The sequence below is a fragment of the Phytoactinopolyspora halotolerans genome (genome assembly GCF_010550675.1).
Lineage (GTDB): Bacteria > Actinomycetota > Actinomycetes > Jiangellales > Jiangellaceae > Phytoactinopolyspora > Phytoactinopolyspora halotolerans.
On sequence record NZ_JAAGOA010000013.1, the window covers coordinates 173,015 to 219,782 of the forward strand.

The 46,768-nt window shown below is 69.1% G+C and carries 32 protein-coding genes; 12 read left to right on the forward strand and 20 right to left on the reverse strand.

The features are described from left to right. Positions 1 to 35: 35 nt before the first annotated feature. Both G1H10_RS18800 and G1H10_RS18805 read right to left on the reverse strand, forming a co-directional pair. A complete protein-coding gene (locus G1H10_RS18800) occupies positions 36 to 1,103 on the reverse strand; it encodes a Gfo/Idh/MocA family protein (RefSeq protein WP_216853418.1) in 1,068 nt (355 codons plus the stop codon). A gap of 217 nt (positions 1,104 to 1,320) precedes the next feature. Beyond that, positions 1,321 to 2,805 (reverse strand): sulfatase family protein, encoded by a 1,485-nt coding sequence (locus tag G1H10_RS18805; protein ID WP_163740591.1) that lies wholly within the window; start codon positions 2,803 to 2,805, stop codon positions 1,321 to 1,323. Positions 2,806 to 2,984: 179 nt separating this feature from the next. Between G1H10_RS18805 and G1H10_RS18810 the strand changes: the two genes are divergently transcribed. Together G1H10_RS18810 and G1H10_RS18815 are read left to right on the forward strand one after the other, a co-directional pair. Next, entirely contained in the window at positions 2,985 to 4,136 is a 1,152-nt protein-coding gene (locus G1H10_RS18810) for a substrate-binding domain-containing protein (RefSeq protein ID WP_163740593.1), read from the forward strand. Between the two features lie 45 nt (positions 4,137 to 4,181). Continuing rightward, on the forward strand, positions 4,182 to 6,644 hold the full coding sequence (locus tag G1H10_RS18815; RefSeq protein ID WP_163740595.1) for a polysaccharide lyase 8 family protein: 2,463 nt from the start codon (positions 4,182 to 4,184) through the stop codon (positions 6,642 to 6,644). A 17-nt stretch (positions 6,645 to 6,661) separates the two neighbouring features. Here the strand turns inward: G1H10_RS18815 and G1H10_RS18820 are convergent, their stop codons facing one another. The 4 genes from G1H10_RS18820 to G1H10_RS18835 all read right to left on the reverse strand — a co-directional run bounded on the left by G1H10_RS18820 (position 6,662) and on the right by G1H10_RS18835 (position 9,636). After that, on the reverse strand, positions 6,662 to 7,060 hold the full coding sequence (locus G1H10_RS18820) for a type II toxin-antitoxin system VapC family toxin (protein WP_163740597.1): 399 nt from the start codon (positions 7,058 to 7,060) through the stop codon (positions 6,662 to 6,664). Further along, positions 7,057 to 7,290 carry an antitoxin gene (locus tag G1H10_RS18825; RefSeq protein WP_163740599.1) on the reverse strand — a complete coding sequence of 78 codons (234 nt, stop codon included), beginning with the start codon at positions 7,288 to 7,290 and terminating at the stop codon, positions 7,057 to 7,059. The genes G1H10_RS18820 and G1H10_RS18825 overlap by 4 nt, the downstream gene beginning before the upstream one ends. Before the next feature lie 78 nt (positions 7,291 to 7,368). Further along, complete coding sequence (locus G1H10_RS18830; RefSeq protein WP_163740601.1) at positions 7,369 to 8,472, reverse strand: Gfo/Idh/MocA family protein; 1,104 nt, start codon at positions 8,470 to 8,472, stop codon at positions 7,369 to 7,371. Between the two features lie 138 nt (positions 8,473 to 8,610). Further along, positions 8,611 to 9,636, reverse strand: coding sequence for a LacI family DNA-binding transcriptional regulator (locus G1H10_RS18835; RefSeq protein ID WP_163740603.1), 1,026 nt, complete (start codon positions 9,634 to 9,636; stop codon positions 8,611 to 8,613). Positions 9,637 to 9,857: 221 nt separating this feature from the next. Between G1H10_RS18835 and G1H10_RS18840 the strand changes: the two genes are divergently transcribed. From G1H10_RS18840 to G1H10_RS18875, 8 genes are all read left to right on the forward strand, one after another. Further along, positions 9,858 to 10,901 carry a Gfo/Idh/MocA family protein gene (locus G1H10_RS18840; protein WP_163740605.1) on the forward strand — a complete coding sequence of 348 codons (1,044 nt, stop codon included), beginning with the start codon at positions 9,858 to 9,860 and terminating at the stop codon, positions 10,899 to 10,901. Between the two features lie 10 nt (positions 10,902 to 10,911). Continuing rightward, entirely contained in the window at positions 10,912 to 11,718 is an 807-nt protein-coding gene (locus G1H10_RS18845) for a 6-phosphogluconolactonase (RefSeq protein ID WP_163740607.1), read from the forward strand. A gap of 162 nt (positions 11,719 to 11,880) precedes the next feature. After that, on the forward strand, positions 11,881 to 12,954 hold the full coding sequence (locus G1H10_RS18850) for an ABC transporter permease (RefSeq protein WP_174264477.1): 1,074 nt from the start codon (positions 11,881 to 11,883) through the stop codon (positions 12,952 to 12,954). Then, the gene (locus G1H10_RS18855) at positions 12,951 to 13,874 is read left to right on the forward strand and encodes an ABC transporter permease (RefSeq protein WP_163740609.1); all 924 of its coding nucleotides are present in this window, start codon (positions 12,951 to 12,953) and stop codon (positions 13,872 to 13,874) included. Before G1H10_RS18850 ends, G1H10_RS18855 begins: the two co-directional genes overlap by 4 nt. Further along, entirely contained in the window at positions 13,871 to 15,763 is a 1,893-nt protein-coding gene (locus tag G1H10_RS18860) for a dipeptide ABC transporter ATP-binding protein (protein ID WP_163740611.1), read from the forward strand. The genes G1H10_RS18855 and G1H10_RS18860 overlap by 4 nt, the downstream gene beginning before the upstream one ends. A 24-nt stretch (positions 15,764 to 15,787) precedes the next feature. Beyond that, entirely contained in the window at positions 15,788 to 17,599 is a 1,812-nt protein-coding gene (locus tag G1H10_RS18865; RefSeq protein ID WP_163740613.1) for a peptide ABC transporter substrate-binding protein, read from the forward strand. Between the two features lie 83 nt (positions 17,600 to 17,682). After that, positions 17,683 to 20,124, forward strand: coding sequence for a polysaccharide lyase 8 family protein (locus G1H10_RS18870; protein WP_163740615.1), 2,442 nt, complete (start codon positions 17,683 to 17,685; stop codon positions 20,122 to 20,124). Next, positions 20,121 to 23,084 carry a polysaccharide lyase family 8 super-sandwich domain-containing protein gene (locus G1H10_RS18875; protein ID WP_163740617.1) on the forward strand — a complete coding sequence of 988 codons (2,964 nt, stop codon included), beginning with the start codon at positions 20,121 to 20,123 and terminating at the stop codon, positions 23,082 to 23,084. Before G1H10_RS18870 ends, G1H10_RS18875 begins: the two co-directional genes overlap by 4 nt. Before the next feature lie 86 nt (positions 23,085 to 23,170). Here G1H10_RS18875 and G1H10_RS18880 read toward each other — a convergent pair whose 3' ends face one another. The 11 genes from G1H10_RS18880 to trpB form a co-directional block, all read right to left on the reverse strand. Further along, positions 23,171 to 23,884, reverse strand: a complete 714-nt coding sequence (locus G1H10_RS18880) for a VIT1/CCC1 transporter family protein (protein WP_163740618.1) — start codon at positions 23,882 to 23,884, stop codon at positions 23,171 to 23,173. A gap of 203 nt (positions 23,885 to 24,087) precedes the next feature. Then, positions 24,088 to 24,525: a nitroreductase family deazaflavin-dependent oxidoreductase gene (locus tag G1H10_RS18885; RefSeq protein ID WP_163740620.1), complete on the reverse strand. Its 438-nt coding sequence runs from the start codon at positions 24,523 to 24,525 to the stop codon at positions 24,088 to 24,090. A 131-nt stretch (positions 24,526 to 24,656) separates the two neighbouring features. Then, on the reverse strand, positions 24,657 to 26,723 hold the full coding sequence (locus tag G1H10_RS34615) for a S9 family peptidase (protein WP_163740622.1): 2,067 nt from the start codon (positions 26,721 to 26,723) through the stop codon (positions 24,657 to 24,659). Next, positions 26,720 to 27,883, reverse strand: coding sequence for an ABC transporter substrate-binding protein (locus G1H10_RS18895; RefSeq protein WP_163740624.1), 1,164 nt, complete (start codon positions 27,881 to 27,883; stop codon positions 26,720 to 26,722). The genes G1H10_RS34615 and G1H10_RS18895 overlap by 4 nt, the downstream gene beginning before the upstream one ends. A gap of 191 nt (positions 27,884 to 28,074) precedes the next feature. After that, entirely contained in the window at positions 28,075 to 29,514 is a 1,440-nt protein-coding gene (gene pyk, locus G1H10_RS18900) for a pyruvate kinase (protein WP_163740626.1), read from the reverse strand. Positions 29,515 to 29,725: 211 nt separating this feature from the next. Beyond that, positions 29,726 to 31,195: a glutamate synthase subunit beta gene (locus tag G1H10_RS18905; protein WP_163740628.1), complete on the reverse strand. Its 1,470-nt coding sequence runs from the start codon at positions 31,193 to 31,195 to the stop codon at positions 29,726 to 29,728. Positions 31,196 to 31,339: 144 nt separating this feature from the next. Next, positions 31,340 to 35,875 (reverse strand): glutamate synthase large subunit, encoded by a 4,536-nt coding sequence (gene gltB / locus G1H10_RS18910; RefSeq protein WP_163740630.1) that lies wholly within the window; start codon positions 35,873 to 35,875, stop codon positions 31,340 to 31,342. 889 nt (positions 35,876 to 36,764) lie between these two features. Further along, entirely contained in the window at positions 36,765 to 38,246 is a 1,482-nt protein-coding gene (gene lgt / locus G1H10_RS18915; RefSeq protein ID WP_216853419.1) for a prolipoprotein diacylglyceryl transferase, read from the reverse strand. 27 nt (positions 38,247 to 38,273) lie between these two features. Then, positions 38,274 to 39,134 (reverse strand): DsbA family protein, encoded by an 861-nt coding sequence (locus G1H10_RS18920; RefSeq protein ID WP_163740632.1) that lies wholly within the window; start codon positions 39,132 to 39,134, stop codon positions 38,274 to 38,276. Positions 39,135 to 39,283: 149 nt separating this feature from the next. Continuing rightward, a complete protein-coding gene (gene trpA / locus G1H10_RS18925) occupies positions 39,284 to 40,078 on the reverse strand; it encodes a tryptophan synthase subunit alpha (RefSeq protein ID WP_163740634.1) in 795 nt (264 codons plus the stop codon). Between the two features lie 229 nt (positions 40,079 to 40,307). Beyond that, the gene (trpB, locus tag G1H10_RS18930; RefSeq protein ID WP_376778638.1) at positions 40,308 to 41,534 is read right to left on the reverse strand and encodes a tryptophan synthase subunit beta; all 1,227 of its coding nucleotides are present in this window, start codon (positions 41,532 to 41,534) and stop codon (positions 40,308 to 40,310) included. Positions 41,535 to 41,927: 393 nt separating this feature from the next. Here trpB and G1H10_RS18935 point away from each other — a divergent pair, with 393 nt between their 5' ends. Both G1H10_RS18935 and G1H10_RS18940 read left to right on the forward strand, forming a co-directional pair. Continuing rightward, positions 41,928 to 42,884: a hypothetical protein gene (locus tag G1H10_RS18935; protein ID WP_163740638.1), complete on the forward strand. Its 957-nt coding sequence runs from the start codon at positions 41,928 to 41,930 to the stop codon at positions 42,882 to 42,884. After that, the gene (locus tag G1H10_RS18940) at positions 42,884 to 44,665 is read left to right on the forward strand and encodes a GMC family oxidoreductase N-terminal domain-containing protein (protein WP_163740640.1); all 1,782 of its coding nucleotides are present in this window, start codon (positions 42,884 to 42,886) and stop codon (positions 44,663 to 44,665) included. The genes G1H10_RS18935 and G1H10_RS18940 overlap by 1 nt, the downstream gene beginning before the upstream one ends. 125 nt (positions 44,666 to 44,790) lie before the next feature. Here G1H10_RS18940 and trpC read toward each other — a convergent pair whose 3' ends face one another. From trpC to G1H10_RS18955, 3 genes are all read right to left on the reverse strand, one after another. After that, positions 44,791 to 45,600 carry an indole-3-glycerol phosphate synthase TrpC gene (gene trpC, locus G1H10_RS18945; protein WP_163740641.1) on the reverse strand — a complete coding sequence of 270 codons (810 nt, stop codon included), beginning with the start codon at positions 45,598 to 45,600 and terminating at the stop codon, positions 44,791 to 44,793. A gap of 195 nt (positions 45,601 to 45,795) precedes the next feature. Further along, entirely contained in the window at positions 45,796 to 46,149 is a 354-nt protein-coding gene (locus G1H10_RS18950) for a winged helix-turn-helix domain-containing protein (RefSeq protein ID WP_163740643.1), read from the reverse strand. Between the two features lie 2 nt (positions 46,150 to 46,151). Beyond that, the gene (locus G1H10_RS18955; protein WP_216853420.1) at positions 46,152 to 46,415 is read right to left on the reverse strand and encodes an HGxxPAAW family protein; all 264 of its coding nucleotides are present in this window, start codon (positions 46,413 to 46,415) and stop codon (positions 46,152 to 46,154) included. Positions 46,416 to 46,768 lie beyond the last annotated feature (353 nt).

The following is a 46,768-nucleotide window of genomic DNA, read 5'->3' on the forward strand; positions in this document are numbered from 1 at the left end:
CTGCGACGAACGATGCCGTGACCGGTGTGGTGATGTCACGGGGACCGTTCCAGTGTCTGGGCCGCCACAGGCACGTCCGGCTGGTCCAGTGTGACGGCCCGCCCCGTCTCGGCCGCCTCGTAGATGCCGCACAGCAGCCGGACGGTGGCCAGGCCGTCGCGAGCGCCGATCGCCGGTGGCCGTCCGGACCGGTACGCGTCGACGATGTCCCGCCACTGCGCCAGGTGCCCGGCCAGCCCGATCGCCGACGGGTCGGACGCTCCGCTACCGGGCGCCGCGTTCGGCTCCGGCGGCGCCGGGACGCCGTCGAAGTCCCAGCTGACCACGTCGCTGTTGGCGAACTCCGCCGCACCCCGGCTGGTGAACAGCTTCATGGTGGCGGGGCGACCCGGCGGCGTCGCTGTCGAGGTGACGACGGTGCCCAGCGCGCCGGAGGCGAAGCGCAGCGTGGCGACGGTGGTGTCCTCGGCGTCCATGTCGTGCCCGAGCGTGTCGTACTGGGCGGTGACCTGGGTAACCGGCCCCATCAGCCAGGCCAGCAGGTCAACGCTGTGCAGGCCCTGGTTCATCAGCGATCCGCCGCCCTGATCCTGCCGCGTGCGCCAGGCCGCGTGGGCGTAGTACGCGTCGTCACGGAGCCAGTGCACGAACGCCTCGCCCAGCACCGGCCGCCCGAGGGTCCCCTCGTCGACGAGTCGCTTGACGTACTGGCTCTGCGGTTCGAGCCGGCGCTGCGAGATCACGCTGACGAAGAGACCCCGCTCCTCGGCCACGCGCACGGCCTCCTCGGCCGAGGCGACGTCGACGCTCAGCGGCTTCTCCACCACCACGTGCTTGCCGGCGCGCAGGGCGGTCAGCGTCTGTTCGCCGTGCAGCCCGCTCGGCGTGCACAGCACCACCACGTCGACGTCGGGATGCGCGATCACCTCGTCCGGGCTGACATGGACCGCGTCTGCCTGGCCGAGTTCCGCGAGCGTCGACGCGGCGCCACCGCTGGCCGCCACCAACCGGACGTCGCCCTCCAGGTGCCCCAGGGCCTCGACATGCCGGCGACCGATCGTCCCCATGCCGACCACGCCCACGCCGATCGGTTCGCTGCTCACCGCGCTCCTCTCGTCCACGTCCGGCGAGTGCGGCGTGGCCGCGTACCGCCGTCGCACGCCGTTCTCCGCTCTCGGTACCCACACCCTACCGGCGCAATCGAGCAGGTTGCAACCGCTTGCAGCGCTGTCGGCCTGCTCGTTCCGCGGCCGGCGGCGGAGCACCGTTCAGGCCCGAGGTTCACACCGGAGCGGGCACAGCCGCCCACCGATACAGGGTTCAACGTGGCGCCGCGTCCGGCCCGGGCACGTAGCGGGCGAACCCGTCTCCCCGTGCCTCACAGTGCTCGGCCAGGCGTCGGCGGTGCTCCGCCAGGATGCCCTGATGAGCACCGTCGGTGGCGAGGTTCGTCATCTCCCCCGGGTCGCGGCGCAGGTCGAACAGCTGCTCCCGATGCAGCCCCCAGGAATGGCACATGTACGCGTACCGCGACGTTCGCAGCATGCGGGCGATCAGACCGGACATCACCGGTGGTGGCATCAGGCCGGGAAACCGCCACTGTGTCTCGACGATCACCTGATCCCGCCACGATGGATGCACGTGCGACGCGGACCCGACCAGCGGGCGCACACTCGTTCCAGCCCACGTCGGATCCGGGGCGATGCCGGCGTAGTCGCACAGCGTGGGCAGCAGATCGAGCCCGACCGAGACCAGCTCCTCGCGTACCCGTGCGTCGACCACCCCTTCGTCGCGATCCGCCGCCCCGCGCACGCGCCCGTCGCGATTCGCCGCCCCGTTCGGCGCGTCGCCCGGCGGCACGACGATGAACGGCACGCCGGCCGACTCCTCATACAGATTCTTCTTCTGGTTCCACTGATGCGCGCCCTGCATGTCGCCGTGGTCGGAGGTGAAGACGACGACGGTCTCCTCCCTCAGCCCGGACGAATCCAGCGCCGCGAGCAACGACCCGATCTCGGCGTCGACCCGCTCGCACAGCCGGAAATAGGCGTACCGGTAGCGTCGCCACCGCTCCTCGTCCCAGCCCTGCGTCGGGTGGACGGTCCAGGCGTAGCGCTGCACGAGCCGAAGCGCTTCGGGTTCCTCCGAGCCGGGCGCGAAGTTGGGTGGCAACACCGGCAGCTCTCGCCAGTCGACGTCCGGCACCTCCCCCGACGGTGGGGCCTGACCGCGTGCCCACTCGCAGATCCCGTGCGGCTCGTTGAACGACGCCACCAGCAGGAACGGCGCGTCTCGCCGATCCGGAGCGGCCAGGTACTCCGCGCATGCGGCCGCCAGGCCCTCATGGCTGCCGCCATAGATCTCGGTGAAACCGCTGGCCACCGACCCCTCTGGCGCACCGGCCCACCCGCTCACCGCCGACGCCTCGTGCGCCGCTCCCGGCACGTGCCACTTGCCGCCGTAAGCGCAGTCATAGCCGGCATCGGCGAAGACCCGTCCCAGCGACCGCTCCGGGAACGGCCGGTCCGGAACCTGCACGTTGTCGTCGATCCCCAGCTCGGACGGCATCAACCCGGTCATCATCGACGCCCGGGACGGGGCGCACAGCGGGCTGGTGCAGTACGCGTTGTCGAACCGGACGCCGGCCGCGGCCAGCGAGTCGATCGCGGGCGTGTGCACGTCAGGGTTACCCGCGCAGCTCATCGCGTCCGCCGACATCTGATCGGCCATGATCAGCAGCACGTTCAGCCGTCCGCCGGTTTTCACTATCCGGACCTCCGCACTCTCATACCTGCTCGGCCCCATGATCATGAACAGTAACCGTGCTATGTACACGGTTACTGTTCATGATCATGGGGTTGTGCGATCGCTCCCTCAGCATGCCCGATGCCACGCCGTGCTCGCGCCCGTTCGGGAGCACTGGATGCGAGTCATTCCCGAGTCATGCCATTGACGGGGTATGACCTAGCGCGCAGGATCTGAACATGCCGGACACCACCGCACTGAGCGAGGCGCCGCACGGGACGCGGTTCCGCATGCTCGCGTCGATGATCCGGCGTGACATCGACCGCGGCACGCTCCCGGTCGGGTCTCGACTGCCGGCGGTGCCAGAGCTCGCCAAGGCGCACGGCGTCGGCGTCAATACGGTGCGGCGTGCGGTGGCTCGCCTGGTGGAGGACGGGTTGCTGGACCGTCGGCACGGCAGCGGCACCTACGTCCTGCGGACGTCGGCCGATCGGCAGGTACGCCGCGCGGTCGGCGTCCTCGTTCCGTCGCTCACGTACTACTACCCGCAGGTGATCGCCGGGATCGAGGAAGCGGCGTCGCGTCGCGGGGTGGACGTCGTCATCGCGTGTTCGTACTATGACGCCGACCGCGAACTCGCCGAGATCGACCGGTTCCTCGGCTCCAGCGTGGACGGCATGCTCCTGGTCCCCAGTCTGCATCGCGCGCCCGACCCGGCCAGGTACGTCTCGCGGCTAAGCAAACTGCCGGTCCCGTACTTCCTGATCGAGCGCCGGCTCGACGATCCCGCCGCCGACGCGGCCGACAGCACCGACGTGTCCTCCGTCCGGACCGACATAGCCGCCGGAGTGCGTGCCGCGATCGCCCACCTCACCGCGCTCGGCCGGCGCCGCATCGGGCACATCGGCCATCTGAGCTCGGCACCTGGAACACGTGTCTTCCGCGGATTTCTCGACGCCATGCGGGAATTCGGCCTGGAGGTGATCGACGGGGCCGTCCTCCGCCGTCCCACCCTGTCGATGGCCGAGGTCGGGCAATACGTCACGACATGTGCCCGGGAGCAGCTGGATGCGGTGTTCTGCCTGGGCGATCCGTTTGCCGCCACGCTTGTGCGTGAACTCGGCAAGCACGGCCACCCGGTTCCTGACGACGTCGCCGTCATCACCTTCGACGACGAGTTCGCCCACGTGGCCGAGGTGCCGTTGACGGCCGTGTCGCCGCCCAAGTACGAGCTCGGTCGGCTCGCCACCGACCTGCTGGTCCGCCGGCTGGAGGACGGCGGCCCGGCGGTCGCCTGCGACGTGCGCCTGCAGCCCAAGCTCGTGATCCGATCCTCGTGCGGGGCGCGACCGACCGAAACCATCGACCTCGTGTTCGAACCGACCGGCTGACGCGGCACCCGCCGCCCTGGAACCCTTCTCCCCTGGAGGTCACCCGTGACCAGCCATCACCGTCCCCTGCCCAGACGCAGTCTCCTCATCGGCGCGGCGTCGACCGGCGCCGTCCTGTCCACCGGAGCGATGTCCAGATGGGCGGCACCGCTCGCCGCCGCACCGCTCGCCGCCGCACCGCTCGCCGCCGCAGCGACCGACGCCGCCTACGCGGCGCTGCGGAGTGCCTGGGTCGATGTCCTCACCGGCGGACCGCAGGACCTCGGCGATCCCGACGTGCAGGCCGCCATCACCCAGCGTGACACCGCCACCGCCAATGCCCTCGCCCTGGTCGATCCCGACCCGAACCGGACCGCGGTGTTCACCGACATCCCGTACAACCCGGCGGACACCCTCCGCTCACGCGGCGTCGCGCAGTCGTGTTCGCGGATCAAGGCCATGGCGCTGTCGTGGGCGACCGAGGGCTCGTCGTACTACGGCGACGCCGCCCTCCGCGACACGATGCTCGACGCCGTCGACACCGTCCTGACCCACAACTACGTCGCCGGCGAGCCGGAAGACGACAGCTGGTACAACCACGAGATCGCCATCCCGCAGTACCTCAACGACGCCCTGACGATCCTGCACGCACACGTCGGCTCCAGCATCATGCAACGGCACACCGCCGCCGTTGACTGGTTCGTGCCGGACCCGCGCTACAACTATCCGCCGAGCCATCCCAAGCACAAGCTCTCCACCGGCGGCAACCGCGTCGACCTGTGCGAGGTGGTGATCATCCGCGGCGCACTCGACCACACCGAAGCGCGCGTGGCCGACGGACGGGACGCGCTGAGCGGCGTCTTCGAGTACACCACGTCCGGCGACGGGTACTACCGCGACGGCGGCTTCATCCAGCACACATCGATCCCCTACACCGGCACCTACGGGCGGGTCCTGTTGCAGGGAGCCGCGACCCTGATCACGCTGCTGGCAGGTACGCCGTGGGAGGTCACCGATCCCGATGTGGAGATCATGTTCGACGCGGTGGAGAACTGCTACGCACCGACGATCTTCGACAACCAGCTGTTCTCCAACATGTGCGGGCGCGCCGTGTCACGTAAGAACAGCGTCGAGCACGGCCCGGCCATCAGCATCGCCGACGGCATCCTCACGCTGGCCGGCGCCGTGGGAGCCAGCCGGGCCAAGGCCTGGCGCGAGATGTGCGTGGGCTGGTTCACCCGGGACGAGTTCGTCGATCCCACCGCCACCTCCGACCTGCGGCGGCTCGCCCTGTTCAAGGGCCTGATGAACGACGCCGGTCTGACGCCTACGCCCGAGCCGGTCGGGCACCGGCTCATGTCCAGCGTCGCCCGCCCGATCCACCGCCGCGACGGCTGGGCGTTCACCGTCGCGATGGCGCGCGAGGGGGTGCACGGTGCCTACGAGGCGAATCGCGAGAATCAGCACGGCTGGTACCAGAACCGGGGCGCCACATACCTGTACGTGCGCACGGACAACGCGCAGTTCAGCGACGCGTACTGGCCGACCGTCGATCCGCTGCGGCTGCCCGGGACCACCGCTCAGCGACGCGACGACATGCCGGACGGCGACTGGCGCAAGGCCTACGGGCACTTCGGCGGGGGCGCGTGCGTCGACGGTGAGTTCGCCGCCACCGGCATGCGGATGTCGAAGGGGCCGGGCGGACACTCGCTGAGCGCGCTGAAGTCGTGGTTCTGCCTCGACGACTGCATCGTGGCGCTCGGCACCAAGATCACGTCCACCGAGAACTACACCGTGCAATCCGTGCTGGAGAACCGGAACCTGCACGAGACCGGCACGAACGCCCTGACCGTCGACGGCGAGGTCTTCCCGTTGGGGCTGGGCGACGACGAATACCTCGGCCGGCCCGGCTGGCTGCATCTGGAGGACGTCGCCGGCTACGTCCTGCTCGACGCGGCCAACGGCAGCCCGCTGCGCGCCGCACGCGAGGAACGCACCGCGACCTGGCTGGACATCAACCCGTACTGGTCCACCCACGACGACACGCCGTACACCCGCCGCTACGTCACCGTGTACTTCGGCCACGGCCGCGCACCTACGAACCGCGAGTACGGGTATCTGCTGCTCCCGGGCGCGACACCCGCCGAGACCGCCGCCCGCGCGGCCGACCCCGGCGTCGAGATCCTGGCCAAGACCACGAACGTGCACGCGATCCACGTGCCACATCTCGGTTTCACCGGCGCGAACTTCTTCTCCGGCGGCTACACGGTCCAGCTCGGCGGCGGCGCCACGCTCGGCACCGACAAGAACGCCTCCGTCGTCCTCTCCCAGCAGGGAAACGAGCTGTGGGTCGGTGTCGCCAATGCGACACACCGCCTCGACTCTGTCACGGTCACGCTCAGCGGCACGTCGTACAGTCCGTCGTCGAGCGACCCGACCGTGCAGGTGAGCAAGTCCGGCCGCACGATCACCATCACTGTCGACACCAGCGCTCGCGACGGCCGCACCCACCGCGCCATCCTCGTATAGCCGACTTCTCCCACAAGTCAGCTGCTTGGGTAAAGTTCGACATTCGCTCTATGGGATCCGATCAGTTTGGAGTCGCCCGTCAGCAGCGGGCAGTCCAGTAGCTCGGCCAGCGCGATATACGCGGCGTCGTAGACGGTGAAGTTGTGCCGGAGTTCCCAAGCGCGTTCAGCGATCACCGCCCCGGGATAGCGCTGGATACTGAGGTCGGCGAAATCCGTGCGCGCGTCGTTAGCTCGGTCGGTCGTGAGCTTGCCGCCGAGAACAAGGCCACGCAACGCGTTTACGAACTCGAAGTCGATGAAATGAGGCGCGTATAGAACTCGTGGGGCAGACAATCGTTGGCGAAGCACATCGTTGGACCGAGCTTCGATGAGCGCGTAAACGATCACCGAATTGTCGACGACGAGTGCGCTCACTCACCCCTCCCGGCACGGGTCGCCGCCACGATGTCGGACATGTTGAGCCCCGGCGACGGCCTCTGCGCCGCATGGGCCAGCACCTCCGCCACGGTGGGCTGAGCGGCCGCTTCGATGACCATCCGCCGGAGGTAGGCAGTAAGGCTCATGCCTTCTGCGGACGCGCGCATCCGCATCACGTTGAGGGCGTCGGAGGGCACGTCGCGGATCTGTATGGGTTTAGTCTCCATGCATGCAACGATACCATCTTGCATGCACGTTGATCACCAAACTGCTGGACCGGTCATGATCGGCTCAACAGTTGATGATCACGGCAATTGGCCGTCGAGAGCGTGGTAGAAGGGGTCGTCCACGCCGATCTCGCCGCGCTTGACCGTGCGTCCGGTGAACGCCGACGCGTACAGCGCGGTGATCAGCTCCAACGCCGCCCGTCCGCTGTCGCCGCTGGTCTCCGGGCGACGTCCGGCCCGGAGATCGGCGACGACGGCACGCAGCTGGGACAGGTGGTTCGTCTCCTCGTCGGGCAGGTCGTTGGCCCACTCCGCCACCGCTTGCTCGGCGACGCCGTCGGCCGGCGTGCAGGTCCAATCGGAGTTTCGGTACCGGTACAGGTGCGTCAGCTCGACGGTCGCCAGCTCGGTGTCGATGCGCAGGCGGCTGACCGATTGCGGTGAGACCGCGCTGTTCACCACGGTGCCCAGCGCACCCGACTCGAACCGGACGACGGCCGTGCTGACGTCATCGGTCGCGATGTCGCGGCTGGTCGTGGCGGCGAACGCGGAGACCTCCCGCCAGGGGCCGACCATGGTCAGCATGAGGTCGATATTGTGGATGCCCAGCGCCATGGCCGGTCCCCCGTCGCCGCGGAAGTTCCCGCGCCACGCCGGTTCGAAATAGTCCGGCCCGCGGAACCAGGTGGTCTGACAGTGCACCGCCAGCGGACGCCCGAGAACGCCGCCGGTCAACAGCCGTCGGTAGTGCCGGGCGCCGGGGCCATAACGCAGCTGGAAGACGATCGGCGCATACGGTCCTCCCTCCCGCTCCCCCGCGACCATCTGGTCATACTCGGCCAGCGACAACGCGGGCGGCTTCTCGCACAGCACCCACGCACCCGAGGCCAGCGCCTCCGCCACATGCTCGCGGTGGAGCACCGGCGGGGTCGCGACGATCACCAGCTCCGGGGCTTCCGCCGCGAGCATCTCGCCGAGCGCGGTGTATCGGCCGCGGATACCCCAGCGATCGGCGAACTGGTGCAGCGTCTCCGGCTGGACGTCCACGGCGGCGACCAGGTCGATCTCGTGGCCGAGCTCCCGCACCGCAGGCAGATGTCCGACCTCGGCGATCACTCCGGTGCCGACGATGGCCGCGCGGATCGGCTGCTGAGCGGTGTCGGATGGTCCTTGAACGTGCACAGGTGGCTCCTCGGCGCGACGGTCGGCGCAGGCGTGCAAGCGCTTGCAGCGGTCTGGCCATGCTGTCGACGGCGTCGCGGCCTGTCAACCCTCGCACGCCACCGGTCGTCCGCAGGACGGGGAGGTCTCAGGACAGACTCATCGCGACGCCCGCCGCGCCTCGCGCCGCTCGTCGTGCCGCGGGGCCGGACCGGTCGAGCCGCGCACCACGAGTTCGCCGGACAGCGAAAGCTGCTGGTCACGTGTGATGAGACCGTCCAGCTGGTCGACCAGCAGCCGGACGGCCGTGCGGCCCGCGTCGGCGATCGGGCTGGCGATCGATGTAAGCGGCGGATACGCCATCGCCGCGAACAGGATGTCGTCACAGCCGCTCACGCTGAACTGCCCCGGTACGTCGAAGCCCCGTTCGGTCAGCCGGCGCAGGATCCCCATCGCCATGATGTCGTCGAACGCGACGGCGGCCGTGGCGCCGCTGGCCGCCAGCGCGTCGGCGGCCAGCATGCCGCCGGAGAACGTCGCCGGATAGGGTCCGAGCACCTCGAACGCCATGCCGAGCTTGCGCGCCTGCCGCCGCGCGCTGTCCCGCCGTTCCCGGTCCGACCACGACGACGCGGGGCCGGACACGTACACGATGTCCCGGTGCCCGAGGGCGTGCAGATGGTCGACGGTCTGCCGGATGCCGTCCCGGGTCCGGCAGGTGATCGACGCGATGCCGTCGACCGCGCGGTTGACCAGAACCACCGGCGTCCGCTCAGCGGCTTCCCGGATCACCCCGGCCCGGGACCGCGGCGAGCAGACGATGACGCCGTCGGCCTGGCCGGCCAGGTCCCGCAGCATCTTCGACTCGCGCTCGGGATGTTCATCGGTGTCCATCAGCAGCACCGAGTAGCCCTTCTCATACGCGGTGTCCTCGACCGCCCGCACCAGCGGCGGGAAGAACGGATTGGCGATGTCCGGCAGCAGCACGGCGAGCAGCGCGGTCCGTCCGGTGACCAGCCCGCGAGCCGATCGGTTGGGTCGGTAACCCAGCCGATCGGCGATCGCGAGAATCTGCTTGCGGGTGTCCGCGCCGATGAGCTCCGGCCTGGTGAAGGCCCGGGAAACGGTGGAGATCGATACTCCCGCCTCGGCGGCGACCGCCTTCAACGAGGCTGTCCTGGCCATGCCCGCGTCCCTTCTCTCCGGCGCGAGAGTATCCGCGCGATGGCAGGAGTCATTCCCTGCCTCCCTATCGCAACATTGACACTCCAGAGCGTGCCATGCAATTGTGTGCAAACGCTCGCATCGGAGATGCGTGGCATCCTCCTCCGGCCGACCCCCGACGGACGCGTCGCCTCGGACCGCCCCTCAACCGCAACTCACCCCACGATGGACGGTGACGGGATATGACGATCAGAATCGGCATCGCCGGAGTGCAGCATCCGCACATGGACGCGATACTCGACGACGCCGCAGCGCACACCGGTGCCGAACTCGTCGGCCTGGCCGAGCGGGACCCCCGGCTCCGCGCCGAATACGCACAGCGCTACCGGGTGGCCGCGTTCGAGGACCACACCCAGCTTCTGGACGCGGGCGAGCTCGACGCGATCCTGGTGGGCGACGTCTTCGGCGCGCGCGGACGGATCATCGCCGACGCTCTCGGGCACGGCTTGCACGTGCTGACCGACAAGCCGATGTGTACGACGCCGGCCGATCTCGACGCCATCCATCACGCCTGGCGAGGCGGCGACCGGGTGCTCACCATCGCGTTCGAGAAGCGGTTCCTGCCGGCGACACTCGCGCTGTCCGAACTGCTCGATGCAGGCGAACTCGGTGAGATCGTGATGGTCACGAGTGCCGGGCCGCACAAACTCATCCGCGACGAGCGGCCGGCGTGGATGTTCCACGACGACACGTACGGCGGGATCCTGAACGACCTCGTCGTCCACGACATCGACCTGCTCCTGCACCTGACCGGCGCCGCCAGCGGCACCGTGCGCGGCTACGCCGGCAACCGCTGCCATGCCGACGTGCCGGAGTTCGAGGACCACGGACTCGCCGTGATCCAGGTCGACGACGGACCGCTCGCCTCACTGGACGCGCACTGGATGAGCCCCCAGGCCGCACCCTACTTCGGCGACATCGCGATGACCGTCGTCGGTACGCACGGCACGGCCGAGCTGCGCTGGATCCACAATCGCCTCATCCTCGGCACACACCACCGTCCGCCCGCCGAGATCCCGCTGCCGGGGCGGCGCAGTGCGACGCGCGACTTCCTGGATGCGCTCACCGACGGCCGCCCACCCGCCGTGACCGCGCACGCCTCGTTCGCCGCGACCGCCGTCGCGCTCGCCGCGCAGCGCAGCGCCCGGCTCGGCCACCCTGTGACCTGGGACGTCGACACATACCGGCGGGAGCCGGCCGACGCCCGCACGTCGACGACGATGTGAAGGAGACCCGGTGTCCACTCCTGAGATCACCCGAGCACGGAGCACCACCGTCGACCGGCTCCGCGTGCGCGTCCACGACCACGTGGACGCCGCCGGCCGGGCCGCCGCCGCGCTGGTCGCGCAGGCGCTGCGGCAGCGGATCGACGATGCCGGCGAGGCCCGGATCATGTTCGCCGCCGCGCCGTCGCAGGATGCCGTCCTGCACGCACTATGCCGGGAACGCGACGTCGACTGGTCGCGCGTCACCGCGTTCCAGATGGACGAGTACGTCGGACTCGACGCCGACCACCCACAGGCGTTCGGCACGTACCTGCAGGAGCACATCTATACCTTCGTCCGGCCCGGCCGCGTCCACCTGATGCGGCCGGACGGCGACGGCGCGCAGGAGGCCGAGCGCTACGCGGCGCTGCTCGGCGAGGCTCCGATCGACGTGGTCTGCCTGGGCATCGGCGAGAACGGGCACATCGCGTTCAACGATCCGGGTATCGCCGACTTCGAGGATCCGTTCGCGGTCAAGGTGGTGGAGCTCGACCCGGCGTCGCGCCGGCAGCAGGTCCACGACGGGTGTTTCCCGTCCGTCGGTGACGTGCCCACGCACGCGGTCACGGTGACCGTTCCTGCCCTGCTCAGCGCCTCGGTCGCGATCTGCTCGGTGCCGGGCGCCCGGAAACGTGCCGCCGTCCAACGGGCGCTGACCGGCGAGGTCAGCGAGGACTGCCCGGCCAGCGCGCTCCGCCGGCATCCGGACGGGTGGCTCTTCCTCGACCCGGCCAGCACCCCCGATGACCTGCTGCGTACGGATGAGACGACCGCATGAGATACCCAAGTCATTCCATTGACGGGCTTGACCCGTGCGTGCAACCTTGTGCAAACGCTCGCACAGTTCCGAGCAGTCAGATGGAGGCACCATGACCGCCCACCTTCGAGTGGCATTCCGGGAATGCGCTCTCCAGCGTCACACTGCCGGCTGTGAGCGACCATGATCGGCTATCTCGCTCGCCGTCTCGTGCGGCTCATCCTGTCCCTCGTCGCGGTCTCGCTCATCACGTTCGGCCTGCTACAGCTTGTGCCGGGATCGTTCGCCGACCTGGCCGACTCCGGCACGTCGGACCTCGGCGGCGACTCGGCGACGTCCGGCAGCGAACTGGCCCAGCGTTACGGCGCCGACGTGCCGGCCTGGGAGCAGTACCTGACATTCATGCGCGGTGCCGTCACCCTCGACATGGGACCGTCCTACCGCTACCCGCAGGCGACCGTCGAGGACCTGATCTTCGACGCGTTCCCGGTCTCGCTGTCGCTGGCGGTACCCGCCACGCTGTTGACCCTGCTGATCGCGATCCCGATCGGTGTGCTCGCCGCGGTGAAGAAGGACAAGCTCGCCGACTACGGCTCGATCTTCACCCTGACCTCGCTGCAGGCACTGCCCGGATACCTGTTCGCGCTGCTGCTGGTGTTGATCTTCTCCGTGGGGCTCGGCGTGCTGCCGGTCCGGGGCTGGTCCGGCCCGGAGTACATGATCATCCCGGTGGTCGCGCTCGCGATCCAGCCGATCGCCATGCTGGCCCGGTACGTACGCACGTCGATGCTGGAAGAGCTGCGCGAAGAGTACGTCATCGCCGCGCACGCCAAGGGCGGGCAGCGGCGCACCGTGCTGGGCCGGCACGTCCTGCGCAACTCGATGATTCCGCTGGTGACGATCGTCGGACCGATCTTCGCACAGCTGGCGACCGGGACGGTGTTCATCGAGGCGCTGCTCGGCATCCCCGGCCTGGGCAGGCTTTTCACCACGGCGGCGCGGACCAGGGACATGCCGTTGCTCATGGGCACGACGTTGTTCTTCGCGCTCGTCTTCCTGCTGATCAACCTGATCGTCGACCTGACCTACAGCCTGCTCGATCCTCGCATCCGGCATGAACAGTCCAGTAGCTGGCGACGCACGAGGCGACCGCTCCGGCTGCGCGCATCGAAGAGTCGCGAGCCCGGCACGGACCGGCCGGCCGCCCCTGATCGATCACCGGGCGCATCGGACACGATGGAGGTGGTGCGGCCATGAGCGAGCTCATGCACAACGCGTCGACGGGCGACGCACTCGGCTCGGCACTCGCGTCCGGCACGTCCGGCGGACAGAGCGAGCTCGGGCGCGGGTGGGCCCGCTTCAAGCACAACAAGCTCGCCCTGGGCAGCCTGGTGTTCATCGGCCTGCTTATCGTGGTCGCGCTCGCCGCACCCATCCTGGCGCCGTACTCGTATGCCGAGCAGGACCTGACCAACCGGTTTCAGCCGTTGTTCTCCGACGGGCACCTGCTCGGCACCGACGAGCTGGGCCGGGACGTGTTCTCGCGGCTGATCTACAGCCTGCGCACGGCGCTGATGATCGGCTTCGCCGCCGAGCTCCTAGCCTTGGCTATCGCCCTGGTCATCGGCATGTGGGCAGCTTATCGGGGCGGCCGCGTCGAGCAATGGCTGATGGCGTTCACCGACGTCATGTACGCCTTCCCGACTTACCTGTTCGCGGTGCTGCTCGTCGTCATCATGGGCCGCTCACCGCTGGCGATCGTCGTCGCGATCGCGACCGCGACGTTTGTGAACCAAGCCAGACTGGTCCGGGCACAGGTACTGAAGATCAAGACGTTCGAGTTCATCGAGGCGTCCCGGTCCATCGGCACCGGCGGCGTGGCGATCACCATCCGGCACATTCTTCCGAACGCCGTCGGTCCGTTGCTGGTGGCGACGAGTTTCGGCATCCCGAACGCGATCATCGCGGAGTCCGGCCTGGCGATCCTGGGGCTCGGTGTCGCCCCGCCGACGCCGTCGTGGGGCGGCATGATCGTCGACGGATACGGCTACGTCCTCGGGAACCCGCAGCTGATCGTGGCGCCGCTCGTGCTCTTCGGGCTCACCATGCTGGCCTTCACCTGGATCGGCGACGGTCTGCGAGACGCCTTCGACACCAGCGAGGAGGACCGGGCGTGAATCCAGTCACCACCTCCAGCACCACCGCGGGCGCATCGGCCGACGGTCCCGCGCGGCCGTTGCTCTCGGTACGTGACCTGCGGGTGGCCTTCCGCAGCCGGGCAGGCGAACTCGTTCCCGCGGCGAGCCTCTCCGTCGACGTACCTGCCAACGGGGCGCTCGCGATCGTCGGTGAGTCCGGCTCGGGCAAGACCGTCAGCATGCGCGCACTGCTGCGGCTGCTCCCGGACAGCGCCGTGGTGTCCGGCGAGGCGCATTTCGAGGGCCAGGATCTGCTCGCCCTGTCCGAGTCGGAACTCAGGCGCGTCCGCGGCCCCGGCATCGGGATGATCTTCCAGAACGCCATGTCCGCGCTGAATCCGACCCGCACGCTCAAGGTGCAGCTCACCGAGCACCTGCGCTGGCACGGCATCTGCGACCGGAAAGAGGCCGTGCGCCGCGCCGTCGACGCCCTCGACCGGGTCGGCATACCCGAGCCGGAGCGCCGGATCCGGATGTATCCGTTCCAACTGTCGGGTGGGATGCGGCAGCGGGCCATGATCGCGATGTCGATCGTCGCCGGTCCCCGCCTGCTGATCGCCGACGAGCCGACCACTGCCCTCGACGTCACCATCCAGCGCCAGGTGCTGGACGTCCTCAAGGGTCTCCGAGACGACGGCCTGGCAGTGATCATGATCACTCACGACCTCGGGGTGGCCCGGTACCTGTGCGACGACGTCGTCGTGATGAAAGACGGGCAGATGGTGGAGACGGCGACCATGGACGGGTTCGTCGCCGCCGCCGAGCAGCCCTACTCGCGCCGGCTCCTGGACGCGGCGCCTGACGTCGACCTTCGCGCCGAACCGTCGCGCAGCCGATCCGCCGCGAAGACGACGGCCGCGGAGAAGACGGGCACGGAAACGACAGCCACCGCGGACGACCATGAGAGCCGCGATGCCACGGACGACGCGGCCGCGACGCAGAACGCGAACCGGCCGGCGCCCGTGTCCCGCAAGGTGTTGGTCCAGGCGAACGACCTGGTGAAGATCTTCCACGGCCGCGGCGGCGACGTCCGCGCCGTCGACGACGTCAGCATCACGATCGGGGCCAACGAGACCGTGGGCGTGGTCGGCGAGTCCGGCAGCGGCAAATCCACCCTCGCCCGGTTGCTGATGCGGCTGATCGAGCCGAGCGCCGGTGCGGTGACCTTCGACGGGCACGACGTGCTGGCCGCCCGCAAGGCGGAGCTGTACGGCCTGCGGCGGCGGATCCAGATGGTGTTCCAGAACCCGTACGGCTCGCTACTCCCCCACCAGACCGTGGCCGCGAACGTCATCGAGCCGCTGCGCGTGCACAAGGTCGGCACAGCGGCCGAGCGGCGCAAGCGCGCCGCGGAGCTGCTCGAGCTGGTGGGCATACCCCCGGAGCGAGCCAGCCAGTACCCGCGGCAGTTCTCCGGAGGCCAGCAGCAGCGCATCGCCATCGCCCGCGCCCTCGCGCTGGAACCGGAACTTCTCGTCTGCGACGAACCCACGTCCGCGCTCGACGTCTCCATCCAGGCCCAGATCCTCGATCTGCTCGACGATCTCAAGCAGCGTCTGGGCCTGTCCATGCTGTTCATCACGCACAATCTGGCCGTCGCCCAGCGACTGTGCGACCGCGTCATCGTCATGGCGTCCGGGCACATCGTCGAGGCCGGGCCCACCGCCGACATCTTCGCACGTCCTCGGCACCCCTACACCAAGGCGCTCCTCGCCGCCGTCCTGCCGATCCGTACCGATCCGGTGCCCTGGCAACCCGCCGCCGCGGTCGACACCCACGTCGGCGAGCTCGTTGAGGTCACGCCACGACACTGGGTGCGCCTCCCGCAGACGGAGTCCGCGGCCGGCCAGCGTCATCCAGCGATGTGAAATCCGCTTACCCAGGAGGTTCAGATGAACCAGGCACACCCGATCCGGCGCCGCACGTTCCTCGCGGCGTCGCTGGCCGCGCTCGGCGCGACCACCACCGCATGCGGTTTCGACGGTGACTCCGGCAGCAGCGGCAACTCCGGCGAGGGTAGCGGCAGCGACGCCGGCGACTCGGGGGACGGCAACGGCGACGACGGCGCCCCGCAGCAGGGCGGCACCCTGCGCGTCTCGATGATCCCGGTCCCCGAGATCGACCCGGCCATCGCCGGCGGTTCGTCGAACGGGCAGATCATCATGACCGCGCTGTGGGAGGGACTCGTCGTACTGGACGCCGACGACCCGTCCAACGTGTTGCCTGGAGTCGCCGAGAGCTGGGACGTCTCCGACGACCAGCTCGTCTACACGTTCCACCTGCGCTCCGACGCCAAGTGGTCCAACGGCGACCCGGTGACCGCCCAGGATTTCCTGTGGAACTGGCAGCGCATCCTCACGCCCGGGATCGCCGGGGAGAACAACCCCTCGTACAACCAGGGCAACCTGCGGGTGGTCGGCGCCGGCGACTACATGAACGGGGAGACGGAGAGCTTCGACGACGTCGGGGTCAAGGCGCTGGACGACGCCACGTTCGAGATCACGCTCGAGGCACCGAACCCGACGCTTCTGCTCCACCTCGCCCACTACCAGTTCTTCCCGCTGCACCCGCCGACCCTCGAGGAACTCGGCAACGACGGCTGGCTGACCGGCGACCAGTGGGTCAGCAACGGCCCGTTCGTCCTGGACCGCTTCCAGATCAACCAGCGCGCCGTGCTGTCCCGGAACGAGCACTACTGGGACGCTGACAATTACTACCTCGACGGCATCGATGTCACGTTCAACGACGGCGGCACCACGTCCGATCTGCTCAGCTACCAGAGCGGCGAGATCGACGTGACCGGTCGCATCGAGGACGACCTGGAGGCGGTCACCACCTCGGACGTCGCCGACGAGCTGATGTCGGCGCCGCCGAACCAGATGCGGCAGCTGATCATGCTGAACAGCCGGAATACGGTGCTGAACGACGTCCGGATCCGCGAGGCCCTGTCGATCGCGATCGACCGGGAGACGCTGGGTGAGATCAGCAAGCCCGCCGTCCCCGGCAACTCGATGGTGCCGGACGTCATCGAGGGCTCCGATCAGATCCCCGGCGTGGAGTACGACGTCGACCGTGCCCTGACGCTGCTCGACGAGGCCGGTTTCCCGAACGGCGAAGGGCTACCGACCATCACCCTGATGGACTACCAGTCCACCCCATGGGTCGAGGCGATCGGCCAGATGTGGCGGGACAACCTGGGCATCGACGTCACCATCGACAACATCGAGCGTGGTCTGTTCATCGAGCGCATCGAACAGCTCATGCCGGAGGACTACGTCGGGTTCTACCAGCTGAACACCTCGGTCTCACCTCCGGTGCTCCAGTCGGCCGCGCAACGAATCCTGCCCGCCGCGTCGTCGCGGATCGGCGGGATCAACCTGGTGCCACCGGACGTCGCTGAGGAGTTCCTGGCGGCCGTCGACAGCGGGGCGCCGCCGAACGAGTTCCTGGCGATCCTGGACGGCAACCGCTATCCGGAATGCGAGCGAGCCGTCGAGCTGGCCAAGCAGGCGATGGCCGAGCCCGACGAGGACAAGCAGTTCGAGCTGCTGGTCGAGTGCGCCGTCGCCCGTGATGAGGCGTTCGTGGAGATCCCGGTGCTCTGGGGCGGCTACAACCTCCTGATCAAGCCGCACGTCAAGAATCTCAAGCTCTGGCCGTTCACCTCGGTCTTCTCCACCAAGGGCGTCTACCTCGAGAACTGATCCCACCCCATGATCATGAACACTAACCGTGCCATGTGAACGGAAAGTGTTCATGATCATCAGGTCATCCGACGGAGGTCATGATGCAGGTCCACACACGCACCGAGATGTCCCGCCGCACGCTGCTCGGGCTGGGCGCAGGCTTGGCGGCCGGAGTGGCGACAGCCAGCACGGGGTTCAGCATCTTCTCCCCGCGCGCCGCGCACGCCGCCGACGAGTTCGAGCTGATCCGCAACAGGTACGTCGAATTGCTGGTCGGCCCCGCGGACGCCGACACCAGCCACCCCGACGTCGTCGAAACCATCCAGTCGATGACCGAGACCACCACGGATCTGCTGGCCGCGGTGGTGCCCGGGCCCGGGCGAGACCGGGTCTTCGAGTCCGAACCGCTGGTCGACATCACCGACGCCTCCCATATCCAGACCACCGCCCTGAATCTCGCCTCCATGGCCAAGTCATGGGCCGCCCCGGGCTCGCCTTATCAGTACGACGACGAGCTGGGCAGCGCCATTGTGGACGGCCTGCAGACGCTGCATGACCTCCAGTACAACGTCGACACGTTGGAGTTCGACAGCTGGTACAACTTCGAGATCGGGGCGCCGCGGGGCATTCTGGAGGCGGCCACCCTCGTCGGCGGCATCCTGCCCGACCAGCTGCGGGCCGACCTGGCCGCCGCGGTCGCGCACTTCGTGCCGGACCCGAAGTACAACTACCCGCCCTACGACGACCGGCACAAGCTCTCCACCGGCTCGAACCGGCTGTTCCTGTGCCAGAACGTGCTGGTCGCCGCCGCCCTGGTCGACGACGCCGAGCGGATCCAGCTCGCCGGCGACGGCGTGCCGGACGCGATCGCCCTGACCACCTCCGGTGACGGCATCTACTTCGACGGTTCGTACATCGCGCACACCAACGTGCCCTACACGGGCACCTACGGACGCGCGCTGGTGACCTCGTCCAGCTATGTGCTCGCCATGCTCGGCGGCACGCAGTGGGATCTGGACCCGGCAGAGGTCGATCCGTTCCGCCACAGCATCGTGCGCACGTTCGTGCCGTGGACCAGCGAGGCGCTGACCATGGCTCCGGTGTGCGGGCGCGCCGTCGGCAGACAGAACAACACGTCGGCGTGGCTGATGGGGAGCATCCTCACGCTCGCCGAGGGAGCGCCCGAGGACCTGGCCCGCGAGTGGCAGGGACATGTCAAGGGATGGCTGCAGACGGCCACCGCGGTGAACTACTTCGCGCTGCGGCCGCTGTCCGAGGCGTTGCTGGCGCAGAAACTGCTCGACTCCGACGTGCCGGCGCTCGCCGAGGCGCCCGGGCCGCGGCTGTTCCCGGAGATGGACCGCATCCTCGCCCGCGGCGACGGCTGGTGTGTCAGCCTGGCCACGGCCAGCACCCGGACCAGAGGGTTCGAAACCCAGGGCGGCGAGAACCTCAAGGCGTGGCACCAGGGATCCGGCGCCCGCTACCTGTATCTGGAGTCGGAGCAGGCGCAGTACATCGACTGGTTCCCCACCGTCGATCCCTACCGGATGCCGGGTACGACCGTTGACTCCCAGCGGCACGGACAGAGCAGTGGCGGACGCGGCGGCTTCGCGTTCGTCGGCGGATCACAGGTGGGCGGCACCCGCGCCGACGACGGCTTCTACCAGCATCCGGCCTACGCCGGCTGGGTACAGCAGCTCAAGGACTACGGCGGCGACATGACCGCCAAGCTGTCCTGGTTCTTCCTGGGCGACGGCATCGTCTGCCTCGGCGCGGACATCAACGGCGGCAGCGCAGGCGACCCCGTCGAGACCATCATCGAGAACCGGGCGATCAAGACCGACGACATGCAGCGCTGGTTCATCAACGGCGCGGCGGTCGGCGAGTCGGGGCAGGACGGCTGGCGGGCCACCGTCCCCGGCGTCCGCTCCATGACGCTGCCCGGCTCGGCGGGCTTCGTCATGCTCGATGGGCCGCGCACCGTGGAGTTCGTGCGTGACGCCCGCTCCGGTGCATGGGCCGACATCTCAAATGGTCGCAGCACCCAGGTGCACACCAACACCTTCCACACCGCGTGGCTGGACCACGGGACGCAACCCGACGGAGCGTCGTTCGCGTATCTGATGGTTCCGCTGGTCACGCCCGACGAGGCGGCGGCGCGCGAAGACGACCCCGGGGTCGAGGTGGTACGCAACGACGGCGCGGTCCAGGCCGTGTCGGCCCCACACATCGGATTCGTCAGCGCCAACTTCCACGAGGCGGCGACGATCAGGGGCGGCCCGCTGGTCGTCACCGGCAGCGCGGAGACCTGCGTCTCGGCTGTGCGCACCCAGCGTCACCGGATGGAGATCGCGGTGGCCGACGCCAGCCAGCTGCACGACGAGCGCGAGGCGAGAGTCGCCTTCCCGCGGGGGCATCGAATCCGCCCCGTCTACGCCGACCCCACGGCCGAGGTAAGCATCGACGGGAACGAGCTGACGGTGACGATCGACAGCTCGGCCGCCGACGGTCGCTCCCACCACGTGGAGGTGGAGTGGTGACCGCACACCGACGCAGGACGCACGCGTACCGACGCACGACGAACGCCGGCGATGGTCGCAACCGGCTGTCCCGGCGACATCTGATCCTGGGCGCCGGCGCCGTCACGGCAGGGAGCGTCCTCGCCCCGTACGGGCTGCCCGGCACGCCCCATGCTCGCGCCGCGACCGGCGACCAGTACGACGCCATGCGATCCACCTGGGTCGACCTGTTGATCGGCGGTGACGTCGACGCCTCCGATCCTGCTTTCCGATCCGTCATCGATCGCATCGACGACGAGGTGGCGTCCACCATCGAACTCATCGATCGATCGGCGGACCGGCCCGGCGTGTTCGTGGACATGCCCTTCATCGAGGACGGCGCCTACGAGGGGTCGAGCCGGATTCCGCTGACCCTGAGCCGGCTCCAGCGGATGGCGACCGCGATGCGCACGCCCGGGTCCCGGTTCGAAGACGACGCCGACGTGCTGGCCGACGTGCTGGCGGGCATGGACACCACCAACCGGCTGATCTTCCATGCCGGCCGGGACGAGTTCGGCAACTGGTACCACTGGGAGATCAGCGGGCCGAACGCGCTGATGAACACCTGCGCGCTGGTGTATGAGCACGTACCGGCGGAGGCGCTGCAGCGCTACATCGACACCGTCGACCACTTCATCCCGGACCCGCACTATCAGTACATCGACGAGCGCCGGAAGCTGTCCACTGGATCCAACCGCATGTGGCTCTGCGAAGCGGTGGCGATCCGCGGCGTCGTCGGCCGTGACGAGGAGCGCATCACCCGCGCCCGGGACGGGCTCACCGACGTCTTCGTCTACGTCGACGGCGGGGACGGGCTCTACCGCGACGGGTCGTACCTCTTCCACGCCGGCATACCGTACACGGGCAGCTACGGCGTGTCCTTCGTCGACCGGTTCGCCAACCAGCTGGTCCTGTACGCGGGCTCACCCTGGGACATCGGCAGTGCTGAACGGGAGTTTGCCTTCAACACCGTCGACCTCATGCTGGCACCCGTGGTCTACGACAACGTCCTGATGGACAGCATCCGGGGCAGGTCGATCTCTCGGTCCGCGGGCGACCACGGCGGCGGTCACCATGTGTCGGAGATCGTCCTCCGGCTGGCACAGGCGGCCGACGACGAGACCGCGGCGCGCTGGCGTGCGATGGTCAAGGGCTGGATCGAGCGGGACACGTACGACGACCCGCTCGCCGACGCGTCGATCCAACGGCTGGCGTTGTTCACAGAGCTGCTGGCCGACGAGGCCGTGCAGGCCGCACCGGAACCGGTGAACCACACGCTGTTCGCCCAGATGGCCCGCGCCGTCCACCGCCGGGAGGGATGGGCCTACGCCATCGCCATGTGCAGCGCGCGGGTCGGTCGCTACGAGGTCTCCAACGGGGAGAACCTCAAGGGCTGGCACACCGGCGAGGGCATGACGTACCTGTACAACGCGGACAACGGCCAGTTCATGGATGGGTTCTGGCCGACCGTCGACCCGAACCGGCTGCCCGGCATCACCGTCGACACCCGGCCCCTCGCCGAGAACGTGGGCGTGCGGACGCGGCCCGACAGCCGGTGGGTGGGCGGCTCGGTGCTGGGCGACGAGTTCGCCGCCGTCGGCATGGAGCTCAACGCGATGGAGTCGTCGTTGCGGGCGAAGAAGTCGTGGTTCTGCCTGGACGATCGCGTCGTCGCGCTCGGCGCGGACATCACGGGCGGTGGCGGGCACATCGCCGAGGCCGTCGCCGACGCGCACGTCAACGGTGGCAGCAAGGCCGACGACAACTTCGGCTCGGACAACCGGCTGCTGGTCAAGAAGGGCAGCCCGAACGTCACCCGCGAGGCCTACTTCGCCTTCGATCTCTCCGCCGTGCCGTCCGAGGTGGTCAAGGCGACGCTGCACGTCTACGCCCAGGTTCAGGACTCCGGCGGGTCCGACGTCGACATCGACGCGCATGGCGTCCTCGACGAGTGGGACGAGTCCACGCTGTCCTGGAACACCAAGCCGGCCACCGGTCCGCGGCTGGACTCGGCGCACGTCGATGAGCCCCGGCGGTGGCGGGTCATGGACGTGACGTCGCACGTCCTCGAGCGGCTGGCCGCCGGCGACGAGCAGGTGAGCCTCGCCCTGAAGCAGGACCCGCCGGACGGCGCCGGGCTCAGCGTTTGGATTGCCAGCCGGGAGTACAGCACGTACGGGTACGACCCGTACCTGTATCTCACCCTCGCCGAGCCCACGGAGACGGTCGAGACGGTCGTCGAGAATCGCAACCTGCACGCGGATGGCGAGAACGCGCTGACCGTCAACGGCGAGCGGCAACCGACGACCCTGGGATGGAGCGCGACCTTCGAGGGTGCGCACTGGGCACATCTGGAGGGTGTCGGCGGTTACCTGTTCCCGGGCGGGGCGAGGCTGCACGCGCTGCGCGAGGAGCGGACCGGCAGCTGGCGGGATGTCAGCGAGGTCGGTTCACCAGACCCGATCACGCGGCGTTACCTCACCATGTGGGTCGACCACGGCGCCGATCCCGATGCCGCGTCGTACGCGTACGTCCTGCTGCCCGGCGCCTCGGCTGCACGTACGGCCGAACTGGCTGCCGAACTGGCAGCCGAGGAGGGGCTGGAGATCGTCGCGAACACTCCGGACCTCCAGGTCGTGCGGGTCCCGCGCCTCGGCGTCACCGCGGCGAACTTCTGGCGTGCCGGCACGGCGAGGAAGATCACCGTCGATCAACCGTGCTCGATCATGATCTCCGAGCGGGGCGACACGCTGAGCGTCGCCGTCTCCGACCCCACCCAGCTGCAGGATTCGTTGTCCATCGAGCTGAGGCACGCGGGTTATCGCCGGTGGACCGGCGACGACACGATCACCGTGGACACCACGCATCCCTCCATCAAGCTCCGCGTGGACACCAGCGGAGCGGACGGCAGGACCCACGACGTCACCTTGCACCGCACATAACCCCGCCGAACCCGATGATCATGAACACTTACCGTGCCATGTGAACGGTAAGTGTTCATGATCATGGCGGGTTGGGCGGTGCGGGCTCAGCTGACGCCGACACCGAACAGGTGGCCGACGCCGAACGCGAACAGCGCGGCGAGCACGCCGAGCAGCAGCTGACGGGTGCCGCCGAACCACGGCGACCGCCCGGTGAGCACGGTGACCACCGCACCCGTCGCGAACAGGGCTCCCAGCGTCACCAGCACGACCGGAAGGACGCTGGCCGCGCCGAGGAGGAGTGGCAGCACCGGGATGAGCGCGCCGACGGCGAAGGCGGCGAACGACGAGCCGGCGGCCACCCACGGCGACGGCAGGTCCTCCGCGTCGACGCCTAACTCCTCCAGGACATGGATGCGCAGCGCGACGGCGTCGTCCCGGTGAATCTGCTCGGCCACCTGGCGTGCCAGCTCGGGGTCGACGCCGCGGGAGGCATACATCTCGGCCAGCTCGGCCTTCTCCTCCTCAGGGTGGCGGGCGATCTCGCGGCGCTCGACCTCGATCTCGGCTCGAGCCGCCTCCGACTGCGACGCGACCGAGGTGTACTCCCCCGCCGCCATCGACGACGCACCGGCGGTGAGGCCGGCCAGCGCTGCCAGCGTCACCGTGCTCCCGGTGGCGCCGCCGCCGATCATCCCGGCGATCAGCGCTCCGTTGGAGACGAGACCGTCCATCGCCCCGAAGACGGCTGCACGCAGCCATCCGCCGCTCACATCACGGTGCTGGTGATGCAGCTCCACCGGATTCACGCCGACCGTCATCTCGCAGCCTCGTTCCCCTGAGACCAATCCCTATAACTAGGCTACATCCAGACGCCACAGCACGACAACGAAGCCAAGCGTTACCTCAACAAGGCTAGAGCAGCCTTAGCAGAGTTAGGCGAGCCAAACCTGCACAACCACGCCCCGCACCTTCCGATGATCATGAACACTTACCGTGCTATGTGAACGGTAAGTGTTCATGATCATGGTTGTGGCGTCAGGACGAAGACGGGGATCACGCGGCTGGTCTTCTTCGCGTAGTTGGCGTAATCGGGCCAGACCTCCACGGCGCGCTCCCACCACAGCGCCCGCTCGTCGCCGAACACCTCGCGCGCCAGGTAATCCTTCTTGACCGGACCGTCCTGCAACTCGACATGCGGGTTCTTGATCAGGTTGTAGTACCAGACCGGATGCTGCGGCGCGCCACCGAGCGACGCGACCACCGCGTATTCGCCCTCGTGCTCCACCCGCATCAGCGGTGTCTTACGCAGCTTTCCTGTCTTCGCACCCACCGAGGTCAAAAGGATGATCGGACGGCCCTGGAGCGTGCCGCCCTCCGCACCGCCCGTGCTCTCGAACAGTTCCGCCTGCTTGCGAGCCCAGTCGGACGGGCTCGGCTCGTATTCCCCATCAAGTGGCATGTCCGCCACAACCACTCCAGCCGGGCCGGGTATTCCTCAGTCCGGTGGGGCACACCGAGGCCGACCGGACGATCTCGGCCGGCGTGGCACGCCTCAGCCGGCATGGCGCGGCTCAGCCGGCATGGCGCGGCTCAGCCGTCGGTCAGGTGCCGTCGGAACCATGCGAGTACGGCGTCGAGCAGTCTCGTCCGGGCCTCCGCCGAGTCGAGCGCGTGCCCCTGGCCGGCGAGCATCAGCAACTCGGTCGTCACCCCTTGCTCGCGCAGACCGTCGTACAGCAGGCGGGCCTGATCGGCCGGAATCTTGCGATCCTCCTCGCCGTGCACCACCAGAGTCGGCGTGGTGCAGTGCTTCAGCTCGGTCAGCGGCGACGCGAGATCGGCCGCCACGCCGCCACCCGTCGCGACGCCGCCGCCCGTCGCGACGTCGTCGTCCGTCGCGACGTCACCGTGCCCGGGAAAGAACGCGCGCCAAGCCGGCCCCATCGGCGAGGAATCCAGAAAGCTACGGAAATCGGCGATCCCCGCCCCGACGACGGCCGCCCTGAACCGGTCGGTCTGGGTCGCCGTCCAGGCCGTCAGAAAGCCGCCATAGCTCCAGCCGCCGATACCCAGTCGCTCCGCATCGGCGATCCCCTTCTCCACCAGCACATCGACACCGTCCATGATGTCCTGCATCGGCAGCGTTCCGATCCGGCCGCGGACCGCGTGCGCGAAATCCCAGTCCCGGCCCGTTGAACCCCGGGGGTTGGGCAAGAACACCGCGAAGCCATGGCTCGCCAGCAGCTGTCCCCACTCGATCCAGCTGCCGTGCCAGCCCTCGCACCAGTGGTAATGCGGCCCTCCGTGCACGTTCACCACCATCGGCAGCGGCCCGCGCCCAGAGCCCTCCGGCGGGAGCACCAGCAACCCGTGCAACTCCGTCCCGTCCTGGCGGCTGCGCCAGGCCACGCACCTTCCCCGTCCCAGCCGCAACTCTCGCAGCTGTGGGTTCAGGTCGGTCAGACGCGTGACGCCGACGCCGCTCGGTGCGGTCGTGTCCGTGATCCACACGTCGGGCGCACCGTCGTCGGTGCCGGAAAGGAACGCGACCCGGCGCTCCGCCGGGGCCACCGAGAATCGCGGATACCCCACGCGCATGTCGCACACCTCTCGGACGCGGCCGCCCTCGAGTTCGAGTTCCACGGCGTGTTCGAGTTCCACGACGTCGAACTCCACCAAAATGGACGTCGTCCGCCGGAATACCTGCGCCAGGATCCGCCGGTCGCCCGCCCACTCCGCCTGGAGCACCGTTCCTTGGCGATCCCGCCAAAGATCCCGCACGTCACCGCCGACGGCCGGTACCACCGCCGGCCAATGCCCCAACTCGGCGCTGCCGCGGCTGAACAACAGCAGCCGTCCGTCCGGCGACCAGGCGAGAGTCTGATCTCTGGTGGTGGGGATGCGCGCGTCCGTGCACAGCGTCCGCAGCGACCCACCGGACCGAAGGTCCACCAGCTGCAGCGCCGCCTCCAACCGCCTCGCGAGGGCCGTCGCCGCGCCGTTCTGCGCGGCGGCACCGTCCGCCTCGTCGTCGCGGTGTCTGACGACGACGGCCGCTGTCGCCCCGTCCGGCGCCAGCGCGAACGCCACCACATCCGATCCCGGACCGGTGACCGGATGCGCCGCACCCGTCGCGACGTCCACCCGCCAGAGCTGACCGATCGGCTGGCCACCGGCAGCGCCGGTATCGTGCGGCACGCCGGACGTCGCCGCGTCGGGCGTCGCCGCGTCGGCGGGGACACGCAACAGGACGACGACGTGCCGGTCGTCGTCGCAGCGCGCGACGGGACCGCGGGGCACCCACGCCAGCGCACCCGCCCCACTGGCGACGTCCGGCAACGCCACCCGGCGGACCTGCCGCTCCGCGGTGTCGACGACGGTCAGCGCCAGGCCGTCGTCGCAGCGCTCGACCACACCGAGTGTCGTCGCCGGCCAGGTCGTCGCCCAGCTCGGCTCCGTCTCGAGCCGTCGTCCATCCAGGGCCTGCCATCCTCCCGGCAGGTCCGCGCCGGTTGCCGGCACCGACCACAGCGCCGCGCCGGGTCGGGAGGCGTTCCGGACCACAACGGCGACCCGTTCCCCGTCGGGCGACAGAACCGGGCGGCCCGCCTCGTCCAGCGCCGCGAAGTCGGCCGCGACCGGGCGGCGGAGCGTCACTGCTCGACCAGATAGCTCTCGACGTCGTCCAAGATCAGCTCGGCCGCTTCGACCGACCCGCAGTTGAACCACCATTCGGAGTCCACCTCGTGCGCATCGCCCTGCTCGACGACGGTCATGCTGTCCCAGAGCGGACTCTCAGCGACCTCGGCGAACGTCGCCTGCGCGTCCTCGGGGTCGGTCCCGGTGGACCCGACGAAGTAGAACATCGTCGCCGCGTCGGCGTCGGTGAGCCGCTCCAGGCTCAGGTCCACCCGGTTGCCGTCCTCCGGTGTTTCCTCCGCGAGATGCATCGTCATACCGAGGTCACCCAGCACTTCGGTGGCGCAGGATTCCGTGTAGACCCGCAGATCGTCGACGGCCCGGATGTTCAGCAGCGACACCGGCTCGTCGCTCGCGCCCGACTCGTCGAGCTGCGCTGCCAGGTCGGCGGCGCGCTCCGCATACGACTCGAGGCTCTGCGCGACCTGTTCCGACCGGCCGATCGCGGAGCCGACCGTCGCCAGTGTCTCCTTCCACTCCGTAGAGTCCAGCGGCAGCGCGACCGTGGGCGCGATCTGCTGCAGCTGGTCGTAGTGCGGCTCCACCATGGACTCCAGGCCCACGATGACGTCCGGATCCAGCGTGGCGATCCGTTCCACGTTCAGTTCGGTCAGCCAGCCGACGTCCTCGATCTCGTCGTTCGAGGCGTCCACGTACGGCGGGAATGGGTCGCCGAAGGGCTGGTACGACGTTCCGACGACGTCGGCACCCGCCGCGAGCGCCGTCGGCAGCGAGGCATACGGGTCGAGTGCGACGACGCGTTCCGGCGCGGCCGGCACCTCCGCCTCCCCCAGCACGTGTTCGACGCTGACCGTGCCGTCGGCGGCATCATCCGCGCCCTGCTCGGCGTCGCTTACGTCGCCGTCAGCCGCTCCGTCGGCGCCGTCGTCGTTGCTCGTACCGTCGTCGTTCGCGCCGTCGCCGGAGTCATCACCGCCACACGCGGCCAGAACGAGGCCCATCGCCAGCACCGCCGCGACGGCCACACCGGATCTGCGCCGCCTCCACCCGGCCATCCGCCATCGTGCCGGCGTCATCGCCCTTGGCGAACCACCGTGGGCCTCGCCATCGGCGTGGACCAGCATCTGCCCGTTTCGGCTCGCATCCTGAGCAACCATCAGCCTGACCATCTCTTCGGCGGACGCAGAGACGTCGTGCCGTATGGACGACACGACGTCAGAACGCCTTCACCTTAGCACAGGCTAACCTAACTCATACGCCCACCGGGTCCACGGCAACAGATCTATCGACCTTGTCGAGGTCATAGCCTCGACAAGGTCGACAGATGCGGACCTTCTTTCCGGCCGCGTCAGCTGTAGGCGACCGCGACCCCGCCGACGGCGTCGCCGATCTGATGCACGCGCATCGCGTTCGTCGAGCCCGGGATGCCGGGCGGCGAACCCGCCACGATCACCACCAGGTCGCCCTTCTCGCAGCGCCCCTGCTGAAGAAGTACCCGGTCGACCTGTTTCACCATCTCGTCGGTGTGGTCCACGTGGTCCGCGATGAACGCCTCAATGCCCCAGGACAGCGCCAACTGATGCCGCGTCGACTCCAGCGGGCTGAACGCCAGCAGCGGGATCGGCGAACGGAGCCGGGACATCCGGCGCGCGGAGTCGCCGCTCTGCGTGAACGCCACGATGTACTTCGCGCCGAGCAGCTCCGCCGTCTCGCAGGCGGCCTTGGTGATCGCACCGCCCTTGGTGCGCGGCTTCGTGCCCAGCGGCGGGATCCGCTCCAGGCCGTGCTCCTCGACCGTCTCCACGATTCGGCCCATGGTGCTGACCGTCTCGATCGGATAGCTGCCGACGCTGGTCTCGCCGGAGAGCATCACCGCATCCGCGCCGTCGAGCACGGCGTTGGCGACGTCGGACGTCTCCGCACGTGTCGGGCGGGGGTTGCTGATCATGGAGTCCAGCATCTGCGTCGCGACGATCACCGGCTTGGCACGCCGCCGGCACAGCGCGATGGCGCGCTTCTGCACCAGCGGGACGTCCCACAGATCCAGCTCGACGCCGAGGTCACCGCGGGCGACCATCACGCCGTCGAACGCGTCCACGATCTCTTCGAGGTTCTCCACCGCCTGCGGCTTCTCCACCTTGGCGATCACCGGAAGCCGGATGCCTTCTTCATCCATGATCCGGTGCACGTCTTGGATATCCGCCGCCGAGCGCACGAACGACAGGGCGATCATGTCCGCGCCGGCACGCAGGCCCCAGCGCAGATCCTCGATGTCCTTGTCGGACATCGCCGGCACGCTGACCGCCGCGCCGGGCAGGTTCAGGCCCTTGTTGTTCGAGACGCGGCCGCCCAGCACGACCCTGGTGACGACGTCGCTGCCCTTGACCTCCTCGACCTCCAGGGCGAGCCGGCCGTCGTCCACCAGCACCTGGTCACCAGGGCTCACGTCATTCGGAAGGCCGCCGTGGGTCGTGGAGCTGCGTTCGACGTCGCCGGAGATGTCATCGGTGGTGATGGTGAACGTCGCGCCGGGTTCGAGGACAACCGAGCCCTGTGCGAACGTTCCCAACCGGATCTTCGGCCCTTGCAGGTCGACGAGTACACCGACGTTGCGGCCGGCCTCGGACGCTGCCTTGCGGACCCGTGCGTACCGCTCCTCATGCTCGAGGTGGCTGCCGTGGCTGAGGTTGAAGCGGGCAACATCCATGCCTGCCTCGACCAGCGCCTGCAGACGCTCAGGGGAGTCGGTCGCCGGACCGAGGGTACAGACTATCTTCGCTTTACGCACGTCCATCAACTCTAGACCCATTCCGCTCGTCCCTGCGACCCGGCCACCCCGAGCCTCACCCGCCCTTCACCCACCGTTCGCCTAAATGATCATGTGAAGTGGGTTTCTTCGTGCGACAACAGGTCTGCAGACATGGTAGTGCACGAGAAACCCTACTTCACATGATCATTTAGGGCCGGCCCGGTGGTGGGTGAGGGCCGGCCCGTGAGGGTCAGACGACGAGGGGGCGGTCCGTCGGCGCGACCGGGGCGGGCAGCCGGTCGGCGCCGGTGAGCCAGCGGTCGACGGCGGCCGCACAGGCCCGCCCCTCGGCGATGGCCCACACGATCAACGACTGGCCACGCCCCGCGTCCCCGGCGACGAACACGCCCGGCACGCTGGTCTCGTAGGAGTCGTCCCGCACGATGTTCCCGCGCCCGTCCAGCTCGACCGCCAGCTGCTCCAGCAGCGGCGACCGCTCCGGCCCGACGAAGCCCATCGCGAACAGCACCAGCTCGGCCGGAATCTCCCGCTCGGTGCCCTCGACCGGCTCGAAGCCGTTCTCGCCCCGGCGCACCTCGACCAGCCGCAGCGCGCGAACCCGCCCCTGCTCGTCGCCGAGGAACTCCTGAGTGGAGACCGAGTAAACCCGTTCCCCGCCTTCCTCGTGTGCGCTGGAGGTCCGCAGCATCACCGGGTAGGTCGGCCACGGTGTCATCTCCGCGCGCGTCTCCGGCGGCTGCGGCATGATCTCCAGCTGCGTCACCGACGCCGCACCCTGCCGGTGCGCGGTGCCGAGGCAGTCCGCCCCGGTGTCACCACCGCCGATGATGATGACGTTCTTGCCCTCCGCGCTGATCTGGTCGGGCACCGACTCGCCGAGCGCCGCCCGGTTCGCCTGCGGCAGGTAGTCCATCGCCTGATGGATCCCGGCCAGCTCGCGGCCCGGAATCGGCAGGTCACGCGGTTCGGTCGCGCCGACGGCCAGCACCACGGCGTCGTACCGGGACTTCAGCTCCTGACCGGTCAGGCTCTGTCCCACCTCGACGCCGGTGCGGAAGATGGTGCCCTCCGCGCGCATCTGGTCCAGCCGCCGGTCGACGTGGCGCTTCTCCATCTTGAACTCGGGGATGCCGTACCGCAGCAGGCCCCCGACGCGGTCCGCCCGCTCATACACGGCGACGGTGTGCCCGGCCCTGGTCAGCTGCTGCGCCGCCGCGAGTCCGGCCGGCCCGGAGCCGATGACGGCCACGGTCCGGTCGGTCAGCCGTTCCGGCGGCTGCGGTGCCACCCAGCCCTCGTCGAACGCCTTGTCGATGATCGACACCTCGACGTTCTTGATGGTCACCGGATCGTCGGCGATATCGACGACGCACGCCGCCTCGCACGGCGCCGGACAGAGCCGCCCGGTGAACTCCGGGAAGTTGTTGGTGGCGTGCAGCCGCTCCGACGCCTCGCGCCAGTCGTCGCGCCACACCAGGTCGTTCCACTCCGGGATGAGGTTGCCCAGCGGGCAGCCGTTGTGACAGAACGGGATCCCGCAGTCCATGCAGCGTCCGGCCTGTTCGGTGATGATCGGCAGCAACGTCTTGCCGATGCCCGGGCCTGGGTAGACCTCGTTCCAGTCCTTGACCCGTTCCTCGACCGGCCGGGCTTTCGCGCCCTGCCGCCCGGTCTTCAGGAACCCACGGGGGTCAGCCATCCGTCGCCTCCATTCTCAAAGTCACACAGCACACGAGCACTTCACCTTCCTGGGGCAGACCGCGGCGGGCCGGGCGTCGCATCCGCATCCGCGCCCGCGATGCCTCGCCCGCGACCGGCTTGTCGTGCCAGGTCCCCGGCGGTCTCAGCCGTGTGCCGCCTCCATGATCGCTTCGTCGACGTCACGTCCGTCGCGCTCGGCGGCAGCCTTGGCGGCGAGCACTCGCTTGAAGTCGCGGGGCATGATCTTGGTGAATCGGCCCGCGGCCTGTGTCCAGTCCGCCAGCAGCTGCTCGGCGACCGTGGAACCCGTCTCGTCCCGGTGCTTGCTGACGATCTCCCGCAGCCGGTCCGCCTCGTCGTCGGTGAGCTGCTCCAGCTCGACCATGCCGGGGTTGACCAGCGACGGGTCGAGGTCCAGCACGTAGGTGACCCCGCCCGACATGCCGGCGGCGATGTTGCGGCCGGTCGGGCCGAGAATCACCGCGACACCACCGGTCATGTACTCGCAGGCGTGGTCGCCGACGCCCTCGACGACGGCGGTGACGCCCGAGTTGCGGACGCAGAACCGCTCCCCCGCCTTACCGCGGACGTACAGCTCACCGCCGGTGGCACCGTACGCGGTGACGTTGCCGGTGACGACGTTGTCCTCGGCGGCGAACGACGCCGACCGGTCCGGCCGGACGATCACCCGGCCGCCGGAGAGACCCTTGGCCAGGTAGTCGTTGGCGTCGCCCTCCAGGCGCAGCGTCACGCCCGGCGGCACGAACGCGCCGAACGACTGGCCGGCGGACCCCACCATCGTGATGTCGATCGTGTCGGCCGGCAGGCCGCCGCCCCCGTACCGCTTAGTGATCTCGTGGCCCAGCATGGTGCCGACGGTGCGGTTGACGTTGCGCACCTGAACCTGCGCCCGTACCGGCTCACCGTGCTCCAGCGCGTCGGTGGCCAGCGAGATGAGCTGGTTGTCCAGCGCCTTCTCCAGCCCGTGATCCTGCGCCACCACCTGGTGCCGGGCGGCGCCGTCGGCCAATTCCGGCACGTGCAGCAGCGGCGACAGGTCCAGCCCGGCGGCCTTCCAGTGGTCGACCGCGTCGCTGGTGTCCAGCATCTCGGCGTGGCCGATCGCCTCGTCCAGGCTGCGGAAGCCCAGCTCGGCCAGGTACTCGCGGACCTCCTCGGCGATGTACTCGAAGAAGTTGACGACGAAGTCCGCCTGGCCGGTGTACCGCTTGCGCAGCTCCCGGTTCTGGGTGGCGATCCCGACCGGGCAGGTGTCCAGGTGGCACACGCGCATCATCACGCAGCCGGACACCACCAGCGGCGCGGTGGAGAAGCCGTACTCCTCGGCACCGAGCAGGGCCGCGATGACGACGTCGCGCCCGGTCTTGAGCTGGCCGTCCGTCTGCACGACGATCCGGTCCCGCAGCCCGTTGAGCAGCAGCGTCTGCTGCGTCTCGGCCAGACCGAGCTCCCACGGGCCGCCGGCATGCTTGAGGCTGGTCAGCGGCGCCGCACCCGTGCCGCCGTCATGCCCGGAGATCAGCACGACGTCCGCGTGCGCCTTGGAGACACCCGCGGCGACCGTGCCGACGCCGACCTCGGCCACCAGCTTGACGTGGATGCGGGCGCTGGGGTTGGCGTTCTTCAGGTCGTGGATCAGCTGCGCCAGATCCTCGATGGAGTAGATGTCGTGGTGCGGCGGCGGCGAGATCAAGCCGACGCCCGGCGTCGAATGCCGGGTCTTGGCCACCCACGGCCACACCTTGTTACCGGGCAGCTGGCCACCCTCGCCAGGCTTCGCGCCCTGCGCCATCTTGATCTGGATGTCGTCGGCGTTGGTCAGGTAGTCCGACGTGACGCCGAACCGGCCGCTGGCCACCTGCTTGACGGCGCTGCGCCGCTCCGGGTCGTAGAGCCGCTCGGTGTCCTCGCCGCCCTCGCCGGTGTTCGACTTTCCGCCGAGCCGGTTCATCGCGATGGCGAGCGTCTCGTGCGCCTCCTGGCTGATCGATCCGTAGGACATCGCCCCGGTGGAGAACCGTTTGACGATGCTCTCGACCGGCTCGACCTCCTCGATCGGCACCGGCGGGCGCGCGCCCTCCTTGAAGGAGAACAGGCCGCGCAGCGTCATCAGCCGCTTCGACTGCTCGTTGACGCGGCTGGTGTACTGCTTGAACACGTCGTACCGGCCGGCGCGTGTGGAGTGCTGCAGCCGGAACACCGTCTCCGGGTCGAACAGGTGGTGTTCGCCCTCGCGGCGCCACTGGTACTCGCCGCCCACCTCGAGCGTGCGGTGCGCTGCGGCGACGCCGCCCGGCGGGTAGGCCCGCACGTGCCGGCGTCGTACCTCTTCGGCGATGACGTCGAGCCCGACGCCGCCGAGCCGCGACGTCGTTCCGGTGAAGTACTTGTCGACGACGTCCTGCGCCAGCCCGATGGCCTCGAAGATCTGCGCACCGGTGTAGGAGGCGACGGTCGAGACGCCCATCTTGCTCATGACCTTGAGCACGCCCTTGCCGAGCGCCTTGATCAGGTTGGCAACGGCCTGCTCCGGGTCGGTCTCCGGCAGCACCGTGCCGCGCCGGGCCAGGTCCTCCACGCTCTCCATGGCCAGGTACGGGTTGACCGCGGCGGCGCCGTAGCCGATGAGCAGCGCCACGTGGTGCACCTCGCGCACGTCGCCCGCTTCGACCACCAGGCCCACCAGCGTCCGGGTCTTCTCCCGTACCAGGTGGTGGTGGACGGCACTGGTCAGCAGCAGCGACGGGATCGGCGCCTGGATGGCGTCGGAGTGGCGGTCGGACAGCACGATGATCCGCGCGCCGTTGTCGATCGCCTTGGAGACCTCGTTGCAGATCTCGTCCAGCCGGCGTGCCAGCGCGGCGCCCCCACCGGCCACGTCGTACAGGCCGCGCACCACGTGGGTGGCGTAGCCGGGCAGGTTGCCGTCCTGGTTGATGTGGATGATCTTGGCCAGGTCGTCGTTGTTGATGACCGGGAACGGCACCACCAGCTGGCGGCAGGACGCGGCACCGGGCTCCAGCAGGTTGCCCTCCGGGCCGAGGGTGCTGGCAAGCGAGGTCACCAGCTCCTCCCGGATGGCGTCCAGCGGCGGGTTGGTGACCTGTGCGAACAGCTGGGTGAAGTAGTCGAAGATGAGCCGCGGCCGCTCCGAGATGGCCGCTACCGGCGTGTCGGTGCCCATCGAGCCGATCGGTTCGGCACCGGCCTTGGCCATCGGGGTGAGCAGGATCCGCAGCTCCTCTTCGGTATAGCCGAAGGTCTGCTGGCGGCGGGCGACGCTGGCGTGCGTGTGCACCACGTGCTCGCGCTCGGGCAGGTCGTTGAGCCGGATCAGCCCGGCGTGCAGCCACTCGTCATACGGCGCGGCCGTGGCCAGCTCGTTCATCACCTCGTCGTCGCTGATCAGACGGTGCTCGCCGAGGTCGGCCAGGAACATCCGGCCAGGTTCCAGGCGGCCCTTGCGGACCACCTTGGACGGCTCGATGTCCAGCACGCCCGCCTCGGAGGCCAGGACGACGAGGCCGTCGTCGGTGACCCACCACCGGCCCGGGCGGAGACCATTGCGGTCCAGCACCGCACCGACCTGGTTGCCGTCGGTGAAGACCACGCAGGCCGGGCCGTCCCACGGCTCCATGACGGTGCTGTGGAACTCGAAGAACGCCTTGCGCTCCGGCGACAGCCCGGCGTGGTTCTCCCACGCCTCCGGGATCATCATCCGCACCGCGTGCGGCAGGCTCCGTCCGCCCAGATGCAGCAGCTCCAGCACCTCGTCGAAGCTGGCCGAGTCGCTGCCGGTGGGGTCGACGATCGGGTACAGCCGGGTCAGATCACCCGGGATGAGACCGCTGGACATCAGCGACTCGCGGGCGCGCATCCAGTTCCGGTTGCCCTGCACCGTGTTGATCTCGCCGTTGTGCGCGACGTACCGGTACGGGTGCGCCAGCGGCCAGCTCGGGAACGTGTTGGTGGAGAACCGGGAGTGGACCACGGCGAGCGCGGAGGTGAAGCGGTGATCCGACAGGTCCGGGAAGAACGGCTCCAGCTGTCCGGTGGTCAGCATGCCCTTGTACACCACGGTGCGCGAGGACAGGCTCGGGAAGTACACCTCGGCCTCGTGCTCGGCACGCTTGCGCAGCGCGAACGCCTGACGCTCCAGCAGCAGGCCGTCGCTCGCGTCGACCTGCTGGTCGACATCCGAGGTGGGGGCCACGAACAGCTGGCGGAACCGCGGCATCGTCGACCGTGCCGTCGCGCCGACCAACGACGGCGTGGTCGGCACATCGCGCCAGCCCAGCACGCGCAGGCCTTCCTCGCCGGCGATCCGGCCGATCGCGTCGACCGCCTTCTGCTCCTGCTCGTCGTCGTCCGGCAGGAACGCCAGACCGACCGCGTACGAACCCGGTTCGGGCAGGTCGAAGCCGACGACGGTCCGGAAGAACTCATCCGGGATCTGGACCAGGATTCCGGCGCCGTCGCCGGAGTCGGGCTCCGAGCCCGACGCTCCCCGGTGATCGAGATTGGCCAGCGCAGTCAGTCCATGGCGGACAATCTCGTGGCTGGCTATACCGTCGAGGGTGGCCACGAAGGCCACGCCGCAGGCGTCATGCTCGAACCGGGGGTCGTACAAGCCCTGGCGGGCAGGAGTGAGGCGCATGGGCACTCCCGTCGTCTCGAAGGGGCGGCGGGTGGGGCGGGACGGCACTGGCCCTAATGGAAGCTCGCTACGAGTTTCATGGAGGTTACATCATCGGCGCAGGGAAATGTTGCCGCGTCTCGCCATTTTGTCCGCTTAGCAACATTTCACGGAAGGACCGACGCGGCGCCGGTGCCGCCGGTCGGGCTCATCGTGATCTCCCTGTAGGGCTGATCTTGATGCACCGCGCCAGTGTGACTGTACAGCATGTAACCAGACGAGAGCTATCGGACACACCTCGTTAACCACGTCACTCCTGGTCATGGAGGCGCTCATCACCGCCGCCGACCGGCGTGGCGACCTCATGTGTACAGTCGAGCGTCGACGTGGCAGACGGACGTGCACCGGTTGATCAGGCCGCACGCCGAGCTCAGCTCGCACATCAGGCCGCACGTCGAACTCACGTCGCACATCGGAGCCACACGTCGAACTCACGTCGCACATCCGGCCACACGTCGAACTCACGTCGCACCGGCTGATCGAGCCCCGCCGAGCTCAGCCGGCGCTCACTCTCACCGGGCCGTGTGGGCAGTCGTGTACATTTCCGCCGCCCCACGCAGCCGTGCCCACACTCGTGTGAACAACAGCCGCCCACAGCGGCAACCCGCCCCACGACCGCTCACACCACCCCACGACACCGCCATTCAGCGGCACACAGCCACACGACCCATCACACGGCAGGCGCGCAGCGGCCCATGGCCACACGACCCGTCACACGACAGGCGGCCGGCGCGGCACATAGCCACACGACGCATCACACGACACCCGAGGAACGGGTTAACCTCACACGGGCCTTGTCACGGCTGATGACCATGAAGATGACAAGCGCTGCCACTTATGGATGGCTCGCTTAGGTGTCGTCGGAGGCGTCACTCGCGGATTCTCCCCGCACCACATCACCCAGCGAGGCGGTGCCAGGTCGCGTGGCACTGCGCTTGGTCCTCGCAGCCGTGCCCCCGCCCGGCGCGTCGCCCGGCGATCGCGCGGTGTCACCAAGCGAGGATGCCTTCTCCGCAGTCCCTTCGGACTCCTCGCCTCCATCGCCGTCGCCATCGCCGTCTTCGGGCGGTTCCCCATCGGACGGCGGACGACTGTCGGCGTCGTCAGTCGAAGCACGCTCGGCTGAGGCATGATCTGCCGACGCACGGTCGGCTGAGGCGCCGCCGGCGGGGGCATCGTCGGCGGAGGCGCGAGCATCGTTCGCGGCGGCATCGCCGTCGGCGGCGGCATCATCGGACGACGCGTCGCCGGCTGCAGGACCGTCAGCAGCATCCTTGTCCGACGCGTCTTTCTTGGACGACGTCGTGGCGGCCGATCTGTCCCCAGACGCCGTATCGCCGGCGGCCGTCTCCTCGGACTGTGCCGTGCTCGTGGCCGACGTGTCGTCGTCGCCCCGTTTCTCGTCGTCGCCGGAACCGGACTCGTCGTCGCTTGCCTGGGCCGACTCGCTTTCCGCGTACACGCCCAGCAGCGTCTCGGGCGCCTCCCGGCCGGGATGACGCCGGGCGGAAATGATGAAACCGACCACCGCACCGATGAAGACGAGCGCCGCCACCCACTGGTTGACCCGCAGTCCGAAGATCTCGTTGGCCGGGTCGATACGCAAGTACTCGAAGAGACTGCGGCCCAGCGTGTAGCCGGCGACGTACAGCGCGATCACGCGGCCGTGCCCCAGCTTGAACCGCCGATCCGCCCAGATCAGCAGCAGCGCGACACCGAACGCCCACAGCGACTCGTACAGGAAGGTCGGGTGGAACAGCACGTCCGGATCGGCACGATACTCCTCGGGCCGCTCGGCCGGGTCGATCTCCAGGCCCCACGGCAGGTCCGTCGGCCGTCCGTAGAGTTCCTGGTTGAAGTAGTTGCCCCAGCGTCCGATCCCCTGGGCCACCAGGATGCCGGGCGCCAGCGCGTCGCCCATCGCCGGGAACGGTATCTTCGCCCGACGGCACGCGATCCATACGCCGAGCGCACCGCCCGAGATCGCACCCCAGATGCCGATGCCGCCCTGCCAGACGAAGAACGCCTCGTACCACTCGTACCTGCTGTCCGCACCGAAGTAGAGCTGGTTGTCGGTGATGACGTGGTAGATGCGGGCCCCGATGATGCCGAACGGCACAGCCCACAGAGCGACGTCGCTGACCGCCAGCGACGAGCCGCCGCGCGCCACCCATCGACGGCTGCCGATCCACACCGCCACCAGGATGCCGACGACGATCGCCAGCGCGTAGGCCCGGATCGGCACGGGCCCGAGATGCCAGACTTCCTCACTCGGGCTCGGAATCGACGCGGGCAGCATGGTCGGCACGGCAGCCGGCAAGATCGGACTCACGGGGAGACAGTACCGGCTCGTCCGGCGCTAGTCATCACCCGCGCCGCCGTCCTCGTCACTCTGGGCCTCATCCGCGGACTCCTCGCCGTCGGCACCCTCGGTGGACTCGTCACTGTCCTCGCCCTCGGTGCTGTCCTCACCCTCGGTGGGCTCGCTGTCGGCGCCTTCGTCCGTGTCCCCGGCTCCGGCCGCCGCCTCGACCACCGACGCCAGATTCTGCGGCGACCAGTCATCGACCTTCTCACCGTTGACGAAGACGGTCGGCGTACCCGTGACCTCCTCGACGCCGTTGGCAGCCTCGGTCACCGACGACGACCAGCTCTCGTACGTCTCGTTCCGCACGCAGCTCTCATAGTCGCCACCGATGCCGGCCTCGTCGCCCAGGTCGACCAGTCTGTTGTTGGTCCACTGCTGCGGACTCGCGAATGCCGCGTCCAGGAACTCGTCGGCCATGCCCTCGTCGGCCGCGCACGCGTATGCGTTGTTCGCACGCTGCGAATTGACCCCGCCGGTGTAGGTGACCGGGTAGTTGATGAGCTGGACCTGCCCCGACTCGACCCACTCATCGATCTGCTGGCCGTTGGCCTGTTCGAACTCCGCGCAGTGCGGGCAGAGGAAGTCGAGCCAGACCTCCATCACCACCGGCGCGGAAGAGTCACCGGTCACGATCCCCTGATGGTCCCCCGCCACGGCGGTCGGCACCGTTTCCGCACCGTCACCACCGTCGTCGTCGTTGCTGATCACCGCGACGGCAATGATGGCCACGGCGACGAGCACCGCCCCGGCGATGCTGAAGCGCATCATGCGCTCCCGGGCACGGTCCTTGCGTGCCTGCTCTTCGCGCATGGCCTGGACCCGTGCACGGGCCTCCGCCTTCTTGCTGCTCATCGAATGCCTTTCCGAATGACATCAACCGATTGGACTCGTCCGCAGCGTCGCCACGCCGCCGCCGGCCGAGAAGACCACCGACGACGGTACAACTTCCGCCGCACCGAGGCGAGTTCCGCACGGACAATCACAGATCGGTCACACCCTCATCACCGACGACGAACGCCGGCGGCCAGGTCAGCGGCGAGCTTACCGGCGGCTCGCGCCCCCTCGGCGGGCGAATCCGCCTCCAGCATGCACCGCACAAAAGCCGACCCGACGATGACGCCGTCCGCGAACGACGCGATCTGCGCGGCCTGGTCGCCGTTGGACACCCCGAGCCCGACCGCCAGCGGCGTCTGCGTGACCGTGCGCGCACGCGCGACCAGCCCGGCCGCCGCATCACCCACCTGGTCCCGGGTGCCGGTGACGCCCATGGTCGATGCGGCGTAGACGAACCCGCGGCACGCCTCGGCGGTCAGCGCGATCCGCTCGTCCGTCGACGACGGCGCGATCAGGAACACGGTGTCCAGGTCGTGTGCCCGGGCGGCCGGCAACCACTCGTCCGAGTCGTCCGGCAGCAGGTCCGGGGTGATCGCCCCGGCTCCCCCGGCGGAGGCCAGGTCCCGGGCGAACCGCTCCGTCCCGTACCGGTCGATCGGGTTCCAATACGACATGACCAGCGCCGGCGTCCCGGTCTCGGCAACGGCCTCCACCGTGCGCAGCACGTGCGTGGTATCCGTGCCCGCGCGCAGCGCGGCGTCGACCGCCGCCTGGATCACCGGCCCGTCCATCAGCGGATCCGAATACGGAAGCCCGATCTCCACCACGTCGACACCCGCGTCGACCATCGCCTTCAGCGCATCGATCCCGCCGGCCACACTCGGGTATCCGGCCGGGAGGTAACCGATGAGCGCCGCGCGGTTCTCCGCCCGTGCCTTCTCGAACACAGCGGACGTGTTCACTTCTCCTCCTGCTGGGCGGTAGCGTCCGAGTCCTGCTCCATGTTTCCTGGTCGCATTCCGCTCCTCGCTTGCTCCGCGGGCGGCTCCGCTCGTTCCTCGCTACGCCGACCACTCCACTCGCTCGTCACGTCATTGCTCCATGTTTCCTGGTCGCATTCCGCTCCTCGCTTGCTCCGCGGGCGGCTCCGCTCGTTCCTCGCTACGCCGACCACTCCACTCGCTCGTCACGTCATTGCTCCATCAGGCCGAACCACTTGGCCGCCGTGTCCACGTCCTTGTCACCACGGCCGGAGAGATTCACCAGGATCACGGCGTCCGGGCCGAGCTCGGCACCGAGGCGACGCACCCCGGCGAGGGCGTGCGCGCTCTCGATCGCCGGGATGATGCCCTCGGTCCGGCAGAGCAGCCGGAACGCTTCCATCGCCTCGGCGTCGTCCACCGGCTGATAGATCGCGCGGCCGCTGTCCTTGAGCCACGAATGCTCCGGACCGACGCCCGGGTAGTCCAGGCCGGCCGAGATCGAGTGCGACTCGATGGTCTGCCCGAACTCGTCCTGCAGCAGGTAGGACCGCGCCCCGTGCAGCACACCGGGGGCACCGGCGGTGATGGTCGCGGCGTGCCGGCCCGACGCGACGCCGTCACCTCCCGCCTCGAACCCGTACAGCTTGACGTCGGCGTCGTCGACGAAGGCGTGGAAGATCCCGATCGCGTTCGAGCCGCCGCCGACGCACGCGGCCACCGCGTCCGGCAGCCGCCCGGTCAGCTCCAGCACCTGTTGCCGGGCCTCGACGCCGATGATGCGTTGCAGGTCGCGCACCAGCGTCGGGAACGGGTGCGGACCGGCGACCGTCCCGAACACGTAGTTGGTGGTGGCCACGTTGGTGACCCAGTCCCGCAACGCCTCGTTGATCGCGTCCTTCAAGGTGCGCGACCCGGTGGAGACAGGGATCACCGTCGCACCGAGGAGCTCCATCCGGGCGACGTTGAGCGCCTGCCGGCGGGTGTCCTCCTCGCCCATGTAGATGACGCACTCCAGGCCCATCAGCGCGGCGGCCGTCGCCGTGGCCACGCCATGCTGCCCGGCACCGGTCTCGGCGATCACCCGCCGCTTGCCGATCCGCTTGGTCAGCAGCGCCTGGCCCAGCACATTGTTGATCTTGTGCGAGCCGGTGTGGTTCAAATCCTCGCGTTTGAGGAGGACCCGGGCTCCATGTGCGGCCTCGGCGCCGAACCGGGCCACCTCGGTCACCGGGGTCGGCCGGCCGCTGTACGACCGCAGCAGACCGTCGAGCTCGGCCTGGAACGCGGGGTCCGCGGCCGCGGACTGGTATTCGCGGTCCAGCTCGTCCAGCGCCGCGATCAGCGCTTCCGGCACATAGCGTCCGCCGTAGGGCCCGAACCGTCCCGGACGGTCGGCACCGCCTGGGCGGCCGACGCTGCCCGGACCGCTCGTCACGCTCGACTCAGACACTGGTGGCTCCATCGAAGAGGCGTCCATCCACGTTGTCAGACAGTAGTCGCACACCCGTCGCGCGACATCAGCGGGTCAGACCAGTGACGCGCGTGGTCACGCACGCCGGTTTCCGGCCAGCATGTCATGCATGGCCCATGTTCGTCGCCTTCTGAGCCGGCCGATCAACCGTTCGGTCGAGTTGTCGAGGGATCCGTTGACCAGTGCGTGCGGCTTCGCTAGCTTCACCGCATCGCAAGTTACCCGCGCGTAACGCGGCTCCCCCTCCGGGCGCCGCCTACGCCGTGTTCGTCTCTCGCCGACGCGCCGCACCACCCTGGCAACCAGCTGCGCCGGCGGCGGCCGATTCACCGTCCCGCCCACCCCGAAGGTTCGCTCATGCCTGATCAACCAGTGCGCACGCCGGACCGTTTGCTGGCGCGCCGCACGTTCCTCGCGCGGATCGGCGTCCTCGGCGCGACATCCGCCGTCGCCACCGCGATCCCGGCGACGACGCTCGCCCGCACGTCACAGGCGGCACCCGCCGCCCCGGCACACCCGGACACCGCGTCCGTGACCGACGCGGCACTGGACCGGCTACTCGATCTGCTGCGACCGGTCCTGTCCGAACTCTCCCGCGACACGCTCAGCGGGCTCGTCGTGATGACCTCCCCCGGCCCGGACCGCTTCTCCGCCGCACAGGGCACGCCGCGGCCGGAGCCCGGCGCCATCGAGGCCGGCGGCACCGACTTCATCATCGAGGCGCTGGACGGGTTCGTGCCGTTCCCGGACCAGCTCTCCACTCCCCTCCTGGCGGCGCTCACCACGGCCCTCGACGACACCGGCATCGCCCTGCCCACGTCGCTGAACACGCTCCTGCTCGGCCAGGTCGCCACACTCGACCAGGCGCTGCTGGTCATCCTGCGCAACGATCAGACGCTGCCGCTGTCGCTGGTGGTCGCGCTGCTGCTGAACCTGCTCGCCACCCAGGTGAATCCGCTGTCGGTCACCGGCGTGTTGTCGTCGCCGTTCGCCCGGCTCAGTCTCGACGAGAAATGCCGTGCGTTCGAGTTGCTGGAGGGCCCGGACGCCGACCTGATCGGTCTGCTGGACGCGAATCTCCCCGAGCCGCTGCGCGACTCGCTCTCCGGTCTGCTGCGGTTCCTTGCCGGCGCGCTGCTGGAGTTCTCCGCCTTCGGCTCCTACAACGAGTGGGCGGTGTTCGACCGTCAGACGCGCGAGCTCACCGCCCGTCCCGTCGGCTGGGAGCTCTCCGGTTACCAGCCCGACGGCGTCGTGCACGGCTGGGACGACTTCATCGGCTACTACCAGGACCGGAGCGAGGTGGGTGCGTGATGCGCGACGTCATCGTGATCGGCGCCGGCGGCGGCGGGCCCGTCGTCGCCAAGGAGCTGGCCGGGCGCGGCCTGGACGTCCTGCTGCTGGAGGCCGGCCCTCGGCATGCGGACCCGGATTCGGAGTGGACGCACCTGGAGAATGACGCGAACAACCCGCTGACCGGCTTCCTGCGGTTCGGCCCGCAGGACCGCGGCGCGCCTGCCTGGTACCGGGAGACACCGCAGAACTCCTTCATCTGGCAGCTCTCCGGCGTCGGCGGCACCACGCAGCACTACTTCGGCAACTGTCCGCGCGCCATGCCCGGAGTCTTCACCGGCTACGACGGCGCGGACCGGGACGCCTACGACACGGCCCACCTGTTCCCGTTCAGCTACGACGAGCTCGTGCCGTACTACGAGTGGGTGGAGGCGACGCTGCCGGTCCAGACGGCGGCGATGGGCACCAAGGAGTCGGTCTTCTTCCGCGGATGTGAGGGCATCGGGCTACCGGTGCAGACCACCAAGACGACCGTCGAGGATTCCTTCCGCCCGCAGCAGAACGCCATCCTGCAGCCCGGCGGGTGGGCCGGCAAGGTCACCGGCCGGGACGATCCGCGGTTGCGTTATCCCGAGTCCACCGGCTGCACGTTCTGCGGGTACTGCATGCAGGGCTGCAGCATGCCGCACGGCGCGCCGCGCAACCTCGCGGCGAAGCGCTCCACCGACAACAGCTACGTCCCGATGGCGCTCACCGCGGACGCCTGGGCCGACGGCGGGCGCGCCGCCGAACTCATCGCGGACGCCTATGTCACCAGGATCCACACCGAACGGCGGAGCGGCGAAACCGTCGCCACCGGCGTCACCTGGCGGGTCGGCAGCACCGGCGAGGTGCACCGGGAGGACGCCGCCGTCGTCGTCCTGGCCGGGGGCTGCACCGAAAGCCCCCGGCTGTGGCTGAACAGCGCATTGCCCAATCCGAACGGCTGGGTCGGCCGCGGATACACCGACCACTTCTTCGACTGGATGATCGGCCTGTTCGACGAGCGCACCGAGTCCAGCAAGGGCGCCGCCTCCGCCGCCCGGGCCGACTTCCCCGGCCGCGGCGGCATGGAGAACGTCGGCCTCACCCCCGGTCTGCAGCAGTTCGCCGCCGTGTTCTCCGACAGCGGCATCCGCGGGCACCACACCAACGGACGGGCACCGAAGGGACCCTGGGACGGCCCGGCCGGTCGGATGATCGGTCCGGAGCTGAAGGACGCCCTGATGAACGGGATCGACCGGCTGTTGAACATCCTGGTGATCACCGACGACGACGTCGAGGCGCACAACCGGGTGACTCTGTCCGCGCTCCCCGCCGACGAACATGGCCCCGTCCCCAAGGTCCGCTTTCACCAGCGCCGACGATCCGCCCGGACGCTGGCCAATCGGGAGTTCGTCGCCCGGAAGGCCGCCGAGGTGCTTCGCGCCGCCGGCGCCCGGAAAGTGGTGCGGGTGGACTGGCCGCCGCTGCTGCTGCATGTGCAGTCGTCGATGCGGATGGGACGCTCCGAGGACGACTCGGTCCTGAATGCCGACGCCGAGGCCCGCTGGGTCAAGCGCCTCTTCGTCGCGGACAATTCCGCGCTCGCCAACAGCCTGGGCGGCCCGAACCCGACGCTGACCGCTCAGGCCCTGGCGACGCGCACCGCGGAGAAGATCTTCAGCACCTATTTCGGCGGCGACCCCTGGGTGGCGAGGGAGGCGCCGACGGTCTCCACCGACGCGCGCATCTCCAGCCGCCTCGCTGACGTCGTCGGGTAGGCGGCGGCGCAGCACGGTGAGTCACATACCCCTCCGCCGTCTCCTGGCCCTGGGTCTCACTCGCGCCCATCGAGTAGGTCCGAGTGAAGAAGCCCAGGCCAGGGGGCGGTAGGGCGGTAGGGGCCTTACTGGAAGCGGTTGTTCAGCGCGGGATGCGCGCCGGCGGCCACCAGGTCGGCCACCGCGCTGCGCGGATCCTTGCCGGTCACGAGCGTCTCACCGACCAGCACCGCATCCGCGCCCTCCTGGCCGAGCTCGATCACGTCATGCGGGCCCTTCACGCCGGACTCGGCGATGCGCACCACGCCGTCCGGGATCAGTGGAGCGAGCCGGTGGAACGTCTGCGGGTCGACCTGCAACGTCTTCAAATCCCGCGCGTTGACGCCGATGATCCGCGCGCCCGCGTCCGCCGCCCGCTGCACCTCTTCCGGCGTGTGCGCCTCGACCAGCGGGGTCAGCCCGATGGACTCGGCCCGCTCGATCAGGCTGACCAGGGCGTTCTGCTCCAGCGCCGCGACGATCAGCAGGGCCAGGTCGGCTCCGACGGCACGAGCTTCCCAGAGCTGGTAGCTGGTGACGATGAAGTCCTTGCGCAGAATCGGCGTGTCCACCGCCGTCCGCACGGCACGTAGGTCGTCCAATGACCCGCCGAACCGCCGCTGCTCGGTCAGCACGCTGATCGCCGCCGCACCACCGGCCTCGTAGTCCGCGGCCAGGGCCGCAGGGTCGGCGATCTCCGCCAGGGAACCCTTCGACGGGCTCGACCGTTTCACCTCTGCGATGACCGACACCCCTGACGAACGCAGCAACGGCAGCGGGTCACGCGCTGGAGGTTGCTTGGCGGCCAGCGCCTTCAACTCAGCCAGCGGCACCTGCTCCTGGCGCTCGGCAAGATCGGCGCGGACGCCGTCGAGGATCTCCTCGAGTACGCTCACTCGTGCCCTCCGCACTCCGAATCCATTCCCTCATGGCGATCTGCTGCATCGTGCTGCATCGTGGTTCGGCTGCTCCAGACTAGCCACGGACTCTGACGCCCGGTCTCGCACCCCCCGCCCTGTTTCCACGCTCCGCGAAGATCCGCAGGTAAAGGGCGTCGGCATCGGCACGCAGCGTGGCATCGGCGACCGCGTTCAGCTCGATGGCCCGTGTAGCGCGTAGCCGACGCCACGCACCGCGCGGATCTCGAACGTTCCGCGCAGTTTGCTCCGCAACGTCGCGACATGGACGTCGATGGTGCGAGATCCGACCGGATTGGGGTATCCCAACGCGTCGCACATCAGATCCTGCCGGGTGCAGACCTCTCCGGGTCGACTCATCAGGTAGGCCAGCACCGCGGTCTGCAGGGGCGTCAGCGAGATGTCGTCGCCGGCGGGCAGTCCGGCCAGGCAGCGCCGGCTCATGTCGAGCGTGACCCCGCCCAGCGAGATCGACGACGGGCGCCCAGAAGGCCAACCCGCCGGGACGGCGCCGCGGCCGCCCGCCATGGCTACCCGTCTCGGCCCTCAGGCCCTGGCGTGACGACCTGCTCCGGACTCTCGTCGTCGGAGCCGGGCCGCTCGGCGCCCAGGCCCATCATCTGCATGACCTTGCCGACGATACCCCCGAGCACCATGAGGCCGACGCCGCCGAACCAGAACACCTGCCAGGTCAACGTCATGACACCGATCGCGCCGACCACGAACCCGGCCACGATGATGATGACGGCCGCCCAAGCCGCCGGTGTGTGACCGTGGTGGTCGTCGTTGGCCATGCTCATCTCCTCGAGGTCTCCAGGCGTCCAGGACGATGGCCCGGCACGCCTGCACGTCATTTCGCTATCACCATTGTGCCGGAAGGTCCAGCGGTCGCGCCGCCGGGGCGGATAAGCCGGACTCGAACCAGCACGATTCCTCTGCTCACGGCGGGCGAGCCATGCGGGTCGGTCGACAACCGGACGCCCGACCGACTTACCGAGAGGTCGCCACCGGCCCGGCGTTCTAGGGCGTGTCTCCCAATTCTTTCGTTTGGTGTGGTTGATCATGGATGAGTGCTCAGAACTGGTGTGATTTCGGATGAGTTGTGGGAGTTGATCGAGCCGGAGCTGCCATCCCACGTGGGTCGGCG

Bases quoted from the DNA above. Each gene is read 5' to 3' on its own strand.
- G1H10_RS18870 (WP_163740615.1), top strand. From the start codon at position 17,683: ATGCAGGTCCACACACGCACCGAGATGTCCCGCCGCACGCTGCTCGGG.
- G1H10_RS18920 (WP_163740632.1), bottom strand. From the start codon at position 39,134: ATGAGCAGCAAGAAGGCGGAGGCCCGTGCACGGGTCCAGGCCATGCGC.
- G1H10_RS18940 (WP_163740640.1), top strand. From the start codon at position 42,884: ATGCGCGACGTCATCGTGATCGGCGCCGGCGGCGGCGGGCCCGTCGTC.
- G1H10_RS18805 (WP_163740591.1), bottom strand. From the start codon at position 2,805: ATGGGGCCGAGCAGGTATGAGAGTGCGGAGGTCCGGATAGTGAAAACC.
- G1H10_RS18865 (WP_163740613.1), top strand. From the start codon at position 15,788: ATGAACCAGGCACACCCGATCCGGCGCCGCACGTTCCTCGCGGCGTCG.
- gltB (WP_163740630.1), bottom strand. From the start codon at position 35,875: ATGCGCCTCACTCCTGCCCGCCAGGGCTTGTACGACCCCCGGTTCGAG.
- G1H10_RS18955 (WP_216853420.1), bottom strand. From the start codon at position 46,415: ATGGCCAACGACGACCACCACGGTCACACACCGGCGGCTTGGGCGGCC.
- G1H10_RS18950 (WP_163740643.1), bottom strand. From the start codon at position 46,149: ATGGCGGGCGGCCGCGGCGCCGTCCCGGCGGGTTGGCCTTCTGGGCGC.
- G1H10_RS18895 (WP_163740624.1), bottom strand. From the start codon at position 27,883: ATGGTTGCTCAGGATGCGAGCCGAAACGGGCAGATGCTGGTCCACGCC.
- G1H10_RS18880 (WP_163740618.1), bottom strand. From the start codon at position 23,884: ATGACGGTCGGCGTGAATCCGGTGGAGCTGCATCACCAGCACCGTGAT.
- G1H10_RS18810 (WP_163740593.1), top strand. From the start codon at position 2,985: ATGCCGGACACCACCGCACTGAGCGAGGCGCCGCACGGGACGCGGTTC.
- G1H10_RS18905 (WP_163740628.1), bottom strand. From the start codon at position 31,195: ATGGCTGACCCCCGTGGGTTCCTGAAGACCGGGCGGCAGGGCGCGAAA.
- G1H10_RS18835 (WP_163740603.1), bottom strand. From the start codon at position 9,636: ATGGCCAGGACAGCCTCGTTGAAGGCGGTCGCCGCCGAGGCGGGAGTA.
- G1H10_RS18855 (WP_163740609.1), top strand. From the start codon at position 12,951: ATGAGCGAGCTCATGCACAACGCGTCGACGGGCGACGCACTCGGCTCG.
- G1H10_RS18840 (WP_163740605.1), top strand. From the start codon at position 9,858: ATGACGATCAGAATCGGCATCGCCGGAGTGCAGCATCCGCACATGGAC.
- G1H10_RS18935 (WP_163740638.1), top strand. From the start codon at position 41,928: ATGCCTGATCAACCAGTGCGCACGCCGGACCGTTTGCTGGCGCGCCGC.
- G1H10_RS18825 (WP_163740599.1), bottom strand. From the start codon at position 7,290: ATGGAGACTAAACCCATACAGATCCGCGACGTGCCCTCCGACGCCCTC.
- G1H10_RS18850 (WP_174264477.1), top strand. From the start codon at position 11,881: ATGATCGGCTATCTCGCTCGCCGTCTCGTGCGGCTCATCCTGTCCCTC.
- G1H10_RS18885 (WP_163740620.1), bottom strand. From the start codon at position 24,525: ATGCCACTTGATGGGGAATACGAGCCGAGCCCGTCCGACTGGGCTCGC.